Source organism: Novosphingobium lentum NBRC 107847, assembly GCF_001590965.1.
Lineage (GTDB): Bacteria > Pseudomonadota > Alphaproteobacteria > Sphingomonadales > Sphingomonadaceae > Novosphingobium > Novosphingobium lentum.
Genome location: NZ_BCTW01000017.1, coordinates 1 through 57,671 on the forward strand (window position 1 = coordinate 1; position 57,671 = coordinate 57,671).

The following is a 57,671-nucleotide window of genomic DNA, read 5'->3' on the forward strand; positions in this document are numbered from 1 at the left end:
CGCTAAACCGCGGTTCCGTAAACCCTCCCCCGAACTGTCGGGGCACCTGCCCGGCGATCGCAAGATCGCCGGGCTTTTCGCATGGGCCTTGGGCGATCGAAACGCCGCGCAACACGATGGCGCGGCGACGACAACGCGACTAGGGCGTTGGCCATGCTTCGCCTCACCGACCTGACGCTGCCGCTCGACCATGCGCCCGACGACCTGCCCGCCGCGATCTGCGCCCGCCTGGGCATCGCGCCCGCTGACCTGACGCGCCACGTGCTGGTCCGGCGCGGCAACGATGCGCGCAAGAAGTCAGCGATCAAGCTGGTCTATACCGTCGATGTCGATGTGGCGGACGAGCCCGCACTGCTGGCGCGCTGGGCCGGCGATCCGCACGTGCGCCCCACCCCCGACACGAGCTACCGCTTCGTCGCGCCCATCGCGAGCGACCATGCCGGCCCCCGCCCGGTGGTGATCGGCACCGGCCCGTGCGGACTGCTCGCCGCGCTGGTGCTCGCGCAGATGGGCCTGAAACCGATCATCGTCGAACGCGGCAAGGCGGTGCGCGAGCGGACCAAGGACACCTGGGGCCTGTGGCGGCGCAGCGTGCTCGATCCCGAATCCAACGTGCAGTTCGGCGAAGGCGGCGCGGGCACGTTTTCCGACGGCAAGCTTTACAGCCGGATCAAGGATCCGCGCCATCTCGGGCGCAAGGTGCTGACCGAGTTCGTCAAGGCCGGCGCCCCGCCCGAGATCCTGACCGAAGCGCATCCGCACATCGGCACGTTCCGGCTGGTGACGATGGTGACCAGCATGCGCGAGACGATCGAGGCGCTGGGCGGCGAATACCGCTTCCAGACGCGCGTCGACGATTTCGACATCGCCACCGACGCCGACGGCACCCGCCGGATGCGCGGGCTGCACCTCAGCACCGGCGACTACATTCCCGCCGAGCACGTGATTCTGGCGGTGGGCCACAGCGCGCGCGATACGTTCCAGGTGCTGTACGATCGCGGCGTGCATATCGAGGCCAAGGCCTTCGCGATCGGCCTGCGCATCGAACATCCGCAAAGCTGGATCGACAAGGCGCGCTATGGCCCGAACGCGGGCAACCCGATCCTCGGCGCGGCCGCCTACAGCCTGTCGCACCCGTGCAGCAACGGGCGCACCGTCTACAGCTTCTGCATGTGCCCAGGCGGAACCGTGGTGGCGGCAACATCGGAAGCAGGCCGCGTCGTCACCAACGGGATGAGCCAGTATTCGCGCGCCGAGCGCAACGCCAATTCGGGCATCGTCGTCGATATCAGCCCCGAGCGCGACTATCCCGATCATCCGCTGGCGGGCATCGCATTCCAGCGCAATCTGGAATCGCTCGCCTACGTCGCGGGTGGTTCGACGTACCAGGCGCCGGGCCAGAAGCTGGGCGATTTCCTCAAGGGCCAGCCCTCGACCGCGTTCGGCAAGGTCATCCCGTCGTACAAGCCGGGCGTCCACCTGACCGATCTGGCCGCGTGCCTGCCACCGTTCGTGACCGAGGCGATCCGCGAGGCGCTACCAGTGTTCGGCCGCCAGATCCCCGGATACGATCATCCCGACGTGATCCTGACCGGGGTGGAGACGCGCAGTTCCTCACCGGTGCGGATCACGCGCGGCAAGGATTGCCAGAGCCTCAACACGCGCGGGCTGTACCCGGCGGGCGAAGGCGCGGGCTATGCCGGCGGCATCCTGTCGGCGGCGGTCGATGGCATCCGCATGGCCGAGGCGGTGGCGCTGAACCTGCTGGGCCAGCCCGCCGCTTCCGCAGCGGCATGAGCGCGGCCGGCGGAACCGCCCCCTACGACGCGATCATCCTGGGTGCGGGCGCGGCCGGGCTGTTTTGCGCCGCGATGGCCGGGCAGCGCGGACGCCGCGTGCTGCTGATCGACCATGCCGACGAGCCGGGCAAGAAGATCCTGATCTCGGGCGGCGGGCGCTGCAACTTCACCAACCTGGGCACCGCGCCCGACCGCTACCTGTCGCAGAACCCGCACTTCGCCAAGTCGGCGCTGGGGCGCTACACGGCGGACGATTTCGTCGCGCTGGTCGAAAGCCACGGCATCGCGTGGCACGAAAAGACACTGGGCCAGCTGTTCTGCGACGGATCGGCGAGGGCGATCGTGGCGATGCTGCTGGCCGAATGCGCCAGAGGCGGCGTCGAGCTGTCATGCGGCCTGCCGATCGGCGCGGTCGATCATGCCGATGGGCAGTTCCGCGTGACGCTGGGCGCGCGCACCGCGACCGCGCCCGCACTGGTGATCGCCACCGGCGGGCCTTCGATCCCCAAGATGGGCGCCACGGCCTTTGCCTATGACCTGGCGCGGCGCTTCGGGCTGAAAGTGGTCGAGCCGCGCCCGGCGCTGGTCCCGCTGACCTTGCGCGGCGAGGATATCCTGTTCCGCGAGCTGTCGGGCGTCGCCGCGCCGGTGGTGGCGCGCGCGGGCAAGGCTGCGTTCCGCGAGGCGGCGCTGTTCACGCACCGGGGCTTGTCCGGTCCGGCGATCCTGCAGGTCTCGTCATACTGGCGCCACGGCGAGGCGATCGCCATCGACTTCCTGCCCGATACCGCGCCCGGCTGGCTGCGCGAGGCCAAGCGCGCCCGGCCGCGCACCGCCTTGCGCAAGCTGCTGGGCGAGCGCCTGCCCGATCGGCTGGCCGCGACGCTGGCCGATCAGCTGGGCATGGCCGGCGAAATCGGCACAGCGACCGACCGCGCCTTGGCCGAAGCGGAATCGCGGCTGGCCGACTGGCGCTTCACCCCCAGCGGCAGCGAAGGCTTTGCCAAAGCCGAAGTCACCGCCGGCGGGATCAGCACCGACGGCCTGTCGTCGCGAACGATGGAAGCGCGCAAGGTGCCGGGGCTGTACGTGATCGGCGAGGCAGTGGACGTCACCGGCTGGCTGGGCGGCTACAACTTCCAGTGGGCCTGGGCGAGCGGATGGGCGGCGGGGATGGCGGTTTGATACGGTAGCGGCGGGCTTGGTTTTCCGCGCTCCACCCCGATCAAATCATCTTCGCGAACCAGATCACGTGCTTCGCGCCCTTGCCGTTGCTGCGCGCGCGCACGAACACCTGGTCGATATCGAAGCCCGCCTTGCGCAGCTTGCCCATGAACGCGTCATCGCGCGCGGCAGACCAGATCGCCAGCACGCCGCCGGGGCGCAGCGCCTTGCGTGCCGCCTGCAGCCCGCGCCGCGAATAGAGCATGCCGTTGGCACCGCGCACCAGACCGTCGGGGCCGTTATCGACATCGAGCAGGATCGCGTCATATTCGTTGGTGGCGTAGGCGATCTCTTCCACCACATCGCCCATGATCAGCGACACGCGCGGATCGTCGAGACAGCCGGCTTCCAGCGCCGCCATCGGGCCCCGCGCCCACTGGATGATTTCGGGCACCAGTTCGGCCACCGTGATCCGCGCATCCTGCCCCAGCACGCCCAGCGCCGCGCGCAAGGTAAAGCCCATGCCATAGCCGCCGATCAGCAGGCGCGGGCTTTTGCGCCCTTCCAGCCGCTCGCAGGTCATGGTGGCGAGCGCTTCTTCCGATCCGCTCATCCGCGTGCTCATCAGTTCGTTGCGGTCGAGCACGATCATGTGGTCGGCGCCGTGCCGGTACAGGCGCAGTTCCTCGCCGCCTGGCACCAGCGCGGTGCCGATCAGTTCGCGTGGGATCAAGCGTGCTTATCCTTCGACATAGATGCCTCCTCGCGGCCCGGCCCGCGCCCCGGGTGCCACCGCGAACGGGCCCTTAGCATGGGCATCGGCCGGACAGAAGCGGCGCGGGCCAGCCTGTCGCGCGCCGGCCGGATGCGATCGATCGGGAAAAGGATCACCATGCGTAATGCCAAAATCCAATCTGTGAAAACTGGTTAATCATTCGCCTTCACCATTCCCCTATAAATGGTAAACTATGCTTGGATCGTTTAAGCATCCTGCGCATCTATAGGACAGATAAGGAATATTATAGTCAACGCATCGTTTACCATTACGTGCTATCGTTCCTTAATCTTGGCCTCCGCGTAAACGCTTTCTTAGTGACTTGTCCCCATATTGCAGAGTGAACAACAGGGGCCGAGGTTTTTATGCGTAGGTTTGGACAGCACGGGGCGCCGCTGCCGATGGCGGTGGGCCAACTTGCCGGCGATACCGCAGGCAACATCCTTCCGCTTGCAGCGCTTTCGATGCTCGTGCTGGCCGGCCTGGTCGGCAGCGGGATCGACATGGGCCGCACCTATCGCGTGCAGAACCGCCTTCAGGCCTCGTGCGATGCCGCCGTGCTCGCCGGCCGTCGTGGCGTCACCACCGGCGGCTTCGATGACACCGCCAAGGCGCAGGCGGTCAACTACTTCAACGTCAACTACGACCAGACGCAGCAGGGTTCGTACAACACGGTGTTCAATCCGACGACGACCGACAATGGCAAAACGATCACCGCGACGGTATCGACCACGGTCGACATGCTGGTGCTGCAGCTGTTCGGCAAGCGCACCACGACGGTGCATACGACATGTTCGTCGACCATGGGCGTGGGCAACACCGACGTCACGTTCGTGCTCGATACGACGGGGTCGATGGCGAACTACCTGCCCAACACCACCACCACCAAGATTTCCGCGCTGCAGACGGCGGTAAAGAACTTCTACACCACCATCTCCACCGCGACGACCGGCACCAACGCCCGCGTCCGTTATGCCTTCGTGCCGTACAGTTCGACGGTGAACGTGGGCAAGTTGCTCAAACCCGAATACCTCGTCGACAAGATGAACGTCCAGTCGCGCGCGCCGGTGTTCGTGACGACCACCACGCAGCAGTTCCAGGGCTGGGGCACGCCGGTCAACTCGAGCAGTTCGGCGTACAGCAACACGTCCAATTCCAGCACGTCGCTCTATTCCAGCACCGGCTACAGCACCAGCAGCGCCTGCACTGCGGCTTCGCCAGCAGCAACAGCCTGGGCGAACAACGGTTCGTCTTCCTCCAGCACCAGCACCACCACGAACGGCAGCGGGCAGCAGGTGGTGACCACGACCACGTCGCAACCGCAGCGCATGACGCAGTACACCTGCACCAAGTCCAACACCAAATACTACATCTACTATTACTATACCAGCCGTACGTATTACACGTACGCCTACGCCACCAGCGACCCCATCTACAAGACGATCACCAACACCAACTTCGATCACTGGGACTACAAGCAGGTCAACTACGACGTCAGCCAGTTCAAGAAGTTTGTCGCGACGACGACGCCGACCGGCTCCAACGGAACGGACCAGTCGACCACGTGGAGCGGCTGCATCGAGGAACGCCAGACGGTGTCTGAACCCACGTTCGCGTTCTCGTCGATCACCGGCATCACGCCGACCGGCGCCAACGATCTCGACATCGACACCGCGCCCGTCGCCGACGACGACAGCACCAAGTGGGCGCCGATGTGGGGCGAAGTCGCCTACTATCGCACCGACAGCTACGGCAACGTCTCGAACGCGCTGGTCACCAACTATGGCGGCCAGTTGCTCGACTCGAACAACAGCAACAAGCCGTACTGCCCGGTTGCCGCGCAAACGCTGCAGGGGATGACCAGTGGCCAGTTCACGTCCTACGTCAACACGCTCACGCCCACCGGCGCCACCTATCACGACATCGGCATGACCTGGGGCGCGCGCATCGCTTCGCCCGACGGCATCTTCAAGTCGATCGTCAACGATCCGCCGGCCAACGGCGGCAACGTGGCCCGTCACGTGATCTTCATGACCGATGGTATCATGGAGCCCAACCAGTACGTGTCGCAGGCCTGGGGCATCGAATACCTCGACCGCCGCATCACCGACGACGGGGTGACCGATGACGCCACCCGCCATGCCAGCCGACTGCGGGCGGTCTGCGACGCGATCAAGTCCAAGGGCATCCGCATCTGGGTCATCGGCTACACCACTGCGCTGACGTCGGACCTCAACTACTGCGCGTCCGCCAACAGCAGCTACACCACCAGCACGGCGTCGGGCATCAACTCGGCCTTCCAGGACATCGCCAAGCAGGTCGGCGAACTGCGGGTGACCCAGTGAGGCGGCTTTCGGCGAAGGCGCTCCGGGCCTTGCACCATCGCGCCCTGCGCGGTCGTGCAGCCGGGGGTGCAGCCGGGCTGGCGCGCGATGCGCGGGGCGCGGCAGCACTGGAATTCGCGCTGGTCGCCCCGCTGTTCTTCACGCTGATATTCGGCATCTTCGACATGGGCCAGGTGGTTTACGGCAAGGCGGTGCTGGATGGCGCGGTCCAGCAGGCGGCGCGCGACAACTCGCTGGAATCGGCCAACACCACCGCTGCCGATGCGTTCGTGAAGAAGATCGTGGGCCCGGTTCTGCCCGGCGTGACACTGGCATCGACGCGATCGAGCTATTACGATTTCAACGACATCCTGCGGCCGGAAAAGTACAACGACGCCAACAAGGACGGCAAGTGCGACAACGGCGAAGCCTATACCGACGAGAACGGTGACGGGCACTGGAATGCCGACGTCGGCAAAAGCGACAACGGCGGCGCCAACGACGTGGTCGTGTACAAGGTCGTCGCCACGTTCAAGCCGCTGTTCTCCATTCCGTTCCTGCCCAACAAGTGGACCACGCAGCGCGTCAGCGCGGTGGCGGTGAAGAAGAACCAGCCGTTCGCCTACCAGGCGTCCTATGGCAACGCTGCGGGAACTTGCCCATGACCATCGTCCTCTCCTCGTGCCGGAAGCCGGCGTGGCGCGCCGGCCGTCTCCCCCGGTTCGCGCGTGCGCTGATCCGCGACGAGGTGGCCGCATCGGTCATGGAATTCGCACTCATCCTGCCGATCCTGATGACCCTGGGCATGTACGGCGTGGAACTGACCTACATGGCCGCGACCAACCTCGAGATCAGCCAGATCGCGCTGTCGGTGGCCGACAACGCCTCGCGGCTCGAGCAGACCAACAACAGCAGCGTCACCCCCACCGTGACCGAGGCGGACGTAAATTCGGTGATGACCGGCGCGCTCGACGAAGGGCAGGGCATCAGCTTCAAGACCAACGGCAAGGTCATCCTCACCAGCCTGGAAAAGGATACCGCCACCGGCAAGCAGTACATCCACTGGCAGCGCTGCACCGGCAGCTACGTCGCCGCATCGCGCTATGGCAACGACAGCACCAAGAACGGGCTGAACGGCCCGGCGATCACCGGCATGGGCAGCGGCGCCACCAAGGTTACGGCCGCCGCCAACTCGGCGGTGATGTTCGCCGAAGTCTATTACAACTACCACGGCCTGTTCGGCACGCTGTTCACCAAGAACATCGTGTTCAAGCGCGAAGCGGCGTTCATCATCAGGGACGTGCGCAACCTGACCACCGGCGTGACATCGAGCAGCGGCGTCACCCCTTCAAGCTGCACCTGAGCGGAAAGGGCATGATCAGACCGGGCGCTTGACCACCTCGTCGATCGCCTTGACCTGTTCGAGGAAGCCCTCGAGATCGGCCAATGCCAGCGCGCTTGGGCCATCGCATCGGGCCCGGGCCGGATCGGGATGCGCTTCAACGAACAGGCCTGCCAGCCCCAGCGCCATGCCACTGCGCGCCAGCGCCGCCGCCTGCGATCCTCGTCCATCGGCGCTGTCGGCCCGGCCGCCGGGCTTCTGCAGCGCATGGGTCACATCGAACACCACCGGCGCATAGGCCTTCATCAGGTCCATCCCCAGCATATCGACGACCAAGTTGTTGTAACCGAAACTGCTGCCGCGTTCGCACAGCATCACCCGGTCGCAGTCACATTCGGCGAACTTGGCGATGATGTGGCGCATCTCCTCCGGCGCGAGGAACTGCGGCTTCTTGACGTTGACGATCGCACCGGTGGCCTTGGCCGCCCGGGCCATCGCCGCGACCAGATCGGTCTGGCGGGCAAGGAACGCCGGAAGCTGGATCACATCGGCCACTTGCGCCACCGGCCCCGCCTGCCAGGGTTCGTGAACATCGGTGAGCACGGGCACGCCGAAGCGGCTTTTCACTTCGGCCAGCAGTTCCAGCCCCGCATCAAGGCCGGGGCCGCGGAACGAGGCGATCGATGACCGGTTGGCCTTGTCGAAGCTGGCCTTGAACACGAAGGGTATGCCCAGACGCGCGGTCACATCGACGAAGTGCGCCGCGACATCCAGCAGGATATCGCGGCCTTCGATCACGTTCATCCCGCCGATCAGCACGAACGGGCGATCGTTGGCGAATGTGATGCCGTTGGCGGTAGCGATGGCGGGGGCGATGGCCTGCTGGTTCATGGCCGTGCCCTAGTCGATACCGCGCTGGCGCAAAACCGCCTCGATCGCGGGAACGTCGCCGGGGTTGTTGAGCTCGATGCAGTCCCAGCCGATCGGCTCGAACGGGACCACTCTGATCGGCCGCCCGGTTTCGAGGAAGCGCAACTGCTCCAGCCCTTCCAGTTCCTCGAGCGATGAGGGTTCCAGCCCGGCGTACAGCGCCAACGCCTCGGGCCGGTAGGCATAGACGCCGAGATGCAGGAATACATGGTCATGCGCGCGGGTCGCCAGCGCATCGGGCACATGCGGCAGGACGCGCTTGGAGAAATAGAGCGCATGGCCCGCACGGTTCGCCACCACGGTCGTACCGCCGACGCGGCCCTGGGACTGGTCGTGCACCAGATGGGCGTATGTGCTGGCCGAACAGCGCAACGCAGGTGTGGCCATGATCGCATCGCGATCGGCCACCAGCCCTGCCACCAGCCCTTCGACCACGAACGTCGGCGTCAGCGGGGCGTCGCCCTGCAGGTTGACGACGATCTCCGCGACATCGGTCAGGTCGCGGCCCAACACCTGCAACGCATCGGCGCAACGTTCGGTGCCGTTGCGGCAATCGGGCGAGGTCATCACGACCTGTCCGCCGAACGCCGCTACCGCGTCGGCGATGCGATCGTCATCGGTTGCGACCCACACGGCGGCCGCGCCGGGAATGGCCCTGCCCGCGTCCCAACTGCGCTGGATCAGCGATTTGGCCATGCCGCCCGCGCCGGTCAGGCAGGCCAGCGGCTTGCCCGGATAGCGCGACGATTGGTAGCGCGCCGGGATGATCACGGCAAATCGCGCACCCGCTTGCGGCACCGGGTGACTCAATGGCTCGCTCAATTCAGGCCGAAGCGCAGCAGGTCGTGGATGTGAACGATCCCGACAGGGCGGTTGGGTCGCGCGGAATCGAGCCGGTTGACCACGAACGCCGACGTGATCTGGTTGTCGTTGAGATACAGCAGCGCATCGGCAGCCAGCATGTCGCTGGGTATCGTTTTGGGCGATCGGGTCATGACGCCACCGGCGTTGGCACTGTCGAGGATCGAGATATGCCGGCGCAGATCGCCATCGGTGATGATGCCGACCAGGTCGCCCGCCCAGTCGACCACGCCGGCAATCCCGAAATGCCCGGAGGTCATCTTGGAAATCACGTCCGGCATCCCGGCGTCGATCGAAACCAGCGGCATGCGCGATGAACCGTGCATGATCTCCGCGATCGGGGTAAGCTGCAGCCCGATGCTGCCCCCGGGGTGCAATGCACGCAAGTTGTTCTTGGAAACACCGCGCATGTCCATCACCGCCATGGCCAGCGCATCGCCCATCGCCAGTTGCAACGTGGTCGATGTCGTAGGCGCGACGTTGGCGGTGCAGGCCTCGCGCAAGTTGGGCAGGCAGATGCCGATGTCGGCATAGTCCATGACCAGCGATGTCGGATGCGAGGCGACGCCGATGATCCGCACCTTGAGATTGCGGGCGTAGCTCAGGATCGCACTCAGTTCCGACGTGTTCCCGGAGTTCGACAGGACCAGCAGGACATCGCCACGAACCAACATGCCCAGATCGCCATGCGCAGCCTCGGCCGGGTGGATGAACACCGACGGGGTGCCGGTAGCGGCGAACGTCGCGGCCACTTTCCGGCTGATGTGCCCCGACTTGCCCATGCCGGTGACGACAAGCTGGCGTTCGGTGTTGAAGATCGCCTCGCACGCCGCGACGAAGCTGTCATCGATAGCACCTTCGAGTTCGGCAAGTGCTTCCGCCTCGATACGGATCACTTCGCGACCGCGGGCTATGATCTCATCGCTTCGCGTCTGATCTTCGGGAAACAACAGCTTTTTCAAGTCTAACGATATCCCTTGGGCAGCCTTGGAAAAACTGGTTAACTACTGATATCTTTTCAGTTTCGGACGCTCGATTAAGCAACTTTCGGCTGCCTAGTCAATTTGGTTTCGCTGCAAGCGCGAACGGCTGCCTGCAATTGCGAACAAAATCGGCGCGACTCCGGCAATCTCCGCGCCTGTGAAACATTCCATCACTGCCTGAAACGTGAACCAACCCGTCCCGGCAACCGGCGTTTCGATCCCGACGCCGCATGTTCGATTCGCGCTGCGCGCAAACCCGGCCGTTCTCCAGTTACGCCAGTCCGGGCAAGCCCTGCGCAAGATCGTCAGGGGACGGAGTTCACCACGCCGACCACGGAAAACACCGTCGACGAGATTATTCCGAGAAACTTGCTGAAATCGACCAGCGGCGCATTGGAAACATAGGCGATGTCCTTGTTCCGGATCGGAAAATTTTGTGCGTAGAACAACGCTGAAGGCTCGCTCAGGTTGACGCGGTATATCACGGGAATCTTGCCGTCGGGGGTCAGCTTGGCGTCCTGGGAAATCGCAGGGTCGACAGCCGAAGGATCCTCGTAGCGAAAAATGAATACGCCTTTGACGTTGGAGCGATTGTCCTGCAGTCCGCCGATCCGGCCCAGCGCCTGCGCCAGGGTAAAGCCCGGACTTTCGAACGAGATTTCCGCATTGTTCCCGCTCGCTCCCATCGAGGTAAAGCTGTACGGCTGAAACAGCACGGTCACGACATCGTTCGGCCGCAACACAACGTTCTGGCGGGGATCCTTGGAAACCTGCAGCAACGGCATTGTGTAGGTTCGCTCATCGCGGTTGAGCTGCACGACGCTTTTGCCGATGGACTGCTTCGTACCGCCCGCCGCCGCGATCACTTCCAGCAGGCGTTCGCCACGGGCACCCAATGCATAGCTTCCGCTTTGCCCGACATCGCCCAGCACGGTGACGTTGGAACTGGCGTTGCCCACCCGGCGGACCATGACCTGCGGATCGTGGGCCTTGCCCTTCAGGCGGGCCGTGATTTCACGCTCGATCTCGCGCGGGGTGTGGCCAGCGGCGGGCACGGTACCTGCAAAAGGGACGAACACGCGGCCATCAAGTTCCACCACCTGCTGCGGCGAGCTCCAGCCGCGCGAGGTTGTAACGGCACTGACATTCGCGCCGCCAAGCGAGTTGCGCAGCGCGCTTTCCCCGCCCGAAGTGCCGTTGAACAGCACCGCCGGAGGCGCTTCGACCACCGAAATTTCCAGCACGTCCCCACGTCCAACGACCGTGGAGACGGGTGTTGCCTTGGCCAGGACATCCGAAAAGAGCGGCGCCTTGTCCGCTTCGATCAACCGGCTCGTGGTCGCGCTATCGACGTTGACGACCCGAATCACCGATGATCCGATCGGCGTCTGGTCGGCATGAAGGACCTTGCCTGTCGTGGGACCGGTGGACCCCAGCGTGGTACATCCGGCCATCCCGCTTGCCCCAAGCATCAGCATGACGAGCGCCAGCGCTCTCAACGCATGTCGGGAATTGCGAACAGGATCGGTACGAAGAGAATTCATCTATCTTGTGCTCGCGTAAAGAAAAAACCGGCTCGCGCACGACCCGTTCGCGGTCGCAATAGCGATCATCCTAGCGAACCTCCACCTGAACTTGCCATGAAGTGCGAACTTGCTGCCGAAATCGCATGGCGACGGGAGGATCGCGCAGACCCGCCCGAATGGGCCGCAACGTACCAGAAGCTGGTGCGGGCGGCATGCGGGCATCCCCCATAGACGGCAGATCAATCGATGCGGCGATTGCAGATTTCGAAGCAGCGCTCGTCGAAATCCTTGCCTGCAAGATCACCCTTCAGCCGCAGTTCGATCAGGAACGGAATGTCGCTCGCCGCGACCGGGAAGATCGCCGCCACTTCGGTCCAATCGCTGCCCAAATCGGCGGAGTGGACCAGCTTGCCGTTCAGGAAGACGTCGATTGCACCGCTTCCCGCGACCATTCTGGCGCCGAAGACCAACCGTTGCGCGCCGGTGTGCCGCAGCAGCCACCGCGTCCGCTGGAAACCGCGACGCCGCTCAAACGGGTCTTCCGGCGCCATCCAGCCGTTGAGGAGGCTGAACCAGTCCTGCCGATCGCCCGGGAACGGCAGGTTGACGAGATCTTCGGGTGCCCAGGCCATCAACCGGGCAAATGCGGTCTCGGGCTCGGTCACCCACGCCGCGAGGATCCCGGCAGGCAGCACGAACGGGCTTTGCTTTTCGGCAGGTATGGCGAACGCTTCGCGCTTGGTCACGGCAACGCACAACCCGCCACCCGCCTGATCACGCAGCACCGCGATATTCTGCGGCCAGCAAGGCACCCAGCTATCGGGGAAACTGGCGTTACCCAACGATGACGCGCCCTCGATGGGAAGGCCATCGGGCACACTGGCAATCAGGGCAAGATCGATATGGTCCGAATATGCTGCGAGCGTATCGTAGATGTCGCCGAAGCGAATGATGCCTTCGTTGATCCCCGACAACACGCCTTCATGGCGGTTGAACACTTCGAATTCGAGTGAATCATCCGACGAATCCGCGCGGGTCGGATCGCCGCAGGTGTACATGAACCCGCCGGGCTTGAGCACGCGCAGCATCTCGCGCAGCGCAACCGGTGCCGATCGCATGTGATGCAATGCGGCGTTGCAGCAGACGATGTCGAAACTGTCGTCCTGGAACGGCAACGCGTGGGAAAAACCCCCGACCCAGCGCGCTTCGGGCAGGCCCTTCTTGCCGAGCGCGACGATCATCGGCGAATAGTCGATGCAAGTCACGCTGGCGCCGCTGTCCACCAGCGGCACGCTGTCGAAGCCGAAACCCGCGCCGACGTTGAGGATCGATTTTCCGGTCAGATCCTTGCCGAACAGCATCGCGTGCGATTGCATCCATTCGTGGTAACGATGGTCGGCAAACCACGGCGCGCGTACCATATCATCCGGATGCGAACGCACGAAATCGGCTTTGTCCGGAGCATCGTGGTACTGCCCCAGCAACGTGTGGAGATAACGGGAAAACCCGACGTCGATCGGCGTCTGGTTCATCTCGCCGGTCGCCACGACTTCGATCAGCCCGAGAAAATCCTCCGGTTCGAATCCGCCCATGAAAGGGACGCCATCGACAATGTCATGCAGGCCGCCACAGTCGCCGCACGCAATGGCGCCATGCTGGATGCGCTCGGACGGCGCCCTGTCGTGGGCCTGCAACTGCGTTCCGTTGCAATAGACGCAGCGCAAGTCCGTCAAAACGTCCATCACAGTCGATAATCCCCTATTGTTCCGAACCGAACGGTCATGGCTAGAACACGAAGCCGCCAAGCACCATATCAGGACGGGCCGGTGTGCATGGCATGTCCAGTGGCGTGGGAAAGGTCTCGTCGGTCTGCGCGAATTCGTAGCTCGACCGCCGCGCCCAGGTTAGTTCCAGCGTTCCGGGGATAGCAAGACCGGCGATCCTGGCGAAGGTGTCATTGTTGTTCGCATGGACGTGAACAACCTGATGCGTCTGGTGGAGTTTGGTCAATGCCCGCTCCGCCCGTTCCAGCCACGCCAGGTTACGAACATTGCCAAAACTGTGGAACTCACCGGCGATTTGGTCGAACTGGGCCAGGATCGCGGGGTCGATCTGATCATAGGTATCCCACTCGTGCCCTTCGATATCGATCTTGAGAAACAGCTTTTCGTTGCCCTCATGCCCGTTCTGCCGAACCAGCGTGTCGAGCCGACGCATCTCGGGCAGCCAGTCGTCGCTGGCTGCGATCCCGATCTTGTGAAAGTGGAACCGCGGATGAGCGACCGGCGGACCATCGACGGTATGGTCGTACTGATAGATTTCGATACCGAAATCAGCCATCAGTTCATCGAACGAAACGTCATCCGAAATGCCCAGCGAGTAGATGACCTCGGCTTTTTCGACCGTTGAAAGAACGACATAGCCGCCGTCCCAATCCCGTCCGTATCGCTTCTTTTCAACACCGACGGCCTTCATCGGCCGCATCAAGCCAAGCAGGCTCCTCAGGCGATCCTGGGTCGCCTGATCCTGAACGACATCATATTCCATTTCCAGATTTCCCGACTGACAAGGGTTGGTGGAACCTGTGCCGTACACAACGGCGAGGCATAGTCTGGCGGCATCCGTTATTCAATGTGCCCGCCTGGCGACCGCAACTGAGTGGGTGTGACTGATTGGGGTGATCGACTGGACCTGACGGACTGGAACAACCCGATCCGGACCGTTTCCGGTACGGCTTCTGCGCCGCAAACCCGGTATCGGCGTCACGCGTTACGCCCGGTCACCCAAAATCAGGCAGGCTTCCTTTTCCACGAACACTTCGTAGGCGATGAAAGATTCCCGGTAGATGACTGCGGCGCCCATCGAAAACGGCGCATCGGTCAACCTGATCGCACGTCCCTCACCCGGATTGATGTCGACATTCACCCACTTATCGGGAAAAATATCGTTGGTGATGACCATCATCTTGGATTTTGTCTTCAACACACCCAGCGAGTGCTTGATAACTTCGACCGGAAGGTGCTGCATTACGTCCTTTGAAATGACCAGGTCGACTTCCGGCAATTCGTCCATGGAATCATAGGTCATGAACTTGACATTCGCGGTTTGGAAATCCCGCTTGTTGTCTTCAATGACCTGTTCGACCACATCCACGCCGGTGTAGTCTATGCCTTCCCAATTTATGAACCTGGAAAACTGCCAGTCGCCGCACCCGTAATCGAGGACGGATTTGATGTTGTTCCACTTCATGAAATTCGAGATAAAATGGATGTAATTCAGATTGTAGATCGGCATGGAACCGGTGCCGGATCCTTTTCCCCAGACATTGTTTTCATAAATTCCGCTGAATGCGGACTTAATCTCGTCCAGTCGTTCCATCAATCGGCCTCTCGCTAAATCGGATACGTTCGAAATCTACAAATGCCCTGAACCTCGAGAAAGCTCAACGGGCGCAAATCGGCATAGTTTTTGAGGTGCCTATGGGTGAATTGTGCAACATTGGCGACATATTGACCGGTTCGCGCTGCGTTCAATTTCACTTTCCGCGTTGATAAAGAGATCGGCTCTCCTGCTGTCCCGACAGCGTCTACCGTCCGACGCAAGTGGTCGCAAGCAATTGTCGTTTTGCGCAGCATGAATCGATGCTACACGCGCCCGACATACCGAGCAGCGCCTCGCGATCACGGCAGATATGATGAAAATATCAGTTATTACAGTATCTTATAACGCAGCCTCGGAGATCGACCCGACGTTGCGTAGCGTCGCGGGGCAGACGTACCGGGATATCGAATACCTGGTGATCGACGGTGGATCCACCGACGGCACGATCGGCATCGTCCAGCGCTATGGCGACGCGATCGACACGTTCGTGTCCGAACCGGACGGCGGCATCTATGACGCGATGAACAAGGCGCTGCGGCTGGCCACCGGCGATGCCGTGATCTTCATGAACGCGGGCGACTATTTCTATTCGCCCTACATCGTCGAACTCGCCGCCGAATTCATGACCACCAACCCCGCAGCCGACGTCGTCTATGGCGGTATCGAAGTGCGTTATCCTGACGGCAGGGTGAGCGAATTCATGCCGCCCGATGCCAGCCAGGCGCTGGATTTCCTGATCTGTGGGTCGTTGCCGCACCAGGGCACATTCGCGCGTCGCCGCGCCTTCGCCTGCTCGGGGCTGTTCGACACGCGCTGGCGCAGCCACGCCGACTACGACTGGTTCGTCAAAGTTGCCAGCGATCCGCGCATCGTGCTGCAGCGGGCAGACTTCATGGTGGCGTCGTTCGGCCTCGGCGGCGTGTCGGGCCAGCTTGAGCGCGGCGAGCGTGAGCGGCACGCGATCCAGAACGCGCTGCCACTGTATCGCCAGCCCGACTGGATGCAGAAGCGCATCGAAGCGTACCAGGAACAATACATCGGTCTGCGCCTGGAAAACGAACGGCTGACGGCGTCCTGATCGCCACGGCTCGGCGTCCCAAACCTCAGTTCAGCCTCAGCGAGACGCCGTACACCGCCACGTATCGCGACTGGTTGTCTGAACCGCCGCGCGCTGCCTCCACCTTCACTTCCACCAGTCCGGGCGACACCGACACCGGCAGAACAAGGTGCCACTCATGGTCCCAGCCCGCTTCAGGCAGCCGGATCTCGTCGATCACCTCATCACCCACCGTGATGCGCAAGCCCTGCTCGGGCTCGAGATTGCCAAAGTCGATCTCGAGCACGGCTTCGCCTTCATGATCCGACGCGAAGACCAAACGGCTGACCGGCTCCACCTGCCAGCGAAACAGCCGCGAAATACCGGACTCCGGGTAAGGGCCTTCCAACTCGGACAGGCCCTCCGTCCGGATCAGCGTCAACGGGCTGTCGACGAGCGTAGCCGCCATTTCATCAATGGCGCCGGACATATCCCGCCCAGGCCCCGACGCATGGACCGAGGCAGAGCCTTCACGCCCGGATCGAATATCCGATTCATCGTGCGATCGCAGGCGCGCATACGCCACTGCAAGGCGCCGTTCGATGGCGATCATCAGGCTGGTATGCTGCGGATCGGGCGCGGCTGCATGGTGGACGGACGACGCCGGAATCAGCGCTTGCGACGCCGTCGCCAAGCCGCGCGTGGAGGACGCCAGTTCGCGTTTCAGATCGAACATCGCTCGGCGGACGTCGCTGGCGGCAACTTCCGCTGCGCGACGCCGTTCCGCATCGATTAAGGCATCCTCAAGCGCATGGGCGTTGATGCGCAAGGCGCCCGAACGAATGTTTGCGACCGTCGCGATGCAGTAGTCGGCGATTTGCCGCGCGGTGCGTTCCTGATCGAACTTGGCAGATTGCAGCCTGCCGGCCGCAATGATCGGACCGCGCCGCCGTTCATCGCGTACGCTATCGATCGCCGCGATCAGCGAACCCGGATCGTTCGGGTCGAAATAGATTCCGGCGTCCCCCGCCACTTCGGGGATGGATGAATTGCGACAGACCAGCGCCGGGCATCCAACCGCCATAGCCTCTACTATGGGCAAGCCGAACCCTTCGAGCGACGATGGACAGATATAGGCCAGCGCGGACGCATAGCACGCCCGCAAGTCTTCATCGTCGAGCTGCAGCAGCCTGACATCCTCGTCGCCAAGGAAGGCCTTGCCCGCTTCCTCCAGTTCCGGCTGCCCACCCACGCAGACCAGCAGCGGCCGGCTTTTGGGCGTCATCAAGGCCAGCGCGGAAAACACCACCGCGCCGTTCTTGTACCCCTTCCAGCCGAACCGTTCGCCGACCAGCATGACGAACGGCCTGTTGATCCCGTGTTTCTGCCGAAAGCTCCGAACTTCGACGTCGTCACACGGCCGGAACACGTCCGTGACCGAATTGTGCGCAACCAGCACGTTGTCGATCGCCACGCCGGGGTGGAATTCGCACATGTCGTTGGCCGAACTTTGCGAAACCATGATGTGTCCGGCAGCGTATTGGATAGCCCGCCGCTTTTGCCGCCACCACAGATCGTCGAGTTCGAAACCCATGCGTTCCGGAATCATGTCGTGCCCGAAGAACACCGTCGGCGTGCTGGTCGGCGTGGTGTAATACGTCGAAATGAATAGGTCGGCCTGCTCGCTGTCGCAGATTTCCTGCAGGTAGCGCGCATCGCCATCGACCGTGTCCCAGGAATGCGCGTCGATCGTACGATAGATCACGCCGTCGATCCGTGGCGCGGTCTTCCCCCGATCCAGCAGCACGACATTGTCGGCAAAGCCCGACATGACCCAGGCCTTGAGCAAATTGATCCAGACGCGCGCGATGCCGCTGGATCCGAGCTGGAAGAACACACCATCGATAAGAATCCGCGGCTTGCGCCGCGCGCTACGCGCATCGCGCAGCGCTTGCAGTTCGTCGGGTCCGCGAAATGCCCAGGTGCCATTTTCGACATGGGCCAGCGGTGTCCAGCCGAGCCGGTCGACAGTATCGAACATCGTGTCGTCGGTGACCCACGCGAAAAAGTCGCGCAGATGGCCCGATCCGGTATCGTGCGCCTGAAGCGCGCGCCATTGCGTTACGGCATCGGCGTAACCGTAATAGGATTCCTTGAATTGCGCCTGTTCGGGGGTGCTGTAGGCGAAGTGATCGAACACCGCGCCACAGGCTTCCATTTCGCGGTGGGTGAACGGCGCCCGTTTTCCCACGTCGTAGGACTCGCCGCGACCGTCGAACCCGGCAAGAACCGGAGGTTCGTGCTTGTCCCAGATCATCCCCGGATCGAACCGCCAAACGCGCAACCATTCCTGGTTCGGATTTTGCGCATAGTTCAGCCGCGTTGAAATGCCCTTGTCGGGGCCGACGAAATAATTGCACCAGAACCACGCCGCACTGCGATCGGGCTCCTCGACGAACTTGCGCCGGACGGTTTCGACTTGCGCCGCCGTCCACAATTCATCGGCGTCGATCTGCCACAACAGGCACGGCTCCGTGATGTGCGGGATCGGCGCGCTGACCATCTCGAGCTTGCCGTCCCAGAACACGTCGTCGGGCTTGCGATAGACCGTGACCTTGTTGGGATAGCGGCGTTGGAGATCATCGAGATATTCGGTCGTCCCATCGTTGCTCTTGCCGCGTCGATGGATGCTGTCGGGGATGTGTCCACCCGACGCAACGCTCCAGGCGGTATCCTTTACCAGTGATGCCACGCCTTCGATGACATGCCAGTGCCACGGACATTCCAGATCGAGCAGCATCTGTTCGTGATAACGAATGAACGGTTCGCCGTTCAGGACGATGGTGAAAAAATGGACAGGCAAATTGGAATTCGAACGGTCGCGCTGTACGAACAATGCCCAGCCTCCTTGTTCATGATCATTGCTGGCAGCAAGCAGATAGTCGGTATCGGCATAAAGCCGGGCGAAGGCGGCGGCGCCCCCGAATGTTTCTTTCGTTCCGTCGAACAGGATCGCCTTGGATCCATAAGCCCGCTCGACGATACAATCGGTCAGCGCCGGCTCTCCGGCGATGACCACGAGATCGAATGCTGACAGCTGGAAATCCTCGGCGATGGCATCCAGCACTGGGCGGGTGGCTGATCGCCGCGCCGTATCGAGCGACGCAGTGAACGTGCCCAGGACGCCGGCCGGATCAAGTCGCGTCTGGGCAAATGCAACAACGTCGTTGAGCCTGGGAAATTCGTCGGCGGCGATCGCCGGTCCTTCGAACCGGTAGCCCGCTTCGATATCGGTCTTGTGCGAATCGACGCTTGCGTCGCCCAAGAAGAATGCGCAGCCATCGCGACTTTGCTCGAGCTGTGCGGCAAGCGCATCCGCAAAGGCATCATTCCGCCCGATCCACAAGCAGGTTTCCGGCGCACGCCCCCCCGCTGCCGCCACCACGGTGGCCATCAGCGCAGAAAGATCGACCAGCCGGTCGCCCAGGCCGGCGATGGCCTGACCGAGCCCGGGGGCACCGGCGTTCCCCGGCGAATTATCGTCGTCGTATGTCGGCAACTCTGCGATTCCCTTGCTTATTTTGTTGCTCGCAATCGGCGGATTTCCTGCGACTGGACCGCAAGTCTGGCCTGGGCATCCTTGTTCACCGCCAACGCTTCGGTCAACTTGCTTTCCGCATCGCACTTCTCGCGGTCGATCCGCGCCAACCGTTCCCGCGCATCCTCGTTTACCGCCAGCGCCTGGGCCAGCTTGCCCTCCGCCTCGACCTTCTCGCGCTCCATCCGCGCCAGTCTCTCCCGGGCCTCGGCTTGCGCGTTGACAGCTTCATCCGCTTCGGCTGCAAGACGACGGTTGCGTTCTTCCAGTTCGCCGGCCAGTAGCGCCTGCTGCTGCTCGAACCGTTCGGCCTGTTCTTCAAGCCGTCGGCCAAAATCGGCTTCCAGGGACGTTCGCGCTTCGTCGCTTTGCGCCTGGACCCGGGCAAGTTCATCCCGGGCTTGCTTGAGTTCGGCCCTGCCCAGCGATGATTGGCGTGCCAGCGTTGCGTTCAGCTGAGTCACGGCCTGGCCCGAGGCATCCAGCTGTGCCTGCGCGCCTGTCAGCCTGGCTGCTTGGTCGACCGACTTTTGACGCAGGTCCAACATTGCCTTGCCCGCGACCTCGCCGTCGTGCCGGGCCTTATCCAGTTCGCTTTCCAGTTGGGTAAGCTTCGCGTTGAGTTCGCTGAGATCGCCCGACGCCTTCTGCGCCTGGATCTTGATCCGCTGTTCAGCGTCCTTGGTTCGCACGATCGACTGGGAGAATGCATCGACGCCCGCGACCACCAACTTGCCGAGTGCCTTGCTCTCAACATCCGCACTGCCGGCGGCGAGATAGTCCAGCGCATGGTTCACCAGTTCGCCGTAATGGTCAGGGTCGAGCTTGCCGTAGGTAGAGCGCAGGAAGCCGCTGACGAAGACGCGCACGTCGGAGCGCAGCTTCTGCATGTCGCCGCCCGCCGCGCCCATGCTCGTTCCTCCAGTGACCGGAGCATCGACCTGGGCCGCATAGACCGCGCCGACGCTGCGGCCCATGCGGGTCAATCCGCCGTTGCCGGCCCCTGCTGCCTGCCGCAATGGCAGATCCGACGGCACCTGGTGAGTGCGGGGCATGACGCACAGCAGGTTGGAACACCGCCCGTGGCCCTTCCAGATGTCTTCCTCGCGCCCTGCGAAGTTTTCCCGGTTGTACGCGTCGGTGATGAAATCGTACGCGTCATAACCCAGGTCGCAGACCATGGCGGCAATGGCGTCGGCATCGGAACTGCTGTCGGCTTCGATGCTGAGCACCGGATGATGCTTCTCGATCATTTCGCGCATGCCCTCGAGCGCCTGCAACTCATGGCCTTCGATATCAATCTTGATCAGCGCCGGTGCGCGATCGATCTTCAGGGCATCGAGCGCAACCGCGACCCGTGGATAGTCACCCTCCACTTCATCGATGGCCGTATGCCCGAAGTTCTCGGGCATCGAGATCGGATAGGAGCGGAAGCGGCAAATTCCCAAGGCATCGGATGCGGCAACGTCGAACGGGACAATTGCCCCCTCCATTCCGGAATTCAGGATGTTGAGCCTGAGCAGTATTCCGTTCACCGGGTCGGGTTCGAACGCCCATACCCGACCGGCACTGCCGACGTGGCGCGCGAAAGAAAGCGTGTGAAAACCGATGTTTGCGCCGACATCGAGCACGAAATCGCCGGGCTTGATGAATTGCAGCAGCCGGTCGATTTCAAGCTGCGCCCACTCTCCGTATTGCGTCAGAGAGCGTCCGATGAACTTGTCGTGCTTGAGGAAGCACAGATCGCCCACCCGGGTGGGATGAACCACGGCGTTAGCCCAGAACACGCCGTTGGAACCCGTCAACTTCTTTGCCATTGCACTCAACCAGAAGGGTTTGAACCGGGCGAAGGGACTGCCCCCGGAACCGCCTTTAGCCCCAGGAGACCCATCAGGTCCAAATGCTGAACATGGGGATTGCGTATTTTCGCGCGCAGATAAACGGTTGAGGCTTGCGCGTCACCCCTAAATCCCCCTCGGTGGATCCTGAGCGGCAACATGTCGGTTGTTCGGGTCTGGATACATTTCACCTTCCGCTACGGTCATATTTGGGTCACATATTGCAATATGCGACCATCTACAATCTGGCTGGCTTCCTTTCCACGATCCGGCAACACTTACTTGAGAACTCTGCTGCGAAGCTGCTTTGGCGTGTCAGTGGCCAGTCGCTATGATGAAGATTACTCACAATTTTCTGAAAAATTCGGAGAGATCCTCGGCCAAGGTGCCCCAAACAGGTTCAACATTGTAAAAACGCACGATCTTCCGGACGATGATTTTCCAGCCATTTACATCGTCAGGGATGGCCGAGCATCGATCGTATCGTATTTTCACTATTGCCATGACTTCGAAATCGATCGCCCGATCGAGGATATCATTGCCGGAAACGCACCATTCGGATCGTGGTCAAACCACTACAGCAGCTGGAACCCACGCCAACGGCCGACGACATTGTTTCTGAAGTACGAAGATATCGTTCAAAATCCGGACAGTGCCATCGAGTTGCTGGCCGATTTCCTTAACGAAAGACCACATGACCGCTTCACCGCCGATTTTTCAAAACTACATGACATTGATCCGCGGTTCTTCCGTTCCGGCAACAATGCGAGGAATATTGAAGAATTGAACGGCTTGGCGCTGTCTCTGTTCGACAGCCTTCATTCGAGCGTGATGCGTGAACTGGGATATTACGATGAGCCGCCAACGCGCTGACCCGTTGCTGGTTCGTCGCCCGAAAACGCAGCCTCAGGCGACGCTGCGGCGATAGACCTCCAGGGTCTTTTCGACACACTCTTCCCAACTGTAGGCCGAAGCCACCGCCAACCCGCGCAAAATGGCGCCGCTACGCCAGGCTTCATCGAGCATGCCCCGCTCCAGCGCCGTTGTGAAACCCGCCCGGTCGTCCGGATCGACCAGCATTGCAGCACCTCCCGTAACTTCCGGAAGGCAGGACGTGTTCGCCACGATCGTCGGAACGCCGCTTGCCATGGCTTCGATCGGCGGCAGGCCGAAACCTTCGTAGAGCGACGGATAGATGAACAGGGTTGCGCCGCTATAGATCGCCGGCAGATCACCCTCGGCCACGTAGCCCAACGGTATAACCCACCCTTCGCTGGCGGCCGATGCGATCGCACCGCGCAAGCCGTCGTTGTTCCATCCGCTCGCACCGGCGATCACCAGCGGCACAGTCCGACGCAGCGCAGGATCGAGCCCACGCCAGGCCTCGAGCAATCGATCGATCCTTTTGCGCGGCTCGAGTGCCGATATCGTCAGGCCGTAGCCGGTGGCGGGCAATCCCAGCCGAGTCAGAACCGGGTTGCGCCTTGCGGCGGGCCACGGTTCGAAATGCCCCCCTACGCCCATATGGACGGCGCTGACCATGTGCGCACCCATCCCCGTGAAGGCCATGACCTCATCACAGACGGTCTGCGTCGGCGTAATGATGTGCGTGCATCGCCCCAATGAACTCTGGAATTCGCGCTCGTACGCAGCGATGCGGGCGGGCGGGTGCGTCTCGGGGTATCGGAACACCGACAGGTCGTGGATCGTCATCACACCGCGTTCGACCCACGGCGGCAGCATGAAATTCGGCCCGTGGAATACGTCGATACCGGCCATTTTCGGCCAGTCGGCCGTGCGGCTTCGAAGCCCCAGCCGCACTGCAACGCGCTTGGCCCTTCGCCGCCAGCCGAATTTGCGTCGACCGCTGGAAGACGCCGGTTGCAACAGGCAAGCCGGATCCGGAACGGCATCGAAACCCCTCCAGAACGACATGGATTCAACGCCCGAAAAGTGGGGCAGGCGGCTGGTCAGTTCCCAGCAATAGCGACCGACCCCGGTGAGTTCGGGACCGAGTGCATCGACGGCCAACGCTACGCGCATTCAGGAAACCACCGTCGCACCGCTGCGCCGCAGATCGGCCTCAACCATCATTTTGCACAACTCCTCCATTGTGCAACTGGCCTGCCAACCCAGAATCCGCCACGCTTTCGCCGGATTGCCGACCACGTGATCGGTTTCGGACGGGCGATAGAACCGCGGATCGATCCGCATGACCGTCCGGCCGGACTTGCGTTCGACGGCGATTTCATTCTCCGCCGTGCCTCGAAAATCCACGTCGATGTCAGCGGCGGCGAACGCCATCTCTACAACCTCGCGAACCGTCTTGGTACGGTTGGTGGCCAGTACGAACGTATCGGGCTGGTCGATGTTGAGCATCCGCCACATGCCATCGACGTAATCCCGTGCGAACCCCCAATCCCGGCGGACCGAAATGTTGCCCAACTCGAACGAATCCAGCGTGCCAAGACGTATCCGGGCGACACTGTCGGTAATCTTGCGAACCACGAAATCGCGCCCCCTCAGCGGACTTTCATGATTGAACAGGATGCCGCAGCTGGCGAATATCCCGTGGGTTTCACGGTAGTTCACCGTCATCCAGTGCGCGAAAAGTTTCGAAACGGCATAGGGGCTACGCGGCCAGAACGGAGTCATCTCGTCTTGCGGCACGGTCTCGACGTTACCGAACATTTCCGACGTCCCAGCCTGGTAAAAGCGGATTCGCGGGTTGGCTGACCTGATCGCCTCGAGGAGATTGAGCGCGCCCAGCCCGGTGACTTCGGCCGTTGCGTTGGGCTGTTCGAACGACAGTCCGACAAAGCTTTGCGCAGCCAGATTGTAGATTTCGGTGGGCTCGACGTGCTCGACCAGACGGATCGTGGACGTCAGGTCGGTCACGTCGTGTTCGACAAGATGCAGGTCAGGATGCGCGCGTATACCCAGTTCGCCCAGCCTCCAGAAATCGGCAGGACTTGTGGGCCGATAAGTCCCGTGAACGCGATAGCCCTTACCGAGCAGCAATTGCGCGAGGTAGGCTCCGTCCTGACCCGCAATGCCTGTTATGATCGCTGTCTTCATGTGAAACGGTCCACGTCCTGTGCCACGATGATCGCTTCCGGCTCAGTTCGCGCGCTTGCGTCGACCGGCAAGCGAAAACCCTGCAAAAGACTGGAATCGCTAGCCGCCGCTACCCCACGACAGCCCCGATGCACCACCCCCGGCGCGAGACAGGCCGTATTCGCGCCGTGCACGGCGGGTGCCGGCGCCACCGGCACCGACGTCGAGAAGGTCGGACTGGATATTCTCCAGCCGGTCCACGCAATCGATGTGTATGGCCAGCAACCGGGCTTCGACCCGGGCCATCTGCCGCAGCAACGCCCGATCTGCCCGCGCTCGCCGACCGTCGGGCTCGGCCTTGGTCAACATCCGGATCGCCGGCCCCACGACAGGCAGGTTGCCCTGCTTGTGCTTCTTCAGGGCACGATCGAACCCGGCGATACCGGGATCATGTTGCGCGGCTTCCGCCGAGAAGCGCAGTTGCCGCAGAATGGTCAGCTTGGAGACACCACGCCGCAGTCGTTCGAGATAGAATTCCATGCCTTCGGGGTCGGGCTTGCGCCCCAGAACAGTCAGATAAGCGCACCGCACGAAATCGGAATGTTCATAAGCACAAAGTTCCGCAAGGGACTTGGCCCGTTCTACAGGCATCTGCAATTCGGCAGTGAATCTGGTCATGCATCAAGTCCGTTTGGCAAGATCAATCGATAACATCGCGCGTATATCAGGGCAAAGAGGCAATTGCATCATCGCTGGCCAGTGACAGGCCCAGCGCGGAAACCAGATCGGTCGCCACATCCCGCCAGGTCCGCAGAAGTGGCTTGGCGTTGGCATACTCGACTGCCGTGTCGCGTTCCAGCCAGGCGACGATCGCCTGCGCCAGATCTCTCGGGCGGTCGCTGGCGAAAGTGGATACATCGGGCACGACATTGGCGCGCAGTACCGGCAAGTCGCGCATCAGAACCGGCAGGCCATAGGCCTGCGCCTCGACCACCGGCAACCCGTATCCCTCGCCACGGCTGGCAAAAAGCAGGCCATGGACCTTTGAGTAAATCATCTCGAGGAACTCGTCGCTGACATCGTCCAGCCACAGAAACGGCCCTTCGAGCGACGCACGCTGCCGCATCCGGCGCTGCAGCGATTTGGTCTTCCACCCCGGGCGGCCCACGACGAGCAGCGCGGGTGCCGCATCACCAAATTCCCACCACAGCCGTTCGAACGCGGCCAGCGCCTGGTCGTATCCCTTGCGAGGTTCGACCGTGCCCACCATCAACACCGTCGTCCGCCGACCGATCCACGCCATGATCCGGTCCGCATCCGCCGGGATGCCGCGACTTGGCTGCGAAGCGGACACGTCGCCCGACAGCGGGATTATCGCGGTCGGCAAGATCCTTGTGCCACCCAACCGCCACCGGCGCTGGTTCCAGTTCTCAAAGGACCGCGCCACTTCCATGGAGTGGCAGATCACCTGATCGGCCTGCCGTTCCAACAACTGGATCCAGCGCCGGAAATGGCGCCGCGCCGGGCGGCGGAACCACTTGCCGTGGAGCAAGGGCAACATATCGGGCACCAGCACGTGGATCGACACGCCGCTTGCGCGCCATTGCGCCAGTTGCGCCTCGTGCCGTGGCATTATCGCCGAAGCAAGGTCGAGCCCGAGAAACACGTCGCCTTCGCTGCCCTTCACGCGCTCGAACGCGCCAAGGTCGAATTCCCTGGTCGCGCGCTGGAAAAAACCGTCGGGAAGATAGCGATAGTCCGTCGCTGCGGAGGCGGCGACCGGGCGGACGACCATATCATCGATCCGTAGTCGCGACAGTTCCGACAGGATCGCCCGGGCGGCCCGCTGGATTCCCGTGCCCGCGTCGAACTGGGCAATGACGGACATATCGACCAGAAGCTCGCGCGACGGCGCTGGCGGGATCGCCTGCGCCCTGCTCGTCGGGTAGCCTTGCCCTGCATTGTGGCACGGCTGGAGCGCCACAGGGCTCATCGACGTCACGCGATATGCTCGTGATAGAAATGATACGCCCCTTCGGTTGTATCGAAGTGGTGCACCTTGCGATCGTGGATGACGACGGCGCGCTGGCAAAAGCTCCGAACGAATTCGGGATCGTGCGAAATGATGATCATCGCCCGATCGCCGCGTTTTTCGAACAGTTCTTCCGTGCATTTGTCGCGGAAGCGCTGATCGCCCACCGCGATCACTTCATCGATGAGGAAGCATTCGAAGTCCACCACCATGGATATGGCGAAGGCCAGCCGCGCGCGCATGCCGTTGGAATAGTTCTTCACCGGCTCGCGAAGGTACGATCCCAGTTCGGAAAAATCCTCGACGAAGGCGATCTTTTCGTTGGGATCGAGCCCGTAGATGCGGCTGATGAAGCGGATGTTGTCGATGCCGGTAAGCGATCCCTGGAAGCCGCCACCGAGGGCGAGTGGCCAGGACACGGTCATGCTGCGGGTGACCGATCCTCTTGTCGGCAATTCGTTTCCGCTGATAAGGCGGATCATGGTCGATTTGCCCGCGCCGTTGCGGCCTAGGATGCCGACGCGTTCCCCGTATCCGATTTCCAGGTTCACGTCCTCGAAGATCGTCGCGTTGCCGTGCTGAGTGGGGTATTCCTTGCTGACGTTGCGCATCACGATCCGGCGCGGGTCCACCTGAGCGTTCGCAGCCGCTGTCGCCGCCGTGCTGTTCAACACCGCCACGTTCATTCCGGCACCACCTCGCGGGCAACGACCCGCATCTGGACGAGCCCGAACAGCAGCATCCCGGTTGAGACCAGAGCCATGTACGACAAGTCATGGATTGCGTGGAATCTGGACCCGAAATACCCCTCACGCAGATATTCGACGCCGTGGACCATCGGGATATACAGCACGTATTTCTGCGCTTCCACGGGCAGGGCTTCAACGATGAACCCCGCCCCCGAAATCGGAAAGATCAGGTACGCCAGCGGGTGCCAGATCTTGTCGACCAGTTCGGATTGTTCGGACAGCGTGCCGATCATCAGCGCCATCGACATCCCGCAATAGGCCAGCATGAACCACCCCCATGCCACCTTCAGGATGTCTTCGGGAGGATCGACCATGCCGATCGATATGAACAGGATCGACAGCAGGATGAACGACATCGTCGCGCCTGCCACTTCCAGCAGCAATCGGGCGATATAGATGTCCATAACGCGCACATTGCGATGAAACATCAGCGACAGATTTGGCGGGATCGCCCCGATCGTCCGCACGGGCATGTTGCGCCACAGCAACACGCTCGAATAGCCGGTCAGTGCAAACGGCGTGATGGGCAGGTTCGAACCGTGGATCGATTTCATCGCCGTCCACAACGCGGTGATGCCCAGCGTGAAGATCATCGGCTCTACGAAAAGCCACAGAAATCCGATGTTGTGCCGCCCGAACCGGGTCATCACTTCGCGCATGAACAAAGCATAGATCACCCGACGCTGAATGGTCAGCGAAGTCATCAGTTCCTTGGTTGCCTGTTTCATGGCCACAAGACTCAGAGTTGGTGCTCGCGCACGCCCGCAAGCAACAAGCTTAGGATGCCCCACGCCACCATGCCAATGACGAAAGTTGCCAGGATTCCGGCCCAGCGCCGCGGCTCCAGCGGGCTGTCGGGGCGGTTAGGCTGGACAATCCTTTCAACGTAGGCCTGCTTGCGCCTGGCCTCGCTCTCGGCCTCCTGCAGCGACGCCATGGCAGCAGCCAGACGCTTGTCCGAATACTGGCTTTCCAGCATCAGTCCCTGATAGACCTCGATCTCACCGGCCAGTGATCGACGGCTGCCCGTGACCTTGCCAAGTTCGGTGTCGATCTGTTCCTCAAGGCTTGCGATGCGCGCGCGAAGCGCCGGAATCTGGGGATTGTCCGGCGCATAGTTGCGCAGTTCGGCAACCTGGGTGCGGTTGGCGATCAGTTCGTCCTGCAGCTTGGAGACCATCTGCAGCTGAAACCCGGCCTGCTTTTCCGGATCGACCACACCGCTGCGATTGCGATAGCGGGCCAGCGCGGCGGCGGCGTTGCGCGCGGCGATCTTGGCATTGTCGACTTCGACCTGGGAGTTGTTGATCACATCGGCCCGACCGCGCGTGTTCATGCGGTTAACCGTCTGCTCGGCCATTTCCAGAAGGCGCTCGTTGAAATACTGCGAATCTTTTGGATTGTAGGCCCGGACCGACAACGTGGTGACCGAGGAGGTCGCGTCGTAGTTTACCGACACTTTCCCGCGGAAATATTTGTACAGATCTTCAAACGTCGACGATACCCCGAGGCCGCCGAAACGGTCGAACGCCGAAATGTTCGGCATGGAATAGGATCCACGAAACCGGCTTTTGTCATCGATCGCACGCAGCGCGTCGCGCGAACGAATATACTCGTGCGCGGCGTAGAGTTCATCGTTGGCGTTCGAAAATCCAGCCGTCTTGAGCAGGATGCCGACGCCGCCGACAGACGGTTTGTCGGGACTACGCACCACGAACTTCGATTCTGAAATGTAAATATCCGACGCGAAGACGCCGAAATAGAGGAACGCAATGGCGGTGGGAATCAGCACCGTAACAATGAAGAGGGGCGAAATTCGCCACCCGAAAATTTCCCAGTTTCGCTGCATGCAATCTCCATATCGCGCCAAACCTGGAGGATGCCCTCCCGCTCTGTTGCAGCCCAACGTTCAGGGACACGACTACAGCCAAGCCCCTGCCACCACTCGACTGCACCCAGAATTAACCACTTGCCAGGATTCCCGGAATGGCAAGCGTCGCGGTTGCCTGGTTCGGCCGTGCTATCAATTCTTCCAGATCCATGGCTGCAGATCGTCAGGGCCGAGCCTTTAGGTGCCCCAACCCCGGGGGTCCACCACGATTTTCAGTCCAATGTGGCTTTCGGGCGGTGGGCCGCGCCTGCGGCCCCTTCCGTTGCGAAGGTTCCTCGTTGCCAGAATCCGTCGGCCAGCCTCCGGATGCGCGGAAATGCCAAATCGGCCTGACTTCCTGAAATCTGGGCAAGATGCTTGGTCACGACATTTGCGAAATGCTCCTGCCAGAGGCCGTCCGCGCGATCGAAGCACTGGTGGAGCATGTCGACTGTCTCGAAATAGACTTGCGGTCTGGAGCCCAGCGTCTTCGTCTCCGCGTAGTACCTTGAATTGGCCAGGAACTCTTCGCATCTGTGGAAGCGTACTCCTGCCACGCCCAACCGAAGCCATAATTCGTAATCCATCGCGTATCGTAGTGACTCCCTCAGCGCGCCGAGTCGTTCGACAACCCGGCGACGGAAGAAGGTGGCCGGCTGGCATAAAAAGCACTTCCCGAAAAGCCTTTCAAGATCAAAGTCCTCCGTCGGGTATCGTTCGATCACGGCGTCAAATTCGTCGATATGGCAACCCTCGCCGTACACCACGTCGATGTCCGGATGGCTGGCAAAAATGTTGGCGACATGTTCAAACGCCGCTGGCTCGTAGGTGTCGTCCGAATTGATCCAAGCGATGATATCCCCGCCGCTCGCAGCTATCCCCTTGTTGACGGCTTCGGACTGACCATTGTCCGGCGCGCTGCTGAATTTCAGCGCATCGCCAAAGCTGCGCAAAATGTCGACGGTGTCATCGCTGCTGCCGCCATCGAAGACAGCGACATCGTGAACATGGCGCTGCATCAACACGCTGTTCAGCGTCCGTTCTATGAAACGCCCCTGGTTGAACGAGGGAATCACCACGGAAAAGCCGGGAGCCGACTGTTTGGGCGGGATATGGTGCGGGCGCGATATCGCCGTCGATTGCAGGTCGATCAGGCAAAGGCCGCTACCCGGCGCCAGCACCCGAGCGGCGGTGCGACTGCTCGTCAGATCGATCCGAAGCAACTCCGTATCGGCAACCACGGGACCCTGCACCACGGAAATCGGAACGATGTCGAGCACGGTCGCTGCGCCTTCCTCCCGGGCATTGAGCTTCACGGACCGCGCTTCACCGGCGGGAATCGCCATGGCCCATATCGCGGCAACGTTCCCGGCATCAGGCGCGGTGGCGTAGTCCGTGATCGCGACAACTGCATCGCACGCCTGCGCGACGTTGCTCCGCCAAGCGCCATTGCGCAACAGGTCGCGACTGACTGAACCGCCCTGCAACGTCGCGGAATGGATCCTGACCGACACCTCACGGCTATCGCTGGAATCGAACCATTCACAAGGTCGGATCGAGCCGCTTGCAGCCAGCGACAGCGTGCCACCCTCGGGCCCGAACCGGTGGCCCAACCGATAGCGTCCGCCACGCCATATCTTGACCTGCTTGTCGAACTGACCGTTCACGCTGGCGGTGATGCGCAGGGAAGGACGGGGGTATTGGTCCGGCAGCGAAAATCCGATGTCGATCGCCTGAGGTTCGCGGTCAGGTGGAACAGTGAAAGTGGCTTCCCGACCCGCCCATCCATCGGCGTAAACGCCGTTCGGCCGGATCGAGGTCTTTCGGTGCGTGGCCATGGCCGTGACAAAAACGTCGGCGTATCGGTCGACCATCGCATCATGCCCGCCGATCTGTTCGACGCGCTCCAGCCCGCGGGCGACGAGTGCAGCCCTGAGAACACCATCGTCCGAAATCCTGGCGATGGCACCGGCTATCCTGCCGGGGTCGGCGTTGTCGAACAGCAATGCGGCCTTGCCCGCCACCTCGGGAAGACTGGACGTCCACGCGCAGGCGACCGGCGTTTCCAGCATCATCGCCTCGATCACAGGCATGCCGAAGCCCTCGTAATCGCTGGGAAACAGCATGGCGCGCGCAGAACCGAGCAGCATCTCCACATGTTGCGGGGATACATACCCGGTCAGCACAACGTCGCCGATGTCACGCGCCAGCATCGCGATCTGGCGGCCGAGTGCCGATTCATGGTCTCCCGTCAGCACCAGCTTCAGACCGGTTCCGGCCCGTTCCCGGTACAGGCGAAAACCCTCCAGCAACTGACGGTGGAACTTGTGACTCCAGAAGTTCGCAGGGTAGATGAAGTAACGACCGGCTTCCAGACCACGCCGGGAAAGCTCAAGGTTGATGTCCTCCACACTATGCCGGGACATCGCGGGAGGTGCGATGGGGATGACGTCGATTTGCTCGAAAGGGTAATCCGACAAGTCGGCGATCCGGCTTCGCGTGAAACCGGATATGGCCACGATGCGGTCGGAATAATCGACACACGTCCTGAATGACCTCGCGCGCTCGGCCCGCTGTGTCGCAGTGAAGTTCTCCGGACGATCGGCATACTGAACGTCCATGATGGAGCTGACCGTCGCGCAACCAGGCTCGACGAACGACACATGCTGCATCGGAAAGAAATGGAGATCGAACTGACCGGTACGTGCCACGATTTGTGCGTAGTGTTGCTCGATCAGAAGCCCTGCCTCTGGCGAATAAAGCGAAATCGAGTCCGGCAGGAATGCCCGAAGTTCATCGATAGCCAAGGCATTGCAAAGACAGGACAGTTGCCAGCCGCGCTCTGCCAGCCCGGAAAGCAGCTTTAGCGTCAGGGGCTTGATGCCGCCGTTCAGCCCGCCCGGGTGCATCGGCATCAGATCGACGGCAATGCGGGGAAACGGACCTTGCAGGCTCACGCTTCACCCGCAGGGGCGCGAAGGCAAGCCATTCCGGCCTCGAGTCTCAGCATCTTGGCGCCGCAAAGCGCCGACACCGGGCCCGCGTACAAATTTCGGGCAATTGTCGATGCCGGTATGCGGCGCGGAGACGTGTGCGGATGCATTGGGCGCGTCCTTGCCCACTGCAAACGTCAACGCAAGCACTTGTCGGCAAGTCCGACCGCAAGTCATCAATGCGCGGCACTGACCAAAAGGGTCCTTTTACTGTTGCGCAAGAGCGGCATTGCCCACGCCGGGACGTCTTCCCAATCCAATTCGCACTTGCGAGAAAACGATGCCTGGCGCATGGATTGATCATGTTGCGCCGCGTCAAATCGGGCGGGTTGGATGACAACCGTTGCTCGGCACCGAAGGAAGTGCAGCTTGCCTGAATCCTTCCTGCGGATCCCGCCTTTTCCGGGCCGTCGCGCGGCAGGTCTGGCAAGCGGTCGCACGCTGATGCCGGAACAAGTGCTGCGTCCGAAAGCGCGGCAAGTTTGCGAATTGCTGCGCCGCGCCGAGGTGGGGGGATCGTTCTGGGCCGCGCGACCGGCGCTGCCCACCGGTCGCACACTCCTGCTGGCCCCATCGGATTCCGCTCAGAAATACGAGATGCGCATGCGCGCGCACGGCACCGGGCGCGACGATCAAGCGATCGTGCTGCGCGCCGGACGAGACATGGACGTTTCTCCCCTGCCCGCCATCGCAGGGCCCTGCGATCCGTGGCATCTTGCCGCACAAGCCGGTGAGATCTGGGTCGATGCCGATAACGATCTGGCGCTGGTCGCGGTCATCGCGGGTTGCCGGGTGCGTACGTTCGGCAGCGGTCGCTTCGCGCGCGTGGCGGACAGCGAAGCCGACCTGCTTGATGCCTTGGCCGCCGAACTCGGCGGAGAAAATCGTTGGCTCGATCCGTTTACCGGCGAGGCAACGTCCGTCGAATCGGCCATCGCCCTGCTGGCGCAATGGCGCACGCTGATCGATGCGAACCGCGAAAGTGCGGCAATCTTCGGCGTCGCCGGATGGAAGCGCACCACGCTCGATCCCCTGCTGTGGGACGGATCGGGCGCGTCGCGCCACGCATCGCGCCTGCCCGCCGGGTTGGCCGGCGGCGCGCGCGTGCTGGCGTGGAAATCACGCACGCCGCCAGCGGTACTGCGGCAACTTGAAACGCAAGGCGTCACCGTGGGCGAGATCGAGGACGGTTTCATCCGGTCCACCGGCCTGGGCGCCAATTGCGTGCCGCCGCTTTCGGCGATCGTCGATGTCTCGGGCGTCTATTTCGATCCTCGCCAGCCGAGCGATCTCGAGACGATCCTCGCCACGGCAGACATTTCGCCGCAGTTGGCGGCGCGTGCCCGCGCGCTGCAGCAGCGGATGGTCGAGACCGGAATCAGCAAGTACGCGGTCGCTCCGCCCGATCTGCAAGCTGCGCAGCGCCCGCCGGCATCCGGCCTGCCCGGATCGAATCCCCAGCGCCGCGTGCTCGTGACCGGGCAAGTCGAGGATGACCGCTCGATCGAATGCGGCGGGCAAGGTTGCACTAATATGGACCTAATAAGGCGCGTCCGCGTTCTGGAACCTGACGCTTGGGTCCTATACAAACCTCATCCGGACGTTGAAGCAGGTCACCGCAAAGGATCCATACCCGACGATGATGTGTTGCTTCATGCCAATGAGATCGAGCGTACTGCGCCGATTTCGCAGCTCATCGACAGCGTGGACGCGGTGCACGTGATCACGTCGCTCGCCGGATTCGAGGCATTGCTCAGGGGCAAGCACGTCACCACGCATGGCGTCCCGTTCTACGCCGGCTGGGGGCTGACGCGCGATGTCGGCGTGGTTCCGGACCGGCGCGGACGGCGGCGGACGTTGGATGAACTGGTGGCCGCCACGCTGATCCTTTACCCCCGCTACGTCGATCCCGTGACCCGTCTGCCCTGCCCGCCGGAAATAGTGGTGGAACGGATGGCGGCGGGCCAAGCGCGCGTCACGTCCCCGCTGATTCGCCTGCGCGAACTGCAAGGGCAGCTCAACCTGTTCGTGCGGCGCTTGCTGCCAAGCCGGAACTCGCAAAAGGGCGCACCATGATCCCCGCCGTCCGCAAACGCGAATTCCTGTTCCTGCAAGGCCCGCCGGGCCCGTTCTTTCCCGAGTTGGCGCGCGGCCTGGCCGAACGCGGAGCGGGCATTCACCGCATCAACCTGTCGGGCGGAGACGTGTACGACTGGCCCAAGGGCGGGCTCAACTATCGCGGGCGCAGTGCCAACTGGCCGATGTTCTTCGACCGTTTCGTCCGCGCCCGGCAGATCACCGACCTGGTGCTGTTCGGCGATTGCCGGCCGATGCATCAGACCGCATTGCGCATGGCGCAATTGCGTGGCGTGCATATCCATGTGTTCGAGGAAGGCTATATCCGGCCCGACTGGATGACGCTGGAGCGGGACGGGGTGAACGGCCATTCGCCGATGCGCCGCGAACCCGAAATGCTGCTGGCCGCTGCGCGCTGGTTGCCGCAAGTGCCCGCACTGCCGCCGATTACCGCCGATTTCCGTCGCCGCGCGCGCGATTCATACTGGCACTATCACCACGTCGTCACCGGCAAGCTGAATTTTCCGTTCTACACCTCGCATCGGCCGGGCTCGATCATGCTCGACGGGATCGGCTGGAGCTTCAAGTTCCTGCGCCGCCCGCGCCGCCGCCGCCAGACGATGGAAACGCTGGCCGCGCTGGCGGGGCGCAAGTTCTTCCTGTTCCCGCTGCAGCTGACCGGCGACTACCAGATCCGCGCGCATTCGCCGTTCGGCACCATGGCCGTCGCGATCGACTATGTGCTGGAAAGCTTTGCCCGGTTCGCGCCGACCGACCATGTGCTGCTGGTCAAGGAACATCCGCTCGACAGCGGGTTCCGCAACTGGCGGCGCTTTCTCGTTGCGCGGGCGCGGCGGCTGGGCATTGCCGATCGCGTGCTGCATATCGATGGCGGCGATCTTGACGAACTGTGCGCCGAAACCGTGGGCATGGTCTGTGTCAACAGCACATCGGGCACGCTCGCGCTCGAAGCGGGCAAGCCGGTGGTGGTGCTGGGTGACGCTGTCTACGACATTCCCGGCGTGACCCACCAGAACGGGCTCGACACCTTCTGGAAGGGCGCCGAACACCCTTCGGCCGAACTTTACGACGCGTTCAAGCGCGCGCTGCACGCCAAATGCCTGGTGCGCGGCGGTCTGGCGAGCGAATCTGCGCTCAAAATACTCGTGCGCAACAGCGTGAACCGGCTGCTGGTGGAATCGGGCCCGGTCGATACCAGGCAACTGGCGCCGCCCGTGGTTCAGGAACTGGGTTCCAGGCCCGCATCGCCCAAATAGCCGCGCGCGCGCAATGCGGCGAACAGGCGGTTGATGAGAGGGTTGGACCAGCCGCAGTTGGTCGCAAAATCGCGCTGCAGCGTGTCGTGATGCAGCTGGTGCGCCGCAGGGGTCATCAGCAACCGCGCACCGCGCAGCATCTCGACGATCCACGGGTTGTGGGCGCGATGCAGCGATCCGTGGAAAAACTGGGCGAAAGCCCCACCGGTCAACAGCGCGAGCACGCCCGCCACGACCCAGCCCGGCACGCTCCACACCAGTTGCGCGGCCAGCAGCAGCAGCGACAGCGGCAGCGTCGCCACGATCACGGTCGATCCGATCAGCCGCCACAGCGACCGGCGCCCCAGCGCATCGGGGCGCGGATGGTGGTTCTTGAAATCGTAGACCAGCCGCTCGAACGCGTTGATCCGCGCCAGGCGATCACGCGCCAGCGCCAGGTATTCCGCGGATTCGCGCGATCCGGCATAGAAGAACATGTCGTTCAGCTGCTTGCCCGGCGGGCACGGGCGATAGTCCATGTACATATGGACCAGTCCCGACATCAGATCGGCCACGTACCAGCCCAGCAGCGCCGCCGGCAGGCACAGCCAGCCCGGATCGGCCAGTACACCCACGGCGTTGGCCGCAAGCGAGGCCAAGAAGATCGCGAGAATGATGCGCTGTTTCAACAAACGGTCGTCTCTTCGTTCAACGGGACCGGTTCGCAATCGCGAACTGGACCAACGGGTACAACGCCCGCTCCCTCCTTTACCAGCGGCCGCCGAACATTCTAAGACGTTTTCGTCTGCGGCGAGCGACAGGTGAATTCAACGTCAGGAGCGTGGTTCGTTCCGGCTTTCGGGCAAGGAGCGACATCAGATGGCCGAACCCGCGATGCCTGATCCCGCAATGGCCGGCCCCGTAACGGACCGGCGCGATATCCTGTTCGACGTCAGCCGGCTGATCTGGCGCAACTGGTCGGGGCGCCTGCCTACGGGGATCGACCGCGCGTGCATCGCCTACCTCGACCGCTACGCCGGCCGATCGCGCGCGGTGGTCCAGCGCCGGGAGCGGCGCTTCATCCTGTCGGCGGCCGCATCGGAACGGCTGTTCGCGGTGCTGAAAGGTGGCCGCGAGGGGATGCGCCCAGCGATCGCGCGCGCGCTGGCTCACGCTGCGCTGGACCGGTCGGGCGCGGCAGACACGCGCGGCCTCATCTACCTCAATGTCGGCCATACCGGGCTCGATGCGCCGGGCTTGCCCGGCTGGCTGGCGGCGCGCGGGTTGAAGCCGGTGTACCTGGTGCATGACCTGATCCCGCTGACCCATCCCGAATTCTGCCGCGCGGGCGAAGCCGATCGCCACACGGCGCGGATGCGCAACCTGCTGCTGTCGGCGCGTGGGGTGATCGCCAATTCGGCAGCGACGCTTGACGATCTCGGCGCATTCGCGGCGGCTCAGGGTCTGGCCGTACCGGCATCGACCGTCGCCTGGCTGGGCGCAGAGCCGCTGGCCTCGCCGGTGGTCGCCGCCACGCAACCCCGCCCTTATTTCCTGTGCATCGGCACGATCGAGGGCCGCAAGAACCACGCGCTGCTGCTGCGCCTGTGGCAGGCGATGGCGCGGCGCGGCGAGGCCGCCATACCCGAGCTGGTGCTGGTCGGTCAGCGCGGCTGGGAAGCGCACGAAGCGCTGGCGCTGCTCGATCGATCGGCGCTGCTGAGCGGCAACGTGCGCGAGTTGGGCCAGTGCGGGGACGCAGAGATGCATGCGCTGATCGCAGGCGCTCGCGCGGTGCTGATGCCGTCGTTCGCCGAAGGGTTCGGCATTCCGGTGATCGAGGCGCTGCAGCACGGCACCCCGGTGATCGCCAGCGACCTGCCGGTGTTCCGCGAGATTGCGGACGACATCCCGGTGCTGCTCGATCCGCTCGACGGCCCGGCGTGGAGCCGCGCGATAAACGCCTTTGCCATCGAAGGGCCCGAACGCGCCCGCGCCGCCGCCGCGGCCGCCACGTTCACGCCGCCCACGTGGGACGCCCATTTCGATCGCGTGGACGCGTTGCTGGTGTCGATCTGACGCCTTGCCCCGCGTGCCAGCACCGATCAGTCGGCAATCTCGTCGGTGCGCACCTCGAAACTGGCCAGCGTTGACCGGCCGAACGACGTGGTCAGCGCGGTATCCGTCGCATCGCGCCCGCGCGCCATCAGGATGCGGCCGATCCGGGGGGCGTTGTGCCGCGCATCGAACGTGCGCCACGCGCCGCCGAGATAGACCTCGAACCACGCCGAAAAGTCCATCGGCGCGGTATCGGGTGGCACGCCGATGTCGCCGAGGTAGCCGGTGCAATAGCGCGCCGGAATGTTCATGCAGCGGCACAGCGTGATCGCCAGGTGGGCAAAGTCGCGGCACACGCCCTGCCGTTCCTGATAGGCATCCCACGCGGTCTTGCTGGGGCGGGCATAGCTATAGCCGAACTCGATGTGGTTGTGGGTGAACGCCACGATCGCCTGCGCGCGCGCCCAGCCGGGTTCAATCGTGCCGAACAGCGACCAGGCCACGCCCAGCAGGCGGTCGGTCTCGCAATAACGGCTGCCCAGCAGGTAGATCAGCACATCGTCGGGCAAGTCCTCCACCGCATGCTGGATCGCGTCGGGCTCGGTCGGGTCGGGCAGACCGCTGTCCTCGATGGTGAAGTCGCACGACAGCGTCAGGCCGCCCGCGGGCACGGTCACGCGCGTGCAGATGTTGCCGTAATCGTCGAGGTAGTCGTAGATCGGCACCTCGGGCGTGGCGACGATGCGCTGCGCCGTGGTCAGGTCCTTGTTGCGCGACGGATGGATGCTGAGCATCGCCATCATCGGCGTGGGGACGTCGCACTTAAATCGGATGTCGTAGCCGGCTCGGATCAGCATCTTGATTACCTCGGCGATGGAAGTGGGGGCGATGGAAATGGGGGCGATGGAAATGGGGGCGATTGGGATGGAGACGATTGGAATGGAGCGGGGGCGGACGAGGTGACGGATGCGTCGGCGGGCTCGACGGCGATGCCGACCGACACGTCCATGCCGACAAAGCTGCCCGGAAAACCGGCCCAGGTGCCCGAAATCGGCACCGCCTGGTAAATGTCGCGCGTGACCGCGACGCGGATCAGGCCGTTGTTGCCGACGATGCCGTTGGTCGGGTCGAATTCGATCCAGCCGGAGCCGGGCAGGTACACGCGCACCCACGCATGGGTGTTGCCCCCGCCCAGCCGCGCGGTGCGCGCGTTGGGGTTATAGACGTAGCCCGACACGAACCGCGACGCGAAGCCCAGCGCGCGAACCGCCTCGATCATGAACATCGCATAGTCGCGGCAGGTGCCGCGCATCAGTTCCAGCGTCTCGATCGGCGTCTGCGTGCCCTTGGCGTGGCGCGGCACATAAGTGAACTGGCGGCGGATCGCCTCGGTCATGTCCGACAGCATCGCCAGCGTGTCGGTCGGCCCGCTGGGGTTGACGAAGCGGCGCGCCCAGCTGTCGATCCGGCGCTGCGGATCGAGGTGCTGGCGCTCGATCGAGCGCAGCAAGTCGGGCATTTCCTCCGACGAATACGTGAACGGATAACGGCGCGCGTAATCCTCGATGTGCACCGACTGCGGATCGCCCGGCCGGTGATCGAGCCGGATGCGGCTGTCAATGGAAAGGCGCTTGGCGCGGCGGCCGAACGTGGCGATCGCCACCGAATTGCCGAACACGTCCTGCAGCCAGCGCACTTCCGTGGGCGCGGGATCGATCGTCAGCGATCCTTCGAGCAAGTGCTGGTCATAGCTTTCGCGCGGCCGCACCATCAACCGATGTTCGCCAAAGCTGGCCGGCTGGGTGTAGGTATAGGTCGTGACGTGCGAGAGGTTGAGCAGTGGCATCGAAGTTCCGCAATCCATGACCGCCGACCAAGGCCCGCACCTGCTTGCAGCCGGCGACCTGCCGCCCGCTATCGTCACAAACCCCGCTGGCGGCGCTTCGTTCCTCCTGATCGGCGATCATGCGGGCCACGCCGTCCCTTCGGCGCTGGGTTCGCTCGGGCTGGCGGCGGCGGAACTGCAGCGCCACATCGCCATCGACATCGGGGTCTCGTCGCTGGGCCGCGCATTGTCTGCGGTGCTTGACGCCCCGTTCGTCGAACAGCGCTATTCGCGGCTGGTGGTTGATTGCAACCGCTGGCCCGATGCGGTCGACCTGATCGCGCCGGTCAGCGACGACACGCCGATTCCCGGCAATGTCGGGCTTTCCGCCATGGCCCGCGAACAGCGGATGACGGAGATCTTCGAGCCCTATCACCAGGCCATCGCCGACACGATCGCTGGCCGCAGCGCAGGTGGCCAGACGCCGTCGCTGATCGCGCTGCACAGCTTCACCCCGGTGATGAACGGGTTTTTCCGACCCTGGCACATCGGCGTCCTGCACGATGAAGGCGACACGCGGCTGGCGCTGGGCTTGCTGCGCCACCTTAAGCAGGTGCCCGACGTGTGCGTGGCCGACAACGAGCCCTACCGGATGGACGCGACCGACTACACCGTGCCCCGCCACGCCTATCGCGCCGGCCTGCCTTACGTCGAGATCGAGGTGCGGCAGGACCTGCTGGCGGACGACGCGGGAGTGGCGAAATTCGCCCGGATTCTGGCAGACGGCCTGTTGGCGGCAGCAGCAACGCTCGTCTGAGCGCAACCTGCGCTATCGCCACAGCGGAGCACGGTGCTATCGGGCGGCGAAACCCCTTCGTACCGCCCGGCTTTGGCTGGGTGCGCCATAGCCGGACTAACCAGACGTGACCGATCCCAACCTCCCGATCCGCGTCGCCGCGCTGTACCACTTCGTGCCGTTTGCCGATTGCCGGGGCTTGCGCGATCCGCTGGCCGCGCTGTGCGAGCACCTTGGGATCAGGGGCACCATCCTGCTCGCGCCCGAGGGGATCAACGGCACCGTCGCCGGATCGCCCGACGCGATTACGCACGTGATCGACCACCTCCGCGCGCTGCCCGGTTGCGCCGGGCTGGAGGTCAAGCTGTCGGGCGCGGCGGAGATGCCGTTCCACCGCATGAAAGTGCGGATCAAGCGCGAGATCGTGACGATGGGCCAGCCCGCGATCGATCCGCTGACCGACGTCGGCCACTATGTCGCGCCCGAGGACTGGAACGCGCTGATCGCCGATCCCGCGACGATCGTGATCGATACCCGGAACGACTACGAAGTCGCGGTCGGCACGTTTGCCGGTGCGGTCGATCCCGACATCGCCACGTTCCGCGACTTTCCCGCGTGGTTCCGCGCCCGGCGCGCCGCGCTGTTGGGCGAAGGAACGCCGCCGCGCGTGGCGATGTTCTGCACCGGCGGCATCCGCTGCGAGAAATCGACCGCGTTCCTCAAGGCCGAAGGGCTGGACGAAGTCTATCACTTGCGCGGGGGGATCCTCAAATACCTTGAGACCGTGCCCGAGGACGAGAGCCTGTGGCAGGGCGAATGCTTCGTGTTCGACCAGCGCGTGACCGTGCGCCACGGCCTTGCGCCGGGCAGTTACGGCCTGTGCCACGCCTGCCGCCGCCCGGTGCGCGCCGCCGACCGCGCCTCGCCGCTGTTCGAGGACGGGGTGAGCTGCCCCGCTTGCCACGCCGAACGCAGCGACGCGCAGCGCCAGGGCTATCGCGAGCGGCACAAGCAGGAACGGCTCGCCGCGCAGCGCGGGACGACGCATGTTGGGGCGGCGGGCGCGGCGGCGACCGGTGAGGCAGGCGATGACCCCCACGGCTAGGCCGGTCCTCTACAGCTTCCGGCGCTGCCCTTACGCGATGCGCGCGCGGCTGGCGCTGCTGGCCAGCGGCACGGCGTGCGACATCCGCGAAGTCCGGCTGGCGCGCAAACCGCCGGAATTGCTCGCCGCATCCGCCAAGGCGACGGTCCCGGTCATGGTGCTGCCCGACGGCAGCGTCATCGACCAAAGCCTCGACATCATGCGCTGGAGTCTGGCGCGCGCCGATCCCGAAGGCTGGCTCGATCGCGACGACCCCGCGCTGATCGCCGCCAACGACGGCCCGTTCAAGCACCACCTCGACCGCGCCAAGTACCCCGACCGCCACGACGGTGATCCCGCCCCGCACCGCGCGGCATGCGTGGCGCTGCTCCATGAGTTGGAACCCCGGCTGGCGCGGGCGGACAACCTGTGCGGCACCGCGCGCGGGCTGGCGGACATGGCGATCCTGCCGTTCGTGCGCCAGTTCGCGGCGATCGACACGGCGTGGTTCGCGGCCCAGCCATTGCCCGGCGTGCAGCGCTGGCTGGCGCGTCACCTCGGCTCGGCACTGTTCGAGGGCGCGATGGTGCGGCTCGATCCGTGGCAGGCGGGCGATGCGCCGGTCGTGTTCGCCAGCGCTAACTCAACAGGTTGACGAAACCGCTTTGCCGGCCCAACAGGCCGATGTCATCTGGGGAGTAGCCAGCCGTTCATCGCGAACGGGCCCGTGCGTCAACATGCTCGATCTAGCGATCGTGGTGCGCGGGGAACGCCAAGGCGTTCGGGCGAGACCAATGGCATCTCACCTCCGTCCGGGTCGGGCGGCGGGTGTGATGTCCGTTGGAATTGCCGAGCCGCCCGACCCCGGAGACATATCTTGGAAGCCCTGCTCACATCGACCGCCGTGGTCGCCCTCGCCGAAATTGGCGACAAGACGCAGCTGCTGGCGATCCTGCTGGCCACGCGGTTCCGCAAGCCCTGGCCGATCGTGGCGGGCATCTTCTTTGCGACGATCGCCAACCATTTCCTCGCCGCGCTGCTGGGATCGGAAGTCGCCTCGTTCCTCGACGGGCACTGGTTCCGCTATGCGGTCGCCGCCTCGTTCATCGCCATGGCGATCTGGACGCTGATCCCCGACAAGATCGACGATCTGGAGGACAAGCCCGCCCGCTTCGGCGCGTTCGTGACCACGGTGGTGGCGTTCTTCCTGGTCGAGATGGGCGACAAGACCCAGATCGCCACGGTGGCGCTGGGCGCACGCTTTCACGATGTGGTGCACGTCACCATGGGCACCACCATTGGCATGATGCTGGCCAATGTGCCCGCGGTGTTCCTGGGCCACGAACTGCTCAAGCACGTGTCGCTGAACGTGGTGCGCATCGTGGCCGCGACGCTGTTCCTGCTGATCGGCCTGTGGCTGCTGGCGCAGACCGCCGGGCTGGTGTGAGGGTTTTTGCCGACTGACGTCGGATACGGCACCGGCCCGCTAACCCGAGCGGGCCGGTGCCGCCTCCATCAGAAAATTCAGGCCACCTCACGCAGGATCGCGGCGACGTCCATCTCGGGCGGCAGCGAGGGGTTTGTGGTGTGCCATGTCGGCACCCACGAATCGGGCTTGTGCCCCCACATATTGAGCTGGCCCAGCGCATCGAACAGCCCGAGATACTGGTAGTATTTCGCGCCCGGCGCATCCGCCGCGATCGGGCAGCCCAGCGTGACCACCTTCACCCCATGCGTCTGGCCCGCATCGAGCGAGCGCAGCGCATTGCCGATCTGCAGCGCGCCCTTGCTGTGCCCGACCAGCATTCCGAACGGCCGGGCGCGGTCCTGCATCAGCGCGTGCAACACGTCGGACGATCCCGAGCCGCTGCGGAACACCGGCGCGCCGTGCAAGGTGGGGGCATCGGGCACCGAAGCCGGCAGTTGCCGCCCGACCGCAGCGGCCTTGGGCGCGGCGTTGGCCAGCGCGTTCTGGACCACGGTCTTGGTGCCCAGCCAGTCGTGCAGGCCAAACCCGAACCACCCGCCCAGCGCCTGCTGGACGACGTCGGCCACGCCATAGCCCGGCACGATTGCCAGCACCGGCTTGCGCAAGGCCTTGGACACCGCCCACGCCAGCGCCGCGCTGCCCAGCGCCGAACTGCCGACGCCGGTGATCGTCGCGACATCCACCGCGCGCGTCTCCGGGTAGGGTGAGGTCAGGTAGGCTTCGACGCTGATGTACTTGTGCACATACGGCGCGGTCGCGGCATCGATCAGCAGCAGCGAGCCTTCGGGATCGGCCAGCGCATCGAAATCGATGATCCGCGACGGCAGCTTCTCGCCCGCCGCCGCCATCGCCTTGTCCAGCCCGGCGAAATCGGCGCGCAGCCCCGGCACATCATAGAACACGCCGTCGAGCGCGGTGTTGACCGTGCGGCAGGCCTGGACCGCAGACTTTACCAGCGCAGTGGGAAGTTCGAACTGCGCAAGGCCGGGAATGCCGGCTGGCTCGGGCTGGTTGGTTCCTGGCGTCATCGCGGTATCCCCCATGGCGAGTCCCGATCGTACCGGAATTCGTGCTGCAGCGCAGCAAAATGCGGGTGTGACGGGATGATCCGGGCGGCGTTTGCGATGAGGGGTGGGTGGTTTGAACATGATGCGCGATATCTGAATCCCCCGCTCATGGTGAGGAGGGGCTGAGCTCGTCGAACACCCGTCTCGAACCACTGCCCCGAACTACCGGTCTGTGCTTCGAGACGCCATTTCGACAAGCTCAACGGCTCCTCAGCATGAGCGGTTTTGATTGACCGCACGATGCTCAACCTGCCGTTCAATGAAAATCGCGCGATCTTGGCAGGATCCGGACGTTGCGCGGGTGGCCGTGGCGGGTGGGGCGCGGGGGTAGCGCGCCGGGCGACCCGACCTCGTCGGCGCGGGACAGCGGCGGAACCAGCAATGGCGGCTCCACCTGCCCCCCCGCGCCCTGCCCTTCTGCCAGCCGGTCCAGCATCGCGGTGCGGTCGATGATGCGCGCGGCCATCAGGTGGACGACGCCTTCGTTGCTGCGCTGGATCTCGCCCTCGATCAGCATCAGCCGCGACGCCATCACCACGTTGCGCTGCCGTTCCATGTCGCGCGCCCACAGCAGCGCGTTGACGATGCCGGTCTCATCCTCGATCGTGATGAACACCGCGTTGCCCTTGCCCGGCCGCTGGCGGATCAGCACCACCCCGGCGGTGCGGACCTTGCGGCCATCGGGGGTGGCGTTGGTTTCGGCGCAGCTCAGCACGCCCTCGCCCGCCAGCGCGGCGCGCAGGAACTGCATCGGGTGCGCTTTGAGCGACAGCCGCAGCGTCTGGTAATCGGTGACCACTTCCTCGGACAAAGCCATCGCGGGCAGCGCGGCGTCGGGCTCGCGGCCCAGTTCCGCCGCATCGGCAAAGGCGAACAGCGGCAACTGGTCCGACGGGGTGCGCCGTGCTTCCCACAGGCTTTCGCGTCGGCCCAGCCCGAGCGAGCTGAACGCATCTGCATCGGCCAGCATGCGCAAGGCGGCGGGCGGCAGCGCCGCGCGATGGGCGACATCCTCGATCGAGGCGAACGGTCCGGTTGTCCGCGCGGCGGCGACCGCGTTCGCCCAGTCCTGGCGGAACCGGTTGATCTGGCGCAGACCCAGGCGGATCGCCAGCGCCCCGCCATCGTCTGAACCCGGCTCGAGCACGCTGTCCCACGCGCTGGCGCCCACATCGACCGGCCGCACCTCCACCCCGTGCTCGAGCGCATCGCGGACCAGCTGCGCCGGGGCATAAAACCCCATCGGCTGCGAATTGAGCAGCGCGCAGGTGAACACCGCCGGCTGGCGGCATTTCAGCCATGACGAGATATACGCCAGCCACGCAAACGCCTGCGCATGGCTTTCGGGAAAGCCGTATTCGCCGAAGCCCTTGATCTGTTCGAAGCACCGTTCGGCGAAATCGAGCCGGTAGCCGCGCGCCACCATCCCCCCGATCATCTGTTCCTGATAGCGGTGCATCGTGCCGACGTTGCGGAACGTGGCCATCGCGCGGCGCAGCCCATCGGCTTGCGCGGGGGTGAATTCGGCGGCGACCATCGCCAGCTTCATCGCCTGTTCCTGAAACAAGGGCACGCCCAGCGTCTTGCTCAGCACATCGCGCAGTTCGTTGGGATCGTGCGGCGGCGCGGGAGACGGATACACCACCACTTCCTCGCCGCTGCGCCGGCGCAAGTACGGATGCACCATCCCGCCCTGGATCGGGCCGGGGCGGACGATCGCCACCTGGATCACCAGATCGTAAAGCTTGGTCGGCTTCATCCGCGGCAGCATGTTGATCTGCGCGCGGCTTTCGACCTGGAACGTGCCGATGCTGTCGCCTTTGCGCAGCATGGCATAGACCGCCGGATCCTCTACCGGCACGCGCTGCAGGTCATGCTCGCCTAGCCCGTGCAGCCGCATCAGTTCGAAGCTTTTGCGGATGCAGGTGAGCATGCCCAGCGCCAGCACATCGACTTTCATCAGCCCCAGCGCGTCGATATCGTCCTTGTCCCATTCGATGAACGTGCGATCGGGCATGGCGGCGTTGTGGATCGGCACCAGTTCGTCCAGCCGCCCCTCGGTTAGCACGAAGCCGCCGACGTGCTGCGACAGGTGGCGAGGCATGTCGAGCAGCTGCCCCACCAGTTCGCGCAGCCGCGCGATCTCGGGATTGGCGGGATCGAAACCGGCCTCGCTCACGCGCGTATCGGGAACATCGTCGCCCCAGTGGCCCCAGATCGTCCCCGCCAGCCGCGCGGTGATGTCTTCGGTCAGCCCCAGCGCCTTGCCCACTTCGCGGATCGTGCTGCGCGGGCGGTAGTGGATCACGGTGGCGGCGATCCCGGCGCGTTCGCGGCCATAGCGGCCGTAGATGTACTGCATCACCTCCTCGCGCCGCTCATGCTCGAAATCGACGTCGATATCGGGCGGTTCGTTGCGTTCTTCCGACATGAACCGCGAGAACAGCAGCGTGTTGGCCACCGGATCGACCGAAGTGATGCCCAAAAGGTAGCACACCACCGAATTGGCCGCCGATCCGCGCCCCTGGCACAGGATCGGCGGATCGAGGCGGCGCGCATACGCCACCACATCGTGCACGGTCAGGAAATAGCACGCGTAACCGCGCGAGCGGATCAGCCCCAGTTCGTCGCGGATGGTCCGGTCCCACTCGGCGGGCAGGCCATCGGGGAAACGCGCCTGCGCCGCCGTCATCACCAGATGTTCCAGCCAGCCTTGCGGATCCCAGCCCTCTGGCACCGGCTCGTGCGGATATTCGTAGCGCAAGTCGTCGAGCGTGAAGACGATGCGCGACAGCAGATCACCGGAAGCCGCGACCGCCTGCGGGCAGGCGCGGAACAGGCGGGCCATTTCGTCGGGCGCCTTCAGATACCGCTCGGCATTGGCGAGCAGCCGCCTGCCGGCGTCGTGGATGGTCGTGCCTTCGCGGATGCAGGTCATGATATCGTGCAGCGCGCGCGCTTCGGGCCGGGCATACAGCGCATCGTTGACCGCGAGCAGCGGCACGCCGGTTTCCGCGCCGAGCGCCTGCAGCCCCGCCAGCCGCCGCGCATCGGCCCCGGCGCGGGGCATCGTCGCCGCCAGCCAGACGGCATCGGGGCGGGCATCGGCCAGAATGCCCAGGAGAGCCGCGTCTCCGCCCGTCGCGATCAGCAGCAAGGCTTCGGCATGATCGAGCAGGTCGGGCAGGTGGAGCAGGCATTCGCCCTTTTGGGCGCGGCGGTTGCCCAGCGTCAGCAGCCGCGTCAGCCGTCCCCAGCCGTGGCGCGTGGCCGGGTAGGCGATGATGTCGGGCGTGCCGTCGGCAAACACCAGCCGCGCGCCGACCACCAGCCGGAAGCCCCCGTCCCTCTTGCCGTCCGCCCTGCCGGGACTGCCCGGATCGGCGGGATCGGGCGCCAGATCGCGCCAGGCAACGTGCGCACGCACCACGCCCGCCACGGTGTTGCGATCGGCGATGCCGATGCCCGCCATGCCCAGCGCATGCGCGCGCTGCACCATCTCGCCCGGATGCGAGGCCCCGCGCAGGAACGAATACCCGGTCGCCGCCGCCAGTTCGGCAAAGCGGGTGTGCGGCGCGGCGGTCACGCGAACAGCCCATGCAGATACCAGCGCGGATCAGGCTTTTCATCGTACAGGCCGTGGCGGAACAGCCAGTAACGACGGCCGCGCACATCCTCGATCCGGTAATAGTCGCGGGTGAGGCTGCCTTTGCCGTCATGCTCGCCGCCGCGATGCTTCCACCATTCGGCGGCGATCCGCTCGGGCCCTTCGTACAGCCGCACCTCGTGCGACTTGCGCCGCCAGCGAAAGCGGTGCGGCGGCCCATCGGGCACCGCCGCGATCACCTCCACCGGCTGCGGCGGATCGAACAGGAACAGCGGGCGCATCGGCGGTTCGCCCGGCGGCGGCGCGGGCCAGCGTAGCGGAGCACCGCCGTGGATCGCAGGCAGCGCGAGTTGCCCCTGCTCGGGGATGTGGCTGGCGCGCGGGGCCAGGCGGCGCAGGCAATCGGGGCCCAGCCGCGTGCTCAGCCGGTCGATCAGCTCGGCCAGCACGGCATCCGCATCCGGCCCGGCTTCACCGCTCCCGCCGCAGTCCAGCGCAGGCTGCAGCGCCTCGAGCGGCTCGGCCACGCGCACCGTCAGCGTCATGCTGTCGTACCCGAAGCCGGGGTCGAGCGGATCGGCGAGCGTGGCGATCCGTTCATCGAACAGGCGCAGCACCAGCGCCGGATCGCGCGTGGGTGCGGATGTCGCGATGTCGAGCCGGCGTTTCGCGCCATCGCTGCGGAACAGCATCAGCCGAAACCCGCGCCCGCCCAGCGCGCGCCCTGCCAGCGCCGCCGCCGCTTCGTGCAGCAGGTCGAGCAGCGTTCGCGCGATCGTGTCCTGATGGGTCACCGGCTCGGCAAAGCGGCGTTCGAAGCGCAGCGGCACGCGCGGTGCCAGCGTCACGAGCGGACGCGGCGCGCTGCCGCCGGCATCGCCGGTCAGGCCGTGCAGCGCGGCGACCGCCCCCGCACCGAACCGCGCGGCGATGCTCGCGGCAGGGCGCACCGCGACGTCGCCCACCGTCTTCAGCCCGGCGCGCTGCAACCCCACGGTTGCCAGCGGATCGAGCCCCAGCGCCTCCACCGGCAGCGCGCGGATCGCGGTGCGTTCATCTGCATCATCCGACGCACAAGCATGGCGCGCCAGCGCCTGCGCGGCATCGGCGGTGGCGGCGATCGCGCGGCGCAGCGTCATGCCGGCTTGCGCCAGCCGGTCCTCGACGGCTTCGGCCAGCCGCTCCGCGCTGCCGAACAGGTGCGCGACGCCGGTGATGTCGATCGTGATCCCGTCGGGCCGCGCCAGCGACACCAGCGGCGAAAAGTCCATGCACTGCCGCGCCAGATCGTCCAGCCAGTGGCGGTCGGCGCTTTCGTCCATGCCCACCGCGACCAGATCGGGCTGGCGCGCGCGCGCATCGGCCAGCGTCAGGCCGGGAACGATCCCCAGCGCCAGCGCGCGTGCATCGACCGCCGCCAGCCGTGGCGCGTTCCGGACCTTGGTGACGAACGCCAGCGGAGCATCGCCCGCAGCGCCATCGCCCGCAGCCTCAGCCGGCGCGGCGCAGCGGTCCGGCTCCTGCATCCGCAGCCGGTCGGCGCAAAGGAACGGGAACCACAGCGCCAGATACTGCCGCGTCCCGGAACGTACATTGGTCACGGTTCCACTCCAGCCGCCAGCGCAGGCCCGACAGGCCCGATTTCCGGCGCAACAATTCGATATCGAACGTCGGCGCGCCCGGCGCGTTGGCGGCCAGCGCCTGCGACGGGGCCGACGCCACCGACCAGCGCGTTTCCGCCGCGCTCGGCGCGGGTTCGGCGCCGGTGCGCAGCAGCAACAGCAGCGTGCCCGATCGTTCGGCCGCCAGCGACAAGCGGCGGCTGGCAGTCAGGTCCAGTTCGCGCATCGCGCCCCAGCCTTCGATCACGACCACGCCGAACCCGCCGCTGCGCAGCGCATCCACGCCCGCGCGCAGCAAGCTCTTCGTATCCTCGCCCAGCACGAACAGGCAGGTTTCGGGCGCGCCGCCCAGTTCGGCCCAGCCCGCCCCCTGCATCACCCCGCCAGCCCGCACCGCCTGCCGGGGCCGCAGCCACACGACAGGCCGCGCGTTGCCGGTGGTGCCGATCGCCAGCGTGGCGACAAAGCCGGCGGCGGCGGCCACGTCATCGGGTTCGGCGGCATAGAATTCATGGATCCGGCCGTGGGCGAAACCCCCGCCCAGGGCAGTGTCGACATGCGCGATCCCCGTCGCCCAAGGGGGCCTGCCGGTGGCCTGCCCACGATTTTCCAGCCCCCCTGCCGGGGTGTTTGCGGGGAAGGAGGGGAACGCGACTCGCATTTGTTCTTGATATGTTCTTTAGCCGATTCCCGCAAGGGCTGCGCCACACTTGCGCGCTACCGGGGTCCGACGGCCAGTCCGTTCCCCAGCATGTCCCCGGCCACGGCGGCGATGTCCTCGATCGGGCGTTCGCCGTCCCACACGCCATAGCGCAAGCCCAGGAACACGTTCATCCCCATCAGCGCCCACGCACGCACTTCGGCGTCGCCGGGGCGCAGCAGGCCCTGCGCCGCCCCCGCCTCGAGCCGCGCCGTAATCAGCGCCGCGATCGCCTCGTAATGCGTACGATAGCTGGCCGGATTGGCGAATTCAGCCTCGTCGATGATGCGGTAGACTTCCTTGTGCTCGCGCACGAAGGCCAGGAAACCGGTGAACGCCTCGCGCTCCAGCGTCAGCCCGGTGCTGCCTTCGCGAATTGCGGCGCGGCTGGCCGACGCGACGCGGCTCGACATGTCGCGCACCAGCGCCATGAAGATCGCGTCCTTGGAATCGAAATAGGTATAGAAGCTGCCCAGCGCCGTGCCCGCGCGCCGGGTGATGCCGCTGATCGAAGCGTCGTGGAACCCGCTCTCGCCGAATTCGGCAGCGGCGGCATCGAGCAGCCGACGCAACGTTTCGCGACCGCGCGCCGTGCGCGGCGTCTTGCCGGGGCTCGCCGGTCCCTGCGCAGCCGTGCTGCCCTGCGCCATCATCCGTGCTCCCCGTCGCTCTACCGGCTTGCCGCCCCTGCACCGGCCATTGCTGCAGGCCATCCGCGTGGTCGTGTTGCCGTCGTGCAACGTGCGTAACGCTATTTCAGCGCGGCGACAATCCAAAGTTGAAAGTCGGTTCATGTTTCAATAACACGACTCCCAGACGGACACCGGTCCGCAAGAGGGAGCCTGAAATCCATGACCCGTTCGTTCGCCCGCGGCGTGCTTGCCGCCTCCACCGCGCTTGTCGCGCTGACCGCCGTTCCCGCGTTTGCGCAAGGCGCGCCCGCCCCGGCCGACACACGTGACAGCGCCTCGATCGACGCCAACGGCGAAATCCTGGTCATCGCGCGCAAACGCGAGGAACGGCTGGTCGATGTGCCGATCGCGATCACCGCGCTCAACTCCGATGCGCTGGAGCGTGCCGGGGCCAAGGACCTGTCGGGCGTTCAGGGCGCCATCCCCAACGTCAACATCGTGCAGGGCCGCGGCTCTGCCAGTTCGGCCAACTTCTTCATCCGCGGCATCGGCCAGCCCGATGCGCTGCAGACGTTCGATCCGGCGGTCGGCGTCTATGTTGACGGGGTCTACCTCAGCCGCATCCAGGGCGCGCTGCTCAACCTGTTCGATGTCGAGCGGGTCGAAGTGCTGCGCGGCCCGCAAGGCACGCTTTACGGCAAGAACACCATCGGCGGCGCGGTCAACGTGGTGTCCAAGAAGCCCGACCTCACCACGCTGAAAGGCGAGGCCAGTTTCACCTACGGCCGCTTCAACGAACTGACCGGCAAAGCCTATGTCTCCGCACCGCTGGTGGCCGACAAGCTCGCGCTGTCGCTCGCCGGGGTCTATGACACGCGCGACGGGATCGTCACCGATCCGCGCACCGGCCGCAAGTACAACGACCGCGACAACCTCTCGGGCCGCGCGATCCTGCGCGCCAGGCCATCGGACACGGTCGAGGTGCTGATCGCGGGTGACTACACCCGCCAGCGCAACGCCGCGACGCTGGGCTACCTGACCGCGCCGCTGGTGCAGACCAACTTCGCCACCGGCGCGACTGTGCTGTCGCCCGCCAACCCCTATGGCCCGTACAACTATCAGGCTTCGACCAGCCTCGCGCCCGGCCAGGGCCAGAAGCTCGATCACTGGGGCGTGTCGGGCACGATCAACCTCGACCTGTCGGACGCGCTGCAACTGACCTCGATCACCGCCTACCGCCGGCTCAAGACCGACTTCTTCATCGATATCGACGCCACCCAGTTCCAGCTCGGCGACGTGTTCGTGGGCACCCGCCAGCACCAGTTCAGCCAGGAACTGCAGCTCAAGTACAGCTCGGACAAGCTGAAGGGCGTGGTCGGGCTTTATTACCTCAACGAGCAGGTCAATTCGCACCAGGAAGCCTATGCCAACGACCTGTTCAAGTTCGGTGCGGCGCCGGTCACCTTCACCCGCTTTATCGATGACCAGCAGAACACCAAGAGCTATGCCGCGTTCGGCCAGCTGACCTACGAGCTGACCGATCGTCTCTCGCTCACCGGCGGCCTGCGCTACACGCGCGAGGACAAGAACTACCACCGCTGCACGACCACGGCATCGAACCTGGGCCTGCTCAACGCGATCAAATACTGCTTCCCCGAGAACCTGCCAGCGCCGTTCACCGGCATCGGCAAGGTCAGCTACGACGCGTGGACGCCGATGGCGAGCCTGGCGTTCAAGCCCACGCCCGACACGCTGCTGTATGCCTCGGCCAGCCGCGGCTTCAAGTCGGGCGGGTTCAACGGCCGCGTCAATTCCAACGGCGACATCTCGGTCACGGTCAACGGCGTCACCACCGTGGTTCCCAACTTCAAGCCCGAAAAAGTGTGGACGTACGAAGCCGGCGCCAAAGGCAGCTTCCTGAACGGCCGCGTGCGCCTGTCGGCGGCCGCGTTCTATTCCGACTACCGCGACTTCCAGGCGCGCGTCGGCAACGGCACCAACGTCGGGCTTGGCGGCAGCTTCCCCGTGCTCAACGCGGGCAAGCTGCGGATCGCCGGCTTCGAATTCGAGGCCGCGGTGCGCCCGACCGACGCGCTGACGCTGACCGGGACGGTCGGCTACCTTAACGCCAAGTACAAGCAGTTCGACGATCCGCGCCGGCTTCCGCCTGTGGGCGGGGCGGCGTTCAGCTGCAACCCGACCGGCAACGCCATCACCTGCAAGCCCGCGTTCGCGCCGCCGCTGACGATGCGCGTCGGCGCCGACTACCGTATCCCGCTGGGGTCCGCCGGGCTGACGCTGGGCGGCGACGTGCGCTTCATCGACAAGCAGTACCTGTCGGTCGACAACCGCCCGGGCCTGACCGAGCCGGGCTATTTCATCGGCAACCTGTATGCGCAGGTCGATTTCGCGCGGTTCTACTTGCGCGGCTCGGTCAAGAACGTGGGCAACGAACTGTACAAGACCGACGGGCAGGAGTTCAGCTCGGTCGGCAACATCCAGACCGCCTACTACGGCGACCCGCGCACGTGGAACGTGACCGTGGGCGTGCGCTTCTGAGCGCTCGCCCGCCGCGACACGCTGGCTGCACCGGCCCGATGGCCCCGGCGGATGCCGGGGCCATCGGGCAGCAGCACGCAACCGCTTGAGTGGTCGCGCTATTTGGTCAACAAAGCCCGTCATGACCACACCCCCGCACCCTTTCATCGCCACGCTGCTGCTCGCAACGGCGGCGCTTTCCACCCCGGCTGTTGCGGCACCCGCCGCTCCCGCCATTGCAGCGCCGGTAACCCCGATGACGCCCGACGTGGTCGACGCCTACGACCCCGTGCTGCCCGACGCCGACTTCATCCGCCGCGAGGTGATGGTGCCGATGCGCGACGGGACCAAGCTGTACACCGCGATCGTGATGAAGAAGGGCACCGCCAACGGCCCGATCCTGCTGTGGCGATCGCCGTATGACGCGCATGGCGACGTCACCCGCACCAAAAGCCTGCGACTGGTCGACACCATCCCGGCGATGGACGCGCCGTTCGTCGAGGATGGCTACATCCGCGTCTACCAGGACATTCGCGGGCTGCACCGGTCCGAAGGGCAGTTCGTCATGAACCGCCCGCTGTCGGGCCCGCTCAATCCCACCGGCATCGACGAATCGACCGACGCGTACGACACCATCGACTGGCTGGTGAAGAACGTGCCCGAATCGAACGGCAAAGTCGGGATCATCGGATCGTCATACCTCGGCTTCACCAGCCTGATGGCCGAGATCAACCCGCATCCCGCGTTGAAGGCGGCCGTGCCCGAAAGCCCGATGGTCGATGGCTGGATGGGCGACGACTGGTTCCACAACGGCGCCTTCCGCGTCAGTGGGTTCGACTATGCGCTGGAGCAGAGCACCGGCAAGGCCGATGCTGGCGCGGCGATCCCTCACGGCGCTGGCGACGATTACACCCGCTACCTCGCAGCGGGATCAGCGGGCGATTACGCGAAGAAATACGGCGTCGAGAACGTGCCGTTCGTGCGCAAGCTGATCGAAAACCCGGCCTACACCGAGTTCTGGTCGCTGCAGGCGGTGGACAAGCTGATGGCGGCGCGCACCCTCACCGTGCCGACGATGCTCGAACTGGGGCAATGGGACCAGGAAGACAGCTATGGCGCGCCGGCGGTGTACAACGCGCTGAAGGACAACCCCGGCCAGGCGCCGCTGACGCTGGTGATCGGGCCGTGGCGCCATTCGGGCGCCAACCATTACGGCTATGATCTGGGCGCGCTGACGTTCGCCGGCGACACCGCCGCGCAGTGGCGGCGCGACTGGGTCAAGCCGTTCCTCGATCACTGGCTGAAGGGCGCGCCCGATCCGCAGCCGCCGGCTGCGATCACTTATGCCACCGGCATCGACAAGTGGGAGCAATCGCCGCGCTGGCCGATGGGCACGCCGACGCCGTACTACCTCGGTGCCGATCACGGCGCGGGCTTTGCGCTGCCGGTCAAGAGCGGCGCGGCGTCATGGCTTTCGGACCCGGCCAACCCGGTGCCGTTCCTGCCGCGCCCGATCGACATGAGCGATGCCACGCAGTGGAAGCCGTGGCTGGTGCGCGACCAGCGTTTCGTCAGCGGGCGGCCCGACCTCGCCACGTTCACCGGCGCGGTGCTCGACAAGCCGGTGCACATCATGGGCGCGCCCGGCGTCGATGTGTTCATCGCGACCAGCGGCAGCGATGCCGATGTCGTGGTCAAGCTGATCGACGTCTATCCCGACGACGTGCCCGAGGCCGCCTCGCAAGGCGCCAAGCCATCGATGGCGGGGTATGAGCTGCCGATCGGCATCGAAATCTTCCGCGGGCGTTATCTCAAGAGCTTCGCGCACCCTGAACCGCTCACCCCGGGCAAGTTCAACCGGTTCCGGTTCAAGCTGCCAAACGTCGATCACGTGTTCCTGCCGGGCCACCGCATCGCGGTGCAGGTGCAATCGAGCCTGTTCCCGCTCTACGACCGCAACCCGCAGACATTCGTGCCCAACATCTTCCTGGCCAAGCCGGCGGACTACAAGGCCGCGACGATGCAGGTCGGCTTCGGCGGGGCGACGCCGAGCGCGGTGATGCTGCCGGTGGTGCCGTAATCAGGACGCGGCGCGGACCACGAATGGCTGGACGCGCAGCCGGGGGAACACGACCTCGAGCGGCTTGATGTCGGGCAGGATGTACACGACCGCGCCCTTGCGCCTGATCGATGTGCTGATGCGCGTGGCATAGAACCGGGCGGGCACGTTGATGCAGCCGAAGGTGATGCGGTTGTCGTCGGGCGTGGGCGACAGCATTCTGGCGCGGCGATGCTCCCGGACGGTGCCCCTGGGCATCGGGTGGAGCGCCACCGACGTGCCGTAGTCGACCCACAACACCCGGTGGCCGCCCGCCGCCGACCCGTAGCGCGCGATGAACCGACCGGCGGGCGTGGTCTTTTCCGCAGGACCAAGCTCGGCCAGGGTCTTGTGGCCGACGCCCGGGGTGGCATCGTCGCCGATGGCGATGCCGACCAGCACCGGCGTGTGCCCCAGCGGCTTGCCCTGCGCATCGAACAGGAACAGCGTCGCCGCCTGCTTGTCGATGATGAGATAGGGCAGCGCGCCGTTGTCGCGCGACGTGGCGATCCAGTCGGCCACGCGCGTCGCGGCCTCTGACAGACCGGCATCACCGGGCGGCGCGGCAGCGGCTTCCGGCGGAACCGGCAGTTCCAGCGCGGCGACGTCGGGCTTCGCCTTGGCCGGATCGTCACTGGCCGGCTTGTGTGTGACGTGCTTGACGTTGGCCGCCGCCAGCGCGGGCATCGGCGTGCCGAGCACAAGCGCTGCCAGCGCCAGCCCTGCCAGCGCCAGCAACGCGTAGATCAGCGGCCCACGACGGCGCGCGGCCCTAATCCTCGACACGGACGTCTCGGACAGGGGCCGACGCTTCGGCAAACCGCAATGCTGCAGGCACGGCAACCCCGTCAGTTACGCGGGCGGCGCTTCTGCAGCAGCTTCTGGTCGATGCCGTCGACGCGGGCGTTGAGCTGGTCGATGCGCTGGCCGTTGTTCTGCGCCTGGCCCGACGCGGCCTGCGCTTCGGCGAGGGCCGACTTGGCGGTGCCGTCGGTGGTCTGCAAGCGGGCGTCGATGCCATCGATGCGCTGGTTCACCGCCGCGATCTGGCTGTTCACATACCCCTTGGTGGCGCAGCCGCCCAATCCCAGAGAGCCGGCCAGAATGAGCATGGCGGGCGCAAGTTTCGACAGAGCTGGGGACATGCGGATTTCCTTTTTTTGGCGACAGAGCCATCCCACAAGCCCAGCGACGCCTGCGCCACAACGCGATTATGCCCGTCCGTGCCTGTGTTCGGACGGACGGATTCGGGCCGCCAATGCACCGTACGAGCGGCACGGTTCGTCCCGATATGTCAAAGGTCCGGCAGGCGCTGTTCGGCAAATCCCCATCCCGCAAGCGCTTTGGTTGCGGCGCGGTCGAGCAGTTTTGGCGCGTCCGAAATCGAAAACGGGTGCGCGTCTGTCATGTCCTTCAGCTCGCTCCACGCGATCGGCACGGCGACCGGCGCACCTTCGCGCGCGCGGGCGGAATAGGGCAGCACGGCGGTGCTGCCGCGCTGGTTGCGCAGCCAGTCGATGAAGATCTTGCCCTTGCGCTTGGCCTTGCTCATCGTCGCGACGAAACGGTCGGGTTCGGCCAGCGCCATCGCCTCGGCAAAGCGCCGCGCAAAGTCCTTGTGCACCGCCCACGAATGGCCGGGGGTAAGCGGCACCACCACATGCACCCCCTTGCCGCCCGACAGCATGGCATAGCTGGCAAGACCCAGGTCGGCGAGACGATCGTGAATGTCGGTCGCCGCCTGCCTGACACCGGCAAAATCGTAACCCTCGTCGGGATCGAGATCGAAGATCAGCTTGTCCGGCGCCTCGACATCGGCGTTGCGCGCCTCCCAGCCGTGGAACTCGATCGTCCCCATCTGCACACAGGCCAGCAGTCCGGTGGTGCTGTCGATGTAGAGGTAGTCTTCGGCGCCGCCGTCTTTTTCCGCGATCGGCACGCGGTGCACGTCGGGGCCGAACGCGCCGCTGTCGTGCTTCTGGAAAAAGCACTTCTTGCCGCGTCCTTGCGGACAGCGAACGAGGCTGATCGGCCGGCCCGCCGCGAACGGCAGCATCAGCGGCGCGATGGCGGCATAGTAATCGGCCAGATCGCCCTTGGTCTGGCCGCTGTCGGGAAAGATCACCCGCTCGCGGCTGGTGATCGTCACCGTGTCGGCGGCGACGGGCACCGGTTGCGGCGTTTCCGGTTCGACCGAAGCGGCGGGTTTGTCGCCGCGCAGGCCCAGGAAGCTGCCGTGGCGGACGTTGCCGTCTCCAGTAAACTCGGCGAACGCGACTTCGGCGACCAGGCTGGGGTCGAGCCAGGTCACGCCGCGGCTGCTCGTCCGGTCCACCTCTGCGGGCGCGGCATCGCGCGCCAGCCTAGCAAACCGCGCGGCAAGCTCAGCCATGCTGTCCTGGGTGAAGCCGGTGCCGACGTTGCCCTTGTAGACCAGCGTCCCGCCCTCGTTCTGCGCGAGCAGCAGCGACGAGAACGGCCGCCCTTTGGCGCTCGACGCCTTCCACCCGATGATCACGAATTCCTGCCGGCGGGTGCACTTGACCTTGACCCACGCCGTGGTCC

General features: G+C 64.6%; 45 protein-coding genes (1 of these 45 running past the window's edge). 16 read left to right on the plus strand and 29 right to left on the minus strand.

Annotation, left to right across the window (positions count from 1 at the left end; genetic code table 11):
• Positions 1-153: 153 nt before the first annotated feature.
• Positions 154-1,797, plus strand: a complete 1,644-nt coding sequence (locus NL2_RS14925) for an NAD(P)/FAD-dependent oxidoreductase (protein ID WP_068076493.1) — start codon at positions 154-156, stop codon at positions 1,795-1,797.
• Positions 1,794-2,984, plus strand: coding sequence for a BaiN/RdsA family NAD(P)/FAD-dependent oxidoreductase (locus NL2_RS14930; RefSeq protein WP_068076494.1), 1,191 nt, complete (start codon positions 1,794-1,796; stop codon positions 2,982-2,984). The genes NL2_RS14925 and NL2_RS14930 overlap by 4 nt, the downstream gene beginning before the upstream one ends.
• Before the next feature lie 40 nt (positions 2,985-3,024).
• Here NL2_RS14930 and NL2_RS14935 read toward each other — a convergent pair whose 3' ends face one another.
• Positions 3,025-3,696 (minus strand): spermidine synthase, encoded by a 672-nt coding sequence (locus tag NL2_RS14935; protein WP_068076495.1) that lies wholly within the window; start codon positions 3,694-3,696, stop codon positions 3,025-3,027.
• A gap of 407 nt (positions 3,697-4,103) precedes the next feature.
• On the opposite strand from NL2_RS14935, the gene NL2_RS14940 reads away from it, so the two are divergent.
• Genes NL2_RS14940 through NL2_RS14950 form a run of 3 tightly spaced genes read left to right on the plus strand, consistent with a single transcriptional unit; the run spans position 4,104 to position 7,425 of the window.
• On the plus strand, positions 4,104-6,083 hold the full coding sequence (locus tag NL2_RS14940; RefSeq protein ID WP_084356117.1) for a TadE/TadG family type IV pilus assembly protein: 1,980 nt from the start codon (positions 4,104-4,106) through the stop codon (positions 6,081-6,083).
• Positions 6,084-6,112: 29 nt separating this feature from the next.
• A complete protein-coding gene (locus tag NL2_RS14945) occupies positions 6,113-6,727 on the plus strand; it encodes a TadE/TadG family type IV pilus assembly protein (RefSeq protein ID WP_245647706.1) in 615 nt (204 codons plus the stop codon).
• Positions 6,724-7,425 (plus strand): TadE/TadG family type IV pilus assembly protein, encoded by a 702-nt coding sequence (locus tag NL2_RS14950; RefSeq protein ID WP_245647707.1) that lies wholly within the window; start codon positions 6,724-6,726, stop codon positions 7,423-7,425. Before NL2_RS14945 ends, NL2_RS14950 begins: the two co-directional genes overlap by 4 nt.
• Before the next feature lie 15 nt (positions 7,426-7,440).
• Here the strand turns inward: NL2_RS14950 and kdsA are convergent, their stop codons facing one another.
• The 7 genes from kdsA to NL2_RS14985 all read right to left on the minus strand — a co-directional run bounded on the left by kdsA (position 7,441) and on the right by NL2_RS14985 (position 15,082).
• The gene (kdsA, locus tag NL2_RS14955) at positions 7,441-8,295 is read right to left on the minus strand and encodes a 3-deoxy-8-phosphooctulonate synthase (RefSeq protein ID WP_068076497.1); all 855 of its coding nucleotides are present in this window, start codon (positions 8,293-8,295) and stop codon (positions 7,441-7,443) included.
• Positions 8,296-8,304: 9 nt separating this feature from the next.
• A complete protein-coding gene (locus NL2_RS14960; RefSeq protein WP_068076498.1) occupies positions 8,305-9,132 on the minus strand; it encodes a 3-deoxy-manno-octulosonate cytidylyltransferase family protein in 828 nt (275 codons plus the stop codon).
• Between the two features lie 20 nt (positions 9,133-9,152).
• Complete coding sequence (locus NL2_RS14965; RefSeq protein ID WP_245647708.1) at positions 9,153-10,157, minus strand: KpsF/GutQ family sugar-phosphate isomerase; 1,005 nt, start codon at positions 10,155-10,157, stop codon at positions 9,153-9,155.
• Positions 10,158-10,483: 326 nt separating this feature from the next.
• The gene (locus NL2_RS14970; protein WP_245647709.1) at positions 10,484-11,632 is read right to left on the minus strand and encodes a polysaccharide biosynthesis/export family protein; all 1,149 of its coding nucleotides are present in this window, start codon (positions 11,630-11,632) and stop codon (positions 10,484-10,486) included.
• Positions 11,633-11,943: 311 nt separating this feature from the next.
• Positions 11,944-13,446: a class I SAM-dependent methyltransferase gene (locus NL2_RS14975; RefSeq protein ID WP_068076500.1), complete on the minus strand. Its 1,503-nt coding sequence runs from the start codon at positions 13,444-13,446 to the stop codon at positions 11,944-11,946.
• Positions 13,447-13,489: 43 nt separating this feature from the next.
• Positions 13,490-14,251: a class I SAM-dependent methyltransferase gene (locus tag NL2_RS14980; RefSeq protein ID WP_068076501.1), complete on the minus strand. Its 762-nt coding sequence runs from the start codon at positions 14,249-14,251 to the stop codon at positions 13,490-13,492.
• A 222-nt stretch (positions 14,252-14,473) separates the two neighbouring features.
• The gene (locus NL2_RS14985; protein ID WP_068076502.1) at positions 14,474-15,082 is read right to left on the minus strand and encodes a class I SAM-dependent methyltransferase; all 609 of its coding nucleotides are present in this window, start codon (positions 15,080-15,082) and stop codon (positions 14,474-14,476) included.
• 316 nt (positions 15,083-15,398) lie between these two features.
• Here NL2_RS14985 and NL2_RS14990 point away from each other — a divergent pair, with 316 nt between their 5' ends.
• Complete coding sequence (locus NL2_RS14990) at positions 15,399-16,163, plus strand: glycosyltransferase family 2 protein (protein ID WP_169799520.1); 765 nt, start codon at positions 15,399-15,401, stop codon at positions 16,161-16,163.
• Between the two features lie 25 nt (positions 16,164-16,188).
• Here the strand turns inward: NL2_RS14990 and NL2_RS14995 are convergent, their stop codons facing one another.
• On the minus strand, positions 16,189-19,680 hold the full coding sequence (locus NL2_RS14995) for a glycosyltransferase family 4 protein (RefSeq protein WP_068076504.1): 3,492 nt from the start codon (positions 19,678-19,680) through the stop codon (positions 16,189-16,191).
• Between the two features lie 17 nt (positions 19,681-19,697).
• A complete protein-coding gene (locus NL2_RS15000) occupies positions 19,698-21,536 on the minus strand; it encodes an FkbM family methyltransferase (protein WP_068076505.1) in 1,839 nt (612 codons plus the stop codon).
• A gap of 249 nt (positions 21,537-21,785) precedes the next feature.
• On the opposite strand from NL2_RS15000, the gene NL2_RS15005 reads away from it, so the two are divergent.
• Positions 21,786-22,430, plus strand: a complete 645-nt coding sequence (locus tag NL2_RS15005; RefSeq protein ID WP_369405464.1) for a sulfotransferase domain-containing protein — start codon at positions 21,786-21,788, stop codon at positions 22,428-22,430.
• A 33-nt stretch (positions 22,431-22,463) separates the two neighbouring features.
• Here NL2_RS15005 and NL2_RS15010 read toward each other — a convergent pair whose 3' ends face one another.
• The 8 genes from NL2_RS15010 to NL2_RS15045 form a co-directional block, all read right to left on the minus strand.
• Positions 22,464-23,588, minus strand: coding sequence for a glycosyltransferase family 4 protein (locus NL2_RS15010; protein ID WP_245647710.1), 1,125 nt, complete (start codon positions 23,586-23,588; stop codon positions 22,464-22,466).
• Positions 23,589-23,600: 12 nt separating this feature from the next.
• Positions 23,601-24,635: a GDP-mannose 4,6-dehydratase gene (gmd, locus tag NL2_RS15015; RefSeq protein WP_068076508.1), complete on the minus strand. Its 1,035-nt coding sequence runs from the start codon at positions 24,633-24,635 to the stop codon at positions 23,601-23,603.
• A gap of 99 nt (positions 24,636-24,734) precedes the next feature.
• Entirely contained in the window at positions 24,735-25,292 is a 558-nt protein-coding gene (locus NL2_RS15020; RefSeq protein ID WP_068076509.1) for a DUF4214 domain-containing protein, read from the minus strand.
• Positions 25,293-25,338: 46 nt separating this feature from the next.
• Complete coding sequence (locus NL2_RS15025) at positions 25,339-26,607, minus strand: glycosyltransferase (RefSeq protein WP_068076510.1); 1,269 nt, start codon at positions 26,605-26,607, stop codon at positions 25,339-25,341.
• A 5-nt stretch (positions 26,608-26,612) separates the two neighbouring features.
• Positions 26,613-27,278 carry an ABC transporter ATP-binding protein gene (locus NL2_RS15030; protein WP_369405463.1) on the minus strand — a complete coding sequence of 222 codons (666 nt, stop codon included), beginning with the start codon at positions 27,276-27,278 and terminating at the stop codon, positions 26,613-26,615.
• 50 nt (positions 27,279-27,328) lie between these two features.
• Positions 27,329-28,123 carry an ABC transporter permease gene (locus tag NL2_RS15035; protein WP_218006116.1) on the minus strand — a complete coding sequence of 265 codons (795 nt, stop codon included), beginning with the start codon at positions 28,121-28,123 and terminating at the stop codon, positions 27,329-27,331.
• Positions 28,124-28,134: 11 nt separating this feature from the next.
• A complete protein-coding gene (locus tag NL2_RS15040; RefSeq protein ID WP_068076511.1) occupies positions 28,135-29,244 on the minus strand; it encodes a KpsE/RkpR family capsule polysaccharide export protein in 1,110 nt (369 codons plus the stop codon).
• A 254-nt stretch (positions 29,245-29,498) separates the two neighbouring features.
• Positions 29,499-32,222 (minus strand): glycosyltransferase, encoded by a 2,724-nt coding sequence (locus tag NL2_RS15045; protein WP_068076512.1) that lies wholly within the window; start codon positions 32,220-32,222, stop codon positions 29,499-29,501.
• A 405-nt stretch (positions 32,223-32,627) separates the two neighbouring features.
• Here NL2_RS15045 and NL2_RS15050 point away from each other — a divergent pair, with 405 nt between their 5' ends.
• Positions 32,628-34,334, plus strand: coding sequence for a capsular polysaccharide export protein, LipB/KpsS family (locus NL2_RS15050; protein ID WP_245647711.1), 1,707 nt, complete (start codon positions 32,628-32,630; stop codon positions 34,332-34,334).
• On the plus strand, positions 34,331-35,611 hold the full coding sequence (locus NL2_RS15055; RefSeq protein ID WP_068076514.1) for a capsule polysaccharide biogenesis protein: 1,281 nt from the start codon (positions 34,331-34,333) through the stop codon (positions 35,609-35,611). Before NL2_RS15050 ends, NL2_RS15055 begins: the two co-directional genes overlap by 4 nt.
• Here the strand turns inward: NL2_RS15055 and NL2_RS15060 are convergent.
• Positions 35,575-36,279, minus strand: coding sequence for a fatty acid desaturase CarF family protein (locus NL2_RS15060; RefSeq protein WP_068076579.1), 705 nt, complete (start codon positions 36,277-36,279; stop codon positions 35,575-35,577). The two genes, NL2_RS15055 and NL2_RS15060, sit on opposite strands and share 37 nt — an antisense overlap.
• A 190-nt stretch (positions 36,280-36,469) precedes the next feature.
• Here NL2_RS15060 and NL2_RS15065 point away from each other — a divergent pair, with 190 nt between their 5' ends.
• Positions 36,470-37,669 (plus strand): glycosyltransferase family 4 protein, encoded by a 1,200-nt coding sequence (locus NL2_RS15065; protein ID WP_245647712.1) that lies wholly within the window; start codon positions 36,470-36,472, stop codon positions 37,667-37,669.
• A gap of 26 nt (positions 37,670-37,695) precedes the next feature.
• On the opposite strand, the gene NL2_RS15070 is transcribed toward NL2_RS15065, so the two are convergent.
• Together NL2_RS15070 and NL2_RS15075 are read right to left on the minus strand one after the other, a co-directional pair.
• A complete protein-coding gene (locus NL2_RS15070) occupies positions 37,696-38,505 on the minus strand; it encodes a transglutaminase-like domain-containing protein (protein WP_068076515.1) in 810 nt (269 codons plus the stop codon).
• 5 nt (positions 38,506-38,510) lie between these two features.
• Entirely contained in the window at positions 38,511-39,494 is a 984-nt protein-coding gene (locus NL2_RS15075) for a transglutaminase family protein (protein WP_084356122.1), read from the minus strand.
• 16 nt (positions 39,495-39,510) lie between these two features.
• On the opposite strand from NL2_RS15075, the gene NL2_RS15080 reads away from it, so the two are divergent.
• The 4 genes from NL2_RS15080 (at position 39,511) to NL2_RS15095 (ending at position 42,800) form a co-directional block, all read left to right on the plus strand.
• Positions 39,511-40,290, plus strand: a complete 780-nt coding sequence (locus NL2_RS15080) for an N-formylglutamate amidohydrolase (protein ID WP_068076516.1) — start codon at positions 39,511-39,513, stop codon at positions 40,288-40,290.
• A gap of 106 nt (positions 40,291-40,396) precedes the next feature.
• Entirely contained in the window at positions 40,397-41,374 is a 978-nt protein-coding gene (gene trhO / locus NL2_RS15085; RefSeq protein ID WP_068076517.1) for an oxygen-dependent tRNA uridine(34) hydroxylase TrhO, read from the plus strand.
• Complete coding sequence (locus NL2_RS15090; protein ID WP_068076518.1) at positions 41,358-42,008, plus strand: glutathione S-transferase; 651 nt, start codon at positions 41,358-41,360, stop codon at positions 42,006-42,008. Before trhO ends, NL2_RS15090 begins: the two co-directional genes overlap by 17 nt.
• Positions 42,009-42,230: 222 nt before the next feature.
• On the plus strand, positions 42,231-42,800 hold the full coding sequence (locus NL2_RS15095; RefSeq protein WP_068076519.1) for a TMEM165/GDT1 family protein: 570 nt from the start codon (positions 42,231-42,233) through the stop codon (positions 42,798-42,800).
• Positions 42,801-42,877: 77 nt separating this feature from the next.
• Here the strand turns inward: NL2_RS15095 and NL2_RS15100 are convergent, their stop codons facing one another.
• From NL2_RS15100 to NL2_RS15120, 5 genes are all read right to left on the minus strand, one after another.
• A complete protein-coding gene (locus tag NL2_RS15100; protein WP_157083195.1) occupies positions 42,878-43,870 on the minus strand; it encodes a hypothetical protein in 993 nt (330 codons plus the stop codon).
• A gap of 295 nt (positions 43,871-44,165) precedes the next feature.
• Positions 44,166-47,495, minus strand: a complete 3,330-nt coding sequence (locus tag NL2_RS15105) for an error-prone DNA polymerase (protein ID WP_068076521.1) — start codon at positions 47,493-47,495, stop codon at positions 44,166-44,168.
• Positions 47,492-49,117 (minus strand): Y-family DNA polymerase, encoded by a 1,626-nt coding sequence (locus NL2_RS15110; RefSeq protein WP_068076522.1) that lies wholly within the window; start codon positions 49,115-49,117, stop codon positions 47,492-47,494. The genes NL2_RS15105 and NL2_RS15110 overlap by 4 nt, the downstream gene beginning before the upstream one ends.
• Positions 49,008-49,799: an ImuA family protein gene (locus tag NL2_RS15115; RefSeq protein WP_068076523.1), complete on the minus strand. Its 792-nt coding sequence runs from the start codon at positions 49,797-49,799 to the stop codon at positions 49,008-49,010. Before NL2_RS15115 ends, NL2_RS15110 begins: the two co-directional genes overlap by 110 nt.
• A gap of 56 nt (positions 49,800-49,855) precedes the next feature.
• On the minus strand, positions 49,856-50,491 hold the full coding sequence (locus NL2_RS15120; RefSeq protein WP_068076524.1) for a TetR/AcrR family transcriptional regulator: 636 nt from the start codon (positions 50,489-50,491) through the stop codon (positions 49,856-49,858).
• A gap of 198 nt (positions 50,492-50,689) precedes the next feature.
• Between NL2_RS15120 and NL2_RS15125 the strand changes: the two genes are divergently transcribed.
• Both NL2_RS15125 and NL2_RS15130 read left to right on the plus strand, forming a co-directional pair.
• Positions 50,690-53,029 carry a TonB-dependent receptor gene (locus NL2_RS15125; protein ID WP_068076525.1) on the plus strand — a complete coding sequence of 780 codons (2,340 nt, stop codon included), beginning with the start codon at positions 50,690-50,692 and terminating at the stop codon, positions 53,027-53,029.
• 121 nt (positions 53,030-53,150) lie between these two features.
• Positions 53,151-55,088, plus strand: a complete 1,938-nt coding sequence (locus NL2_RS15130; RefSeq protein WP_084356124.1) for a CocE/NonD family hydrolase — start codon at positions 53,151-53,153, stop codon at positions 55,086-55,088.
• Here NL2_RS15130 and NL2_RS15135 read toward each other — a convergent pair whose 3' ends face one another.
• The 3 genes from NL2_RS15135 to ligD form a co-directional block, all read right to left on the minus strand.
• Positions 55,089-55,892: a hypothetical protein gene (locus NL2_RS15135; RefSeq protein WP_245647714.1), complete on the minus strand. Its 804-nt coding sequence runs from the start codon at positions 55,890-55,892 to the stop codon at positions 55,089-55,091.
• Between the two features lie 62 nt (positions 55,893-55,954).
• The gene (locus NL2_RS15140; RefSeq protein WP_068076526.1) at positions 55,955-56,251 is read right to left on the minus strand and encodes a hypothetical protein; all 297 of its coding nucleotides are present in this window, start codon (positions 56,249-56,251) and stop codon (positions 55,955-55,957) included.
• A 149-nt stretch (positions 56,252-56,400) separates the two neighbouring features.
• On the minus strand, positions 56,401-57,671 hold the 3' portion of the coding sequence (ligD, locus tag NL2_RS15145; protein ID WP_068076527.1) for a DNA ligase D. It continues 1,255 nt past the right edge of the window; 1,271 of the gene's 2,526 nt are visible here — the last part of the coding sequence; the start codon falls outside the window, past its right edge; its stop codon occupies positions 56,401-56,403.

Coding starts and splice junctions, on each gene's coding strand:
- NL2_RS14925 (WP_068076493.1), top strand. CDS start 154: ATGCTTCGCCTCACCGACCTGACGCTGCCGCTCGACCATGCGCCCGAC.
- NL2_RS14930 (WP_068076494.1), top strand. CDS start 1,794: ATGAGCGCGGCCGGCGGAACCGCCCCCTACGACGCGATCATCCTGGGT.
- NL2_RS14940 (WP_084356117.1), top strand. CDS start 4,104: ATGCGTAGGTTTGGACAGCACGGGGCGCCGCTGCCGATGGCGGTGGGC.
- NL2_RS14950 (WP_245647707.1), top strand. CDS start 6,724: ATGACCATCGTCCTCTCCTCGTGCCGGAAGCCGGCGTGGCGCGCCGGC.
- kdsA (WP_068076497.1), bottom strand. CDS start 8,295: ATGAACCAGCAGGCCATCGCCCCCGCCATCGCTACCGCCAACGGCATC.
- NL2_RS14970 (WP_245647709.1), bottom strand. CDS start 11,632: ATGGCCGGATGTACCACGCTGGGGTCCACCGGTCCCACGACAGGCAAG.
- NL2_RS14975 (WP_068076500.1), bottom strand. CDS start 13,446: ATGGACGTTTTGACGGACTTGCGCTGCGTCTATTGCAACGGAACGCAG.
- NL2_RS14980 (WP_068076501.1), bottom strand. CDS start 14,251: ATGGAATATGATGTCGTTCAGGATCAGGCGACCCAGGATCGCCTGAGG.
- NL2_RS14985 (WP_068076502.1), bottom strand. CDS start 15,082: ATGGAACGACTGGACGAGATTAAGTCCGCATTCAGCGGAATTTATGAA.
- NL2_RS14990 (WP_169799520.1), top strand. CDS start 15,399: ATGAAAATATCAGTTATTACAGTATCTTATAACGCAGCCTCGGAGATC.
- NL2_RS15000 (WP_068076505.1), bottom strand. CDS start 21,536: ATGGCAAAGAAGTTGACGGGTTCCAACGGCGTGTTCTGGGCTAACGCC.
- NL2_RS15005 (WP_369405464.1), top strand. CDS start 21,786: ATGCGACCATCTACAATCTGGCTGGCTTCCTTTCCACGATCCGGCAAC.
- gmd (WP_068076508.1), bottom strand. CDS start 24,635: ATGAAGACAGCGATCATAACAGGCATTGCGGGTCAGGACGGAGCCTAC.
- NL2_RS15020 (WP_068076509.1), bottom strand. CDS start 25,292: ATGACCAGATTCACTGCCGAATTGCAGATGCCTGTAGAACGGGCCAAG.
- NL2_RS15025 (WP_068076510.1), bottom strand. CDS start 26,607: ATGAGCCCTGTGGCGCTCCAGCCGTGCCACAATGCAGGGCAAGGCTAC.
- NL2_RS15035 (WP_218006116.1), bottom strand. CDS start 28,123: ATGAAACAGGCAACCAAGGAACTGATGACTTCGCTGACCATTCAGCGT.
- NL2_RS15040 (WP_068076511.1), bottom strand. CDS start 29,244: ATGCAGCGAAACTGGGAAATTTTCGGGTGGCGAATTTCGCCCCTCTTC.
- NL2_RS15055 (WP_068076514.1), top strand. CDS start 34,331: ATGATCCCCGCCGTCCGCAAACGCGAATTCCTGTTCCTGCAAGGCCCG.
- NL2_RS15065 (WP_245647712.1), top strand. CDS start 36,470: ATGGCCGAACCCGCGATGCCTGATCCCGCAATGGCCGGCCCCGTAACG.
- NL2_RS15070 (WP_068076515.1), bottom strand. CDS start 38,505: ATGCTGATCCGAGCCGGCTACGACATCCGATTTAAGTGCGACGTCCCC.
- NL2_RS15075 (WP_084356122.1), bottom strand. CDS start 39,494: ATGCCACTGCTCAACCTCTCGCACGTCACGACCTATACCTACACCCAG.
- NL2_RS15080 (WP_068076516.1), top strand. CDS start 39,511: ATGACCGCCGACCAAGGCCCGCACCTGCTTGCAGCCGGCGACCTGCCG.
- NL2_RS15090 (WP_068076518.1), top strand. CDS start 41,358: ATGACCCCCACGGCTAGGCCGGTCCTCTACAGCTTCCGGCGCTGCCCT.
- NL2_RS15100 (WP_157083195.1), bottom strand. CDS start 43,870: ATGACGCCAGGAACCAACCAGCCCGAGCCAGCCGGCATTCCCGGCCTT.
- NL2_RS15115 (WP_068076523.1), bottom strand. CDS start 49,799: ATGCGAGTCGCGTTCCCCTCCTTCCCCGCAAACACCCCGGCAGGGGGG.
- NL2_RS15120 (WP_068076524.1), bottom strand. CDS start 50,491: ATGATGGCGCAGGGCAGCACGGCTGCGCAGGGACCGGCGAGCCCCGGC.
- NL2_RS15125 (WP_068076525.1), top strand. CDS start 50,690: ATGACCCGTTCGTTCGCCCGCGGCGTGCTTGCCGCCTCCACCGCGCTT.
- NL2_RS15130 (WP_084356124.1), top strand. CDS start 53,151: ATGACCACACCCCCGCACCCTTTCATCGCCACGCTGCTGCTCGCAACG.
- NL2_RS15140 (WP_068076526.1), bottom strand. CDS start 56,251: ATGTCCCCAGCTCTGTCGAAACTTGCGCCCGCCATGCTCATTCTGGCC.